Source organism: Streptomyces sp. NPDC004721 (assembly GCF_053601495.1).
The window spans coordinates 173,087-230,757 of sequence record NZ_JBSGBZ010000008.1; the positions used below are offsets into that span (position 1 = coordinate 173,087).

Below are 57,671 nucleotides of genomic sequence, written 5' to 3' on the forward strand. Positions count from 1 at the left end.
CCTTTGCCGTGCTTGCCCCCGCACTGCTTGCCCTTGCCCTTCTCGACCTCGATGGTGAGGGTGTCGACGTTGTTGCCCGGGTCAGGGTCGACGTCCTTGCCGACGACGGTAGCGGTGCTGGTCAGGGAAGATGCGTTGCGAGCCACGGTGCCGGTGATGGTGACGATGACGGAGTCACCGGCCGCCAGGGAGGTGCCGGTGCAGGTCAGGGTGGAGCCGCTGATGCTGCAGCCGGGACTGCTGGTGGCAGGGTTGGTCAGCCCGGCTGGCAAAAGGTCGGTGACGGTGTAGCCGGTCGAGTTGTCCGGTCCGTTGTTGATGATCTTGATGTCGTAGGAGACCTGATCGCCGGCCGATACACGGGCCGGTCCGGTCGCCTGCAGGTCAAGGTCGACCTGGGTGCGGGGGGAACTGATTGTGTCGGTGTTGTTGCCCGGGTCCGGGTCGATGTCCTTACCGGTGACCGACGCTGTGTTGGTCAGCGCGTTCGTGCCCGGGCCCACAGTTCCCTTGATGGTGATGGTGTTCGAGGCGCCGGCCGCCAAGGGGCCGCCGGTGCAGGTCACGGTCGAACCGCTGATCGTGCAGCCGGGCGTCGTGGTGGAGGCGTTCTGCAGACCTGTCGGCAGCGTGTCGGTGACGGTGTAGCCGGTGGAGTCGTTCGGGCCGTTGTTGGTGACCTTCAGCGTGTAGGTGACGGCGTCACCCTCCGTCACCTTCGCAGGCCCAGCTTGGCCGATGCCCAGATCCGCGCGGGCGCGCGCGTTGTTTCGCGGGGTGTTTACAGTGTCGCTGTTGTTGTTCGGGTTCGAGTCGGCCTCGTTGCCTGTCACGGTGGCGGTGTCGGTGAGAACGCCGGTGAAGTTCTCGTCGACGGTTCCCGTGATGGTGATGGTGTCCGAGGTACCGGGCGCCAGCGCGGCGCCGGTGCAGGAGAAGGTGGAGCCGGTGATAGTGCAACCAGGCGCGGAGGTGGCCGGGTTCTTCAGCGCGGCTGGGATCGTGTCGTTGACGATGTACCCAGAGGACTGGTTCGGGCCGTTGTTCTTGACTGTGATTGTGTACGTGAGTTTCTGCCCTGGCGTGTATGCCACAGGGGACGACGTGTTCGTGACCGACAGGTCCGTCGGCGCCCCGAAGCACGACGTCGCATCCACGTTCGTTGATACAGCGGGAGCGGTCTGCGTAGAAAGCAGGGTGAAGGTCGGGGTGGCCGAGCCGGGATTCGTCACGGCCACGCGACGAATGAACCCACCGTTGTCGACGAAGCCGAGGTCACCGTTGCCGTAGGTGAACGCGCCGCCGTAGCCGTTGAGCGTGGTCGCCGGAAGGACCTTGGGGAACGTGGAAGCGGCCCCAGTCTTCTGATCGATACGCACGATGCTTCCATCGGGTGAGGCGCCCCACAGGAAATCGTCGGCGAGGGCCCAGTCTGAGAACTGCCCCGGCGGGACGACCGGGATCGTCGCGGTCATTGTCTGTGTGGTCACGTCGATCACGTAGATCTCGGTGACGCTACCCGCTAGTGGCTTCGCCACGTAGTAGTTGCCCGCGTCGTCGAACGTGCCGATGTTGTAGCTGTAGAACCCGTGTGGCGGCAGGCCGTGGACGGGCCCGAGGTCCGTGATGGAGCCATCGTTGCTGATCCGGAGCAGGCTGTCGTTGGTGGTGCCGATCGCGTACATGAAGTGGTCCACCGGGTTGATGCCGATGGCGTTGTAGTGGCCCGACGCTGGCCCCAAAGGGGTGAACGACACCGATCCGAGCCCGGGAGTGCCCTCGTACAACTGCGTCGTGGGCGCTCCGGCGGACTCGTAGATCTTGCCGGTGCACTCGAACGGCGTACCAGGCTGTGCTGCCCGCTTCGACTTCTTGGCTTTAGAAGCCTTGGCGCCCTTGCCGTGCTGATCAGAGGTGCCGGCCTGGGAGGGGACCAGCATCTGCGCCTGTGCCCCAGTGGGGACGGCGAAACCGGCGATGACGACGACGGAGACCGCAGCCAGGTGCCACAGGGACTTGCGTTGAAGCATGAATATTCCCTTTTACTCGTGGGGAGCCCAGCTCCGGCCTCTGTCGACCCTTGAAAGGTCGACCGATCAGTGCGTGAGGGGCCCACCAGGAGCTGAACGCCGCTTGGGGAAGTGATACGAGCACGCCGACAAACGAACGAACTTGCGGGCGCGGCCCCCGCGCGTGATATATCACCCCGCTGGAGGAGCCCATAGGGCCGAACGGAGCTGGCCCGGGGCGCGCTGGGAGCGTGACCAGCGCACCGATCACTGTGCACCGGCCCTCTCCCACGGGCGGCCGGAAGGTCACTGTGCACGGCCATAGCCGGGACGAGGACCTCGGCACCGCCCGCAGCGACTACGACCTGGTCGTTCCTCGAAGCCGCGGGTATCACCGATCCCGAGGACATCCTGGACGATCCGCAGTGGATCGACTGGCGTGGTGCCCCCGCACACCACTGGGTCGAAGCGGCGAGCTGCTGGACAAGGCGCAGCCCGGGAGCGTTGGCCGCTGCCGCCAGAGCAGCGCGGTTGGCTGTCATCTGCCGTGCGAGGTCGTGGGCTGGGCGGCATCCACGTCTGCAGGAGGCTCAGTTATCTGGGTGCTCAGCAGGTTTGCGGCCACGGGCACGCCGCAAGAGGTGCCTCGCCAGATCCGTCACCCAGCCCACCAGAAGGACGGCCGCGATAACTCTCAGCCAGGGCGCCGTAGTGCTACTGGATGCTGTCCACCCAAGGTATAGGAGGGACAAGCACACCCCCCTGGTGCAGAACTCAGCCTTCGGGTTTCGCGACATCCCCCGCCCTCCTCCTGCTCCCGCTAGTCTCCGCACAGGCCGCTCCAGCCGACGGAAACTGCTAGGGCGGAAGGATATGCAGTCGAACGGCCAGTCCCTGATTGAGGGTTCGAGCCCGAGCGGGACCGCGTCAGCAACCAGGCCCCGGGCACTGACGTCATCTCTCGTGCACATCCACGAAACTCAAGATCACCAACGGCTGCCAAACCGGCAGACACGGCGTCAGGACGCAGCACTGCTCCCATATTGGAGGCGCATAGCGCTATATGGGCGTAGTAGATCACGGCGTGGACATAAAGATTTCACCCACACGCGGTCGATGGCTACGTCCACGAGCGGCTGGCCATCTTCGCCAGCCGGAAACACAGACTCCGAGGCCGGAACTGGACCACGCGGTTCACCTACGGGTGGATCACCCGGCTCGGGGTTTACCGCCTGACCGGAAACGTCCACAGGGCGACGGCGCATGCCAGTCGGTGAACGATGTCGGAAAGCCGTGTGCGGGAGAACCGCACGCACGTTTGAAGCGGCAGGGACTGGAAACGGAGCGGAAGCCACCGCGCCAGTCCCCGACCCTACTTGGAACTGCTCTCTGAGAGCGCGGACTGAAGCTCGCCGCCGCACCTGTGATCGACGAGGCGTTCGCGGGTGTTCAGGGGCAGTTGGGTACTACGACGGCCTGCCGGCTGACCGGACGCTCACGCGCCACCCATTACCGCCACCTCAGCCCGAAGCCGAAGCCCGCACCGTCCCCAAGACCCACGCCCGCCTCGGCCCTCTCACCGGCGAGCGGGCCTCGATCCTGGAACTGCTGAACCGGCCGGAGTATGTCGACCTGCCGCCCGCCCAGGTCTGGGCACGTGAGCTGGATGCGGGGAACTACTGGTGCTCGGAGCGGACGATGTACCGGATCCTGTCCGCCGCCGGGCAGAGCGGCGAACGCCGCCGCCAGGCCACCCACCCGCCCAGGACGATCCCTGAACTGGTTGCGACCGGGCCCTCTCAGGTGTTCACCTGGGACATCACCCGACTGCCCGGCCCGGCCAAGGGCATCTGGTTCCACGCCTACGTGATCATCGACATCTTCAGCCGCTACATCGTCGGGCACACCGTCGAACTCGCCGAAACGGCCGAGCGGGCCGAGGAGTTGATCCGCGACACGATCGAACGCAACGGCATCGTGCCCCACACCGTCCACGCGGACCGCGGCACCTCCGTGACCAGCAAGAAGGTCTCCCAGCTGCTGATCGATCTCGGTGTCACCAGGAGCCATTCCCGCCCCAGGCCGCGATGTACATGGCGCCGGTCGGCATCGTCACCGGCTTCACCCGTCGACGCCTCGAAAGAGGCAGCTGGGGAGACCCGGTCTGCCGTCACGAGCTCCACTGTCGTGGCCCGCTCTCAGCCCTCCATCCAGCGACGGAGATCGCGCTGATCGTGGCTCCAGTCGGAGTCCTGGGCACGGTGATTACCGGAAGCTGACCGGCCGCCTGGCCACCGGACGGACCCGCCGCGCGGGCCGGGCCGCCGGAACGCGGCAGGACACCCGTCTCGACGCCGGACTAAAACCCTGTAATCCATTGCAGGGGGCGTCAAGGGGCTGAACCGTGCGTCTGCAGGCCACGGTACATGAAGACACTGCGGCCACAAGGAATCTGACGGATCAAGCAATCAGGTCGTTCATGGTTCTGGACATGACACAAGAACATGAACTACAAACCCATGGCAGGAAGCCCGGGGCATCCGTTCGCCGGTTCACCTCACCAGCGCACGAGCCCAGGACGCCCCCGCGACACCGCCGTTCCTGGCCTTGCACCTGCAGAGGGGAGAGGGTGGCCCATGCCACGCCGGAGCTCCGCAGTCGCGCGGCCCGCCACAGGCCGGAAGCTGCCGGGTCGCGATTCCAGAGTTCGGTCAACGCTCACCCGGAAGGGGACCACGTCATGCCGGCGCAGAGAACAACACCCTCCCAAGCAGCACCTGACCCGCGCATCAGATGCCTGCTTTCCGCGGCTACCCTCCTGGCGGCGGCCCTCCCCGCCTCAGCCATGGTCACCGAAGCCGAGGCCGCGCCTGCCCCGACCGGCGGCTGCGCGGTACAGCCGTACCGCCAGGCTCCCGACGCGACGCTCAGCACGTCCTACGGACTACGAGCGGACGGCCGATCGGTCGCGGTCACCGCCTACAAGGACGTCGACTACGCCCAGTTCGCCTTCTGTGAAAGCGTGACCGTGACCGTCTCGCGACTGAACGGCGCCGGTCTGTCGGACGCGACTCTGCAGCCGGCGCGCCGGGACCTCGGTGCAGCAGTGGACGGCTCCACGCTGACCTACACGCTGACCCGGCCGGGCAAGTTCGTCCTCGAGATCCCCGGTGGACGCAAGCTTTTCCTCTTCGCAAAGCGGCCCGACGCGGTGCCGAACGGCCCGGCCGTACACGACGTACGCGACTTCGGCGTCACCACCGACGGGCGGGCCGTCGCCACGAACACGATCCAGCAGGCGATCGACACCGTGGGCGAACACGGCGGTGTCCTGTTCTTCCCAGCCGGCACCTACCGCACCGGCACCCTGCGGATGCGCAGCGGCGTCACCCTCCATCTCGCGGACGGCGCCCTGATCCAGGGCACCTGCAACCCCGCGGACTACCCGGTGGACCCGGGATGGGAGGAGTCCGACTCCTACGGCGAACACTTCACCTTCAGCCGGCTCATCCACTTCGACGGCGTCCACAACGCGGGCATCACCGGGCGCGGAGTCATCGACGGTGACGGCAAGGCGCTGCGCCAGGCAGGGCGGAACAGCAACCTCATCCGGATCGCCGACTCGCGCAACATCGACATCAGCGGAGTCGTGCTGCGTGACTCCGCCGCCTGGAACACCCATGTGCTGGGCTCCACCAACGTGCGGATCGCCGACGTCGAGGTCATCAACGACCTCACCAACCCGAACACCGACGGCATCGACGTGGACGGCTCGGTGAACGTACGGACCGACGACACCTTCCAGTACGTCGGAGACGACGCGCTCGTCGTCAAGGCCACCAACAACAGCGGCCTGCTCGACAACGCTCGCAACATCACCTTCACAGGGAACGTCCTCTACACGCTCAAGTCGGCGATGAAGCTCGGCACCGAGTCCCTGGCGTCGAAGTTCACCGGCATCCGGTTCGAGGACAACGACGTACTGGCCGCCGACCGGGCTATGGGCCTTGTCATCAACGACGGCGCAACCTACCGGAACATCCGGTTCTCCGACATCCGCGTCCAGAACACGGCGCACCTCTTCGAGCAGAACATCGGCCTACGCAAGGGCTACGACCGCACGCCGGGCCGCATCGACGGGGTCACCTTCGCACGGGTCACGGCCGTCGGCTACCACCCCAAGAACAACAAGACCACCAACAACAAGACCGAGTGGGCCTTCCACGGCTTCGACGAGGACCACCAGGTCAGCCGGCTGACCTTCGACCACGTCGTGGTGAACGGCTCCCTCCTCACCGACGCAGAGACCGCCTGGAAGGAGGCGATGCTCAACTTTGGCCCGTACGTGGATCAGGTCGGCTTCAAGGCGTGACATCACCCAGCTCCCCTCACCTCAAGGAGTAGCCATGACCAACCAGCACGAATCCCAGCCCCAGGACACCTCCAGGCGGGACTTCCTGCGCAAATCCGCACTGGCCGCCTCGGCGGCGGGCGCGACCGCCGCCCTCGGCGGCGGACTGTCACCCGCGTTCGCAGCACCCCAGGACGCCGGCCAGGACGCCCCCGAGGCGTCCAACGCCAAGAACGGCGACACCAAGGGACCGTGGAAGATCCTCAACGCGTACTACTTCCGCTCGCACATGTACACCTGCGTGCCGTCGAACATCCGCAGAGACATGGAGTGGATGGCACAGCAGGGCACCAACGCCGTGACCATCTCCATCCTGGAGCAGGACTTCGACGCCGCGGTGCAGAACGTCGACATCATCTGCGCGGAGGCGCACCGGGTCGGTATACGCGTCCATGCGGTGCCCTCCCGCTGGGGCAACCTGGTCGCCGGTTCCCCCAAGGTGCCCAGCAGCTGGGGGGTGAAGAACACCCAGTACGCGGCCCTGGACAAGAAGGGCAAGCCGAAGACCACCGGGCTCGGCCCAATCAGCAGCATCCACTATCCGGAGGTCGTCGACTTCGTCAAGGACGGCGTCGAGCGCATCCTCACCCAATGGCCGATCGACGGCATCATCTGGGACGAGCCCAAGACCCTCACCACTCAGGACTTCAGCCCGCCCGCGGTGGCGAAGAAGCCGGCCGGCTCCGACGACAACTGGTACACCGACACCGTCGCCGACTTCTTCGGCGAGGTATCCGCACACGCCAAGAGCGTCAAGCCGGATGTCGTCGTCTCGATGTTCGTGTACTCCTCCTACACCCAGACCAACCCGTACATCGTCGAGCGCTGTGCGCAGATCCCCAACATCGACTACTTCGGCTGCGACGGCCGACCGTGGCGGATGTCGGACGACCTCGGCCCGGACGGCAGCGGACAAGCACCGTACAACAAGGTCCTCCTGCCGAACGCCGGAGAGTTCATCGACACCGCCCGCCGCAACGGCAAAGGCGGCTGCGTCCTCATCGAGAACTTCTCCTTCGACCCCCCGGAGACCCACTACCTCCAAACGATGGAACGCACCATGCCGGAGGTCGTCGCCATGCGACCGGAGCACCTCATCTACTACTACTACGGGCGCAGCATCGCCGACCCCGACCGGGCGATGAAGATCACCTCAAAGGTCCTCAAGGACGGCCGCGCCCACGGCTGAAGAGACCGCAACCGCAGCAGCAACCAGGCGACGGGCCCGAGGGCGACACCCTCGGGCCCGTCCCGACGCGGAGCCGCGGTGTGGCCAGCCCCGTGCTGGGCATCGCATGGCGTCAGCTCACCTCCTCCGCCCTTGGGTCGGCGTCCGCGTGAGACGCTCGGATGGACCAAGCCCCGACATCGCAGCCCGGAGACGGCCGACCAGTAGACGTGGCTGGTCATCGCTGCCCATGCCCAGCTCCGGCTCGCCCGCCCCCTGACCACCGACCTCCATCGGCCCTGGGAGAAGCCGGCAGAGCCGAACAGGCTCACACCAGCCGGGTCCGCAGGAGGTTCAGAAACCCGCGCACGAAAACCGGCTCACCGGCAGGTGCACCGAAACCCGCCGGGTCCCGGCCGCCAGCGGACTCGAAGAACCGCCGCTCACCACCCGCCATGACGTGAGCAGCGTCTTCGCCACTGGGGAGGCCTTCAGCCGCACCGCGCTGCCAGATGATCTCAGGAAGCGTTCCCGAGTAGTTACTGCTCAGCACGCGGCGCAGCACAGCCTTGGCATCGACTAGGCCAATGCCGAGCTCAGCTCGGAGCACCCGCATGATCACGATGCTGTTCGCCGTCGCACTGAGCACTTGCAGCCTTGCTGGTCCATGCTCGGCGAGCATCTGATCCCGCCGTTACCGTTCGCTCGGCAGGTCTCCACCACACACGGCGACCGCGAACCCACAGGTGGAACACGTTGACTCGACATCCCACCGCAAGCGGCCGCCAACGAGGGCCTGGACACTGCAGCACTCCAACTCCGCACCGCAGTCCTGACACATCGCGGAGTACCTGACGGATTCGAATTCGAAAACGGCCTGCGCCATCCCACCCCTCAGCTTGGCGTTTAACCTCGCTGGGCTTGGTGTTCTTTGATCGATTCGGCGCGTTTCACGGTCTTGCCGACGTCGTGGCGCCTGGCCCGTTGCTTGTTCTCCTCCGGGGCGGTCCAGCCCAGGGTCTGTTTCATCAGCCGGAAGGTGTGCTCCAGGTCGAAGCGGCGGAGGAAGGACTGCCACCAACGGTCCACGTCCGCCGGTGCGGCCGCGGTGGCCGAGCACCACAGCCAGACCGGTTTCGGGTCGCGGTCGCCGGGCAGGCGCTCGACCTTCAGACGGATCAACGTGCCATGCAGGACGGGGAGTTCTTCCTTGGCGTGGTTCAGCCAGGGTCCGCGGTGGGTGAGCCGGGGGTGCATCCGGTCCCAGGCCGTTGCGGTGGCCGTGCCGTAGCGGGTGGTGTCCGTGGCGGTCGTGACGTCAGGCTCGTGCCAGCTGTCGGGCTTCTTGAACGTGAGGACGCCGCCATGCCGGCGAGGGCGCCCGCCCCGGGGACCCGACCGGGCGGGGCCGGGGTCGCGGAGCATGACCCGGTCCGAGCGCAGGCGGCCGACCAGCACGACGGGCAGGCCGGCGAGAGCCTGGGTCAGGTAGGCGACGTCGTAGAGCCGGAGTCCATCACGATCACGATGTCCGGATCGCCCGGTCTCCAGTGGCCTGCGCTCGTCAACCGCTCGACAACATCGCGAAGTTGGACGGCAGTGACGGTGGTCGCGTCGTCGGCCGGGCCTAGGCGGACCGCGTCCAGGAGAGCGACCCAGGAGTTGCGGCCGGACTCCAGGGCCGCGACGAATGAGTAGGGCCAGCCGGGCACCAGCTGGTCCGACCTGCGGTCGCCGCGTCCGTAGACATGGCAGAAGAGCCGGTCGCCGCTGGTGGGAGCGTCGGGGCCCAGCCAGTGCGACACATCCACGGCGAGCACGATCCGCCCGTCGGCCGCCTTCGGCAGACGCAGGCCCGCCAGCGCGCGGCGCAACCGTGTCGGCTTCAGCCAGCCACGGTCCAGGGCCGCGTACAGCGCACCGTGCCCGCGCCGGTGCTCGACCGTCAAGGAGAGCTCGACCAGGGTTTTCACCGGCCCGTCCGCGCACAGCACCGCGTCGGTGAGCTCGAAGAGCGCGTCCGCGCGGCTGTACAGGCAGTCGTAGAACTCGACACGAAAGTGGGACAGGACGCCCAGTGCGGCGTCGGCGGGACCTGCAGGAGCGAGACTCTTCACCAGCGGCCGTTCCTTCACGCGACGTTGCTCGACACCTCGAAGCGTGAAGAACGACCGTCCTGCTGTCCCTCGAAGAACACGAGATCAGCGGGTCGAGTGAACCGGCGAGGTTAAACGCCAAGCTCAGGGAGTGTCATGAATCAGGCTCTGGCCCGTAGTCGGTGGTGACGCCGAGTAGCCGCCCTCGATCATGATCTTGTGATGGATATCAACCCCCTTATGAGGACGGTGTTTTCGGGGCTTTCGGCGCTGGTCGTCGAGGACGTGGCGGACGGCGGCGACGCGGTGGTGGTCTCGGCCCGGACCCGGGACGTGGCGGTGCCGTGTCCGGTGTGCGGGACGCCGACGGCGAAGGTGCACGGCTATCACCGCCGAACGGTGAGGGACGTACCGGTCGACGGCCGCCAGGTCGTCGTCCACCTGCGCGTACGGCGGCTGGCCTGTCCGGCCCTGGGCTGCTGGCGGCAGACCTTCCGCGAGCAGATTCCCGGACTGCTGGAGCGCCATCAGCGCCGCACGGTGCGTCTTGTCGGGCATATCCTAGGTGGCGCGGGAGTTATGCGGCCGGGCGGCCGCACGCCTGGCCGGCCTGCTGGCCGTGCCCGTTTCCCGGAGTACCGCGCTGCGCCATCTGCGGCGCCTGCCGCTGCCGCAGCAGGCCATCCCGCGGGTGATCGGCGTGGACGATTTCGCCCTGCGCCGCCGCCACCGCTACGCCACGATCGTCACGGATGCCGAGACCGGCCGGCGCGTCGCGGTCCTGCCCGACCGCGAGGCGGCGCAGCAGCAGGAGCAGGATGGTCAGGGAGAGGGTCGTGCCGAAGGCCGCGGGTGGGATGACCTGCGAGCGGAGGGTGCGTAGGACGATGGTGAGTCCTCCGTCGGCGGCCATGAAGAGGGCTATGAGGGTGACGTAGGCGGTGTGGGAGGGGGCTTGGGGCACGGCGAGGCAGGTGGCGGCCGCGATGGTTGCGCTGATGACGCCGACCCCCCACAGGCCGAGCCGGTCAAGGCCGGCGCGGCAGCAGGCGACCGCGACCAGGGTGGCGGCCGCGGCGATGGACCAGAGTGCGCCGGCGGCGCCTCCCCCCCGTAGGGCGGCGCCGAAGGGTCACAAAATCTTCATCATCTGCACAGCACCGCAACAAGTGGGCTTACCTACATGAACCTCACTCTCTGCGCTCGTGGCGCACATAAACGACAAGCTCAGGAAAACGGGGTCGGGTAGCCCGAGGGGATCTCACCCTCGGGCTACCCGACCCACCAATCAGGGGGAGGCCCGACCCGGCCCTCACAACCAACTATCAACACCCCAGGCCAGCGACCACCCAGTTCACCAACCAGCACCCCCTGAGCGTCAACAGCCCCCGCCGTCGGGGGGAGTGCGTGAAGAGTTGGTGACGGCGCGGTGGACACCTGTCCGCCTGCAATACCCAGCGATGACTGCCCGTTGACGTCCCACCTGCGCGTCGCTACGTTCAGCCGAGCCCTTTAGAAAGCGCTTACCAAAAACCCTTGGGTGGCAGGATGGTAGTTCGCAGAACGAAGTTCAGGTGGATCCTACTGACCACCGTGGCTCTCCTCGCGACGCTGATGACAGCGCCGCCGGCGGCCGCGGACTCCAACGATCCGATCATCAACCCGATCCCGGAAAAGCCGATCACGTCGGACCTTGGTCTGACCGTTGAAAAGTTCGCCTCGTTCCCCAAGTCCGAACCGGTTCCGACGCCGACCGACCCACGACTGGACCGCTGGGCACGCATCAACTACATCGGAAGTCCCGGACAAGTCAGGGCGCATGTACGTGCCCGACCTCAACGGCAGGATGTACCTGGTCGAGAATGGCCGACCCCATGTGTACCTCGACGTCGGCGCCACGTTCGCACCCGACTTCTTCGCCGGCGCGGGCATCGGCCAGGGGTTCGGCCCGGTCGACGCGGCAGGCCGTGAGCCAAACTGATGTCGCACCGCGCGCCGACAGGCGTGATGCCTGCCGGGGCGCGCCCGCTTTTTCACTGTGAACGCACGTTTCCAGGGAGCATACGTGAACCGACGTCAGGCCCTCAAAGCCGCCATGGGAGCGGCGCTGGCCGCACCGATCGCCCTCAACTCGCTGGACCAGGCCTACGCCGCCGCCCCGGCTGCTCCCGCCGAGCAGCCGAGCCGCAGCCGGCGGTACAACGCCAGCGTCTACCCGGTCAGCATGAGCCTGTACTGCTTCAATCAGAACATCAACTCCTGGATCAAGGGCCGCAGCGGCAAGTCCGCACCCCCGATCACCACGGCCGACGCCATCACCTGGGCGAAGAACGTCGGCTGTGACCAGGTGGACATCACCGCGTACTTCATCCCGGGCTACGACACGCACACCATGCCCACCCGGCCCACCAGTGAGATCGTCTCGTTCGCGGCGGGGCTGCGCGACCACTGCGACAACCTCGGCATCGGAGTCAGCGGCACCGGTGTGTTCAACGACTTCGCCGACCCCGACGCCTCCCGGCGGGAGCTCGACGTCCAGCGCACGAAGTTCTGGACGGACATCGCCGCGGTACTCGGCGCTCCCGGGATCCGCGTCTTCTCCGGCGTGGTGCCGGAGGACATCGGCACGGCGGGAGGCTGGGAGGGGGTCACCCGGTCGCGGATCGTCCCGGCTCTGCGGGAGGTCACCGCCTATGCCGCTGGCAAGGGCGTCGAAGTGACCCTCCAGAACCACGGGGACATGACCGCGACGGCCGACCAGACACTGCAGATACTGGACTGGGTGGGCGACACGAATCTGTCCATCATGGACGACACCGGTTACTTCCGCCCCTTCGAAGCACCGACCGGCGCGGACTACGACTGGTACCGGGACATCATGAAGGCGGTACCGCGCTCGACGAGCATCCAAGTGAAGCGCAAGCCCGCCGGCGCAGACAGCGACGAGCCGATGATGGAGTACCAGCGCCTGTTCACCGGTCTGCGGCTGTCGGACTACCGCGGTTACATGCCGTGTGAACTCCTGTGGGACAAGGACGCACCGGACAACCCGAAGAACCAGCCAACCCCGCCCTTCGAGCAGATCGCCTCGTTCCTGGCCGAAGTGAAGGCCGGGCTGGCCATCTCGCAGGCGAACCCCTTCGACGCACTCGAGACGGCGATCACTCGGGCGGGCCACTCGGGCGGATTCACCAGCGATTCCTGGCACAGCCTCGCCGACATGGCCGGACAGGCCGGCCGGGAGTTCAACCAGAACCAGCCGTCCGCCATGAAGGCCCACCTGGCGAACCTCAAGCGCGGTCTGGCGTCAGACCACGGCATCAAACCCGATACGGCCCAGCAGCTGCGGACTCAGCTCGACGCTGTGCTGCTGCCCGTGGCCGACGTCTTCGGCTGACGGATCCGGCCACCGCAGCCGCGGTACCGTGCTGCTCTCGGAGCCGCTCAGCGACCGGCTCCGGCTCCGTGCGCTGAGCAGCCGCCCCAACCGAACCGCCCCCGGCGATCGATCTTCGGGGAGGGCGGTTCGGGCACCAAACCCCTGTCAGCCGCCGTGCAGGACTAGCAGTGCCACCAGAATTCCGTCCTTAAGTTTGTCGCGCCTCAGGAAGGGCAACGGGCCGTGCTGGCGGCCAAGTTCGGGGCGATCCTGCCGCATCTAAACGAGCGGCAGCGTCGTCTGCTGATGGGGGCGGAGGCTCGGTCACTCGGCCACGGCGGAATCAGGGCGGTGGCCCGTGCCGCCGGTGTCCGTGAGGCCACTGTGTCACTCGGGGTGCGGGAACTCGCCTCCGGAGGGGCCCCGTTGGGGGGTCCGCAGGCCCGGCGGCGGCCGCAAACGCATCGTCGACGTGAAACCCGGCACTTCGGGCTGCACTCCTCACCCTGAGTACGACCGGGCTGCGACTGCTGCAGAAGCAGCACGGCCGCTGTCCGCTCTGCGACGGGCTCCTCCTGCACGCCGACCGCGAGCCGCAGAGCCCATCGGAATGGGAGCAGTGGCTCAAGGTGACTCGACAGGCGGTCCGCAAGAACGCGATCACCGCCAACCCGGGTCGCAGCACACCGGACGGCGCCGCTTCCCTCCGCCTGATCCACACCCACTGCCACCGCTGGCGCGGTGCCAGCACCGGCAGTCGGACAGCGCTGCAACCTGCCAGTAGCCCTCCGGGGCCTGCTTGAGCCGTGTGCTCGGACGACGGGCACGCACGGTTCTGAGGGGGCGGGAGCACAGCAATGTGCTCCCGCTACCCGACCTGGTCGGCCTCTTCAAGAACAACGGCCGTGAATGGGAGCCGAGAGGCGAGCCGGTGCGGGTCGACATCCACGACTTCCCCGACCGTGAGCTGGGCAAGGCAGTGCCCTACGGCATCTACGACGTCGCTGCAAACACCGGCTGGGTCAACGTGGGCACCGACCACGACACCGCCGCGTTCGCTGTCGAGTCGATCCGCCGCTGGTGGAACGGAGCCGGGCGGGCCGCCTATCCGACCGCCGGCCAGCTGCTGATCACCGCCGACGCGGGCTGCGGCCGGCCGATGTTGGCACAGGGATGTCCGTTCCGGCCTGAAGGGTCAATCTGACTCCCCGGGAGTGGGGATTTTCATGATCCACTCCCCGCTCACTCCCGAGGCGCCGTCCTACCGCGCTAACTGGCGCAGAGCGGGAGAGACGACCAGTTTGTAGGCCTGCAGGCCTCCCGCACGGCGAGTCAGTGGTGGCGGTATTCGTGCAGCCGCGGGGACTTCCCACCGCACCCGCGCACCCAGACCCGCCGGACCGATGGCGGGCACGAACCATCTAGATAACGGACCAATAACGGGTCTAGTCCACAGCTGTGGTTCGGCTGTGGTTCCGCCATGCGTTCCCTCGTCGACACCCGCGGCAATGAGCCTCTGAGGCCGCGGGTGGTCCACGCCCCAACGACTTCGCCATCACGACGAGACGAGGCATCTCCATGTCGAACAACGAGGACAACTTCGTAGAACCCGAGTCGGGCGCCATGCCCGCTGCGAGTGCGCCCTCCTCGGGGCGGCACTTCACGCGCCGCAAGTTCGTCAAGGCCGTCGGGTTGACGGCCGCGGCCGGTGCCGCGGTGTCCGCCGGGCTGGGTGCCGATCGCCTGCAGGCATCCGCTGCGGCGATGCCGACGGGCCGGACCGGCACCATCGCCGACCTGAAGCACATCGTCATCGTCACCCAGGAGAACCGGTCCTTCGACCACATCTTCGGGACGCTGAACCTGCCGGGCGCGCGCGGCTTCAACGACAAGCAGGCACTGACCTGGCAGAACGGGCAGACCAACTTCTACGAGCCGAACAGCCGCGCCGAGGGATATCTCCTGCCGTACCGCGCGGACACCACGAAGTACAACGCGCAGAACACCAGCAGCCGCATGTTCTACTTCGAGGAGCAGGACGTGCCGTTCCACCACGCCATAGCGAAGGCGTGGACGGTGGCCGACCACTACCACTGCTCCCTCAACACCAGCACCGACCCGAACCGCATCATGATGTGGACCGGCACGAACGACCCGCAGGGCGTCCTCGGCGGTGGCCCGCGCATCAACAACAGCCAGAACGGCCAGTTCCTGTTCCAGTGGGAGACCTACCCGGAGGTCCTCCAGAAGGCGGGCGTCACCTGGCAGATGTACGTCGACAACAACAAGGACGTCGGCTGGTTCGGCGACTACGAGGACAACACGCTGCGCGACTTCGCGCGTTACAACCCAGTCAACGCCTCCGCAGACGACTTCGAGCCCGGCAAGGGTCTGCTCGCCCGTGGCGGGATCACCAAGGACTACACCAACCCGCCGGCGGATCAGAAGAACGACCGAACCAACCTCGATTACGTGCTGCGCGACTTCATCGCCGACTGCGCTGCGGGCACCCTGCCGCAGGTCTCTTGGGTCACCTCGCCGGCCTCGTGGAGCGAGCACCCGAACCACGCCCCCAATGACGGCGCGATCTATGTCGACCGCGTCATCCAGGCCGTGCACGACAACCCGGAGTTGTGGGACTCGACCCTCATCATCCTCAACTACGACGAGCCCAACGGTGCCAACCGCCTCGGCCAGGGCGGCTTCTTCGACCACGTCCTGCCTCCCATCCCCGAGGACGGCACACCGGGCGAGGGTGCGCCGGGTCTGAACCCGGGCTTCGGCGGTCGCGTCCCGCTCGTGATGATCTCTCCGTGGACCCGCGGCGGCTACGTCTGCTCGGAGGTCTTCGACCACACCTCGACGATCATGCTGCTCGAGCAGTGGACCACCACTCTCGGCAAGCCGGCCATCTGCAAGAACCTCAGCGCCTGGCGCCGTACGGTCTCAGGCGACATGCTCTCAGCGATCGACTTCACCAGCTTCGACAACTCGTTCCCGTCGCTGCCGACCCCGGCAAGCCTGGCCGCGGTCGTCGACAAGGACAAGACGCTGCCGCCCGTGCCGCAGCCGCCGGTCGGCCAGCAGGTCATGCCGACGCAGGACAGCACCGGCCCGCTCAAGGTCCGCCCGCTCTCGTTCCACCAGCACGCCACCCTGGTCGAGGACCGCACCGCCGGCACGGTCACCGCGGCCATGAGCTTCGACGGCGGTCGCCCGGGCAAGGGTGCGAGCATGCTGGTCTTCCCCGATAAGTACCTCCCGCAGCAGACGTACGGCACGCCGTACACGGTCAGCAACACCCACCCGCGCACGCACACGTGGGACGCGACACAGACCGGTGGTCAGTACGCGTTCTCGATCTACGGCCCGGACCGCTTCGTTCGTACGTTCGCCGGCCAGGTCGTTCCGGCCGCGCAGACCGACGGCGCCATCCCGCGGATCGAGGTCGAGCTAATCCGCGGCTCGGGTGCCAGCCAGCAGGTCAAGCTCACCCTCCACAGTGACGGCTCGCAGGCCGTGATCTTCGAGCTGGTCGCCAACGACTTCCTCGATCGCGACCAGGCCATCTCGGTGGCCGCGGGCAAGTCGAAGGTCGTCACCTGGCCGACCAGGTCGGGCTACTACGACATCGTCATCACCGCCAAGGGGGTCGACGGCTGGAAGCAGCGCTACGCCGGCCGCGTCGCCCAGATCTGAGCGATATGCACACGGCACCCGATCAGAAGGCGCCGCGCGTTGACGGGGGGCCACGGCGGCGGTTGCTGCTGTGGGCCTCGGTCGTAGCGGCGGTCGCCGTCGCGACGGTGACGAGCGTCGCGGTCAGCTTGTGGCCCGCTGGCCAGCGCTCCCCGGTGAAAGGCCCCTTCGTCGACGCCACCGCGGCGGCGTGGGCGGCGCACCCGGTCAAGCGGACGGCGGCGGGCACTGAGGTGCACGTCGTGTCCGGCACGCCGAGCTGCATCGACGACTGGCACGGCGGCCCCACCGGCAACTACAGCTTCGACGTCCTGAACGATGAGGGCGACGACATGGAGATCTACCTCCAAGACACCCGCAGCAAGAAGATCTATCTCGAGGTCGAGAACTTCGGGATCAACGCCACTCGCCAGGTCACCGGGGTCATCCCGCCCGGCACCTACAAATGGGTCTGCATCACCGCATACACCATCAAGTCGAGCAAGCCGATTGCCGTAACCGGCAATACCGGTGGCGGCGGCGTCGGAACAACAGCCGTGAATGGGATCGTGCCCGTCACGCCGCTCGACCTTCGGATACCCATTAATCAGTACACGGCGTGGGTGCAGAGCCAGCTGCCGACGCTGAGCAGGCAGGTCACACAGCTTGCTGCGGATCTGCACGCCGGCGACGTGGGCGCAGCGAAGCTGGACTGGTTGACAGCGCATCTCAGCTACGAGAAGCTCGGCGCCGCATACGGCGCATTCGGGAAACTGGGTGACGCGATCAACGGCGACCCACCGAGCGACGCCGCCGCGGTCACCTCACCTCACCTCACCGGCTTCCGCAAGATCGAGGCGCTGCTCTGGGCAGGCGAGCCGCCGGCGGAGATCGCGCCGTACGCCGACGCATTGATCGCGAATGTCGGAAAGCTGCCGGCTGAGCTCGCCAAGCCGAACTCGATCACGCCGCTCGACATGGGCATCCGTGCCCATGAGATCCTCGAGGACACGCTCGGCAAGGACCTCAACGGGATCGGCGATGCCGGCAGCCACACCGAGCTCGCCACCGTCGATGCGAACATCACCGGCACCTTTCACGCGCTTCAGCCGCTGGTGCCGCTGCTGACTGCTCAGGATCCGTGGCTCGGCCGGACGCAGAGCTGGCTGCGCCAGACCCAGGTGCTCGTCGAGAGCTACCACCATGCGAACGGCTGGGTGCCGCTGACCTCCCTCACCGCTGTGCAACGAGCCGAACTCAATGCTCATGTCCAGCAGGCCGTCGAGCTTCTCTCCCACATCCCACCCATCACCGAGCCTCGCGACAGTCCCGACGAGGGAAGCGGCATTGGGAACGACAGCAGCGGCGCGACCGGAGGCAACGGCAAATGAACCCGCACACCACCCGGCGAGGCCTCCTCGGCGCCCTCGCCGTCGGCTCGGCCGGCGCCGTCGCTGCCGCGATCACGGCCTCGGCCGGCGTGCGAGACGACGCCGTGAGCGCGGCGACCGCCGCGCCCGGCACCGAGCAGGCGCCGTCGGCGAGCTACCCCTTCGAAGGAGCCCACCAGGCGGGCATCCTGGAACCGCCACAGCGCGCCGCCGTCTTCGTTTCGTTCACGGTCACCTCAGCCGACCGGGCTCAGCTTCAGCAGACGCTGCAGACGCTCACGTCCACCATTCGCTACCTGACAAGCGGTGAGGACGTGCCGTACGACGGCATGGCATCGACCAGCTATGAGAACGGCGTGCTCGGCACCCAGGTCGTTCCGGACGGGCTCACCGTCACGGTCAGCGTGGGCGCCAGTCTCTTCGACAAGCGGTACGGCCTCGCGAACGCCAAGCCGGCGTTGCTGCGGCCCATGGACGAGTTCCCCAACGACGCCCTCGACCGCAGCATGTGCGACGGAGACCTGCTCCTGCAGATCTGCGCCAACAATCGCGACACAGCACTGCACGCGCTGCGCATCCTCATGCGCGCCACTCGCGCCGACCTGCAGGTGTTGTGGCGCAAGGAAGGCTTCATGAGCCCGCCGCGGCCGAGTGGCACGCCGCGGAACCTGCTCGGTTTCAAGGACGGCACCGCCAACCAGGAGTTCACCGGCGATCGCACGCTCGTCGACCGTCTCGTCTGGACGCACGGCGGCCACCGGGAGCCCGACTGGGTCGAGGGCGGCTCGTACCACGTCGTGCGCCTGATCCGGATGTTCGTGGAGTTCTGGGACCGGGTCTCGATCACGGAGCAGCAGCGCATGATCGGCCGCGACCGCGACAGCGGCGCGCCGCTCGCCGGCAGCAAGGAGTTCGACGTGCCGAACTACGAACGCGACCCATACGGCAACGTCGTCCCGGTCACAGCGCACATCCGCGTGGCCAACCCGCACGACGGCTCGGCAGACGATCAGCGGATGCTGCGTCGCGGGTTCAACTACAGCGGCGGCACCGACCTCAACGGTCAGCTCGACATGGGGCTGATCTTCGTCTGCTTCAACCAGGATCTCGAGCGCCAGTTCGTGACGGTGCAGAAGCGCCTGATCGACGAGCCGCTGGTGGACTACATCTCCCCGTTCGGCGGCGGCTACTTCTTCGCCCTCCCCGGAGTGCGGAACCGCGAGGACTGGCTGGGGCGAGGCATGTTCTCGTGACGAGCGCCAGTGGTGCCGCTCAACCTGCCGCCCACCGCCGCACGAAGCTCCGCCGCACCTTCGACCGACTTGACATCCCCATTGGCAATCTTTCGAAAAGAGATGAACTCACATGCCCCACAAAGCCCTCCCCGCGACGTCGCGGTTCCGCGCCAGCGGATTCGCGAGACGCGCACTCACGACCGTGCTGTCGACATTTCTGGCCATCACCGGCCTGAGTTCCGTCGTCGTGGGTGGCGCGGTCGCTGCCCATGCGGCATCCGCGTCCGGCCTCGTTGCGCCGGTGGTGTCGTACACCTTCGACTCAGATTCCGGAACCACCACGACCGACTCCAGTGGCAACGGCAACAACGGCACCTGGCACGGCACCCCCGCCTACGCGCCCGGACTGTCCGGTCAGGCCGCCCACGTCTCCGCCGGCCACCAGATCACGCTTCCGCGCATCGCCGGCAAGACCGACGCCAGTGGCAGCTTCTCCTACGACTTCTGGATCAAGCAGAACTCGTACACGGGGGATGCCTACCTCTTCGCCAACCAGCACGGCGGCTCGTGCAGCGACAACGCTTTCGCCACCTACAACGCCTCGGGCAGCAACGGCTCCTTGCTCGGCTGCTTCGGCACCGAGGGTGTCCACGTGACCCTGGGCAATGCGCCCACCGTCGGCGCGTGGCACCACGTGGCCGCGGTCGTGGACCGCACCGCCGGCACCGCGAAGTGGTACGTGGACGGCAAGCAGGCGGGCGCGACGACCACCGTCGCCACCGGTGACAACCTCGACTCGGGCCTGCCGTTCGCGATCGGTCAGAACGGCGCCCTAAACTACGCGCCGCAGACGGACGCGCTGTTCGACAACGTGAACTTCTACGACCAGGCCATCAGCGCCGCGCAGGTCCAGGCCGACTACCAGGCCGGTCTGCCGGGCGGGGACCCGCTGAACCTCCCCGATGCGCTCTCGACCTCGCTGCACTACTACCTCCCGTTCGACGGCAACGCCAACAGCACCACCGGGGCTGCGACGACCGCGAACGACGTCTCCTACGTCCAGGGCAAGTTCGGTCAGGCCGCGCACTTCAACTCGACCAACTCATGGGTTCGTCTGGACGACCTCTCGAGCTACCCGGCGAACTACAGCTTCACCATGGCGACGTGGGTCCGGTCCACGCAGACCGGCAGTGACCCGTCGATCTTCGGCAACAAGGACTGGAATAGCGGCTCCAACCCGGGCTTCGTGTTCTCGACCCGCACGAGCAACATCGTGCTCAACATCAACGCCGGCGGTGTGGGCCGCGTGGACTACACCACGGCCAAGCCCATCACGGACGGCACCTGGCACCAGGTGGCCTTCACGGTCGATCGCGCCGCGGGGACCGTCACCCTGTACATCGACGGCGTGCAGTCGGGCTCTGGCAGCATCGCCAAGTTCGCCGGTCAGCCGTTCACAGCGCTGAGCACCATGATCGGCAACGACGGCACCGGGCACTACAACATCGGCAACGTCCTCGACATCGACGAGTTCTTCCTCTTCGACCGGGCGCTGTACCCTGCCGAGGTCAAGGACCTCTACCTGGGGAGCCCAGGCGTTCAGCACGCTCCGACCATCACGATCAAGGACACCTCGATCGGCTCGGCCGGCGTGTACAGCTCCGTGGACTTCGCTCTGCACGCGTCCACGCTGGTGGACAAGTTCTCGATCAACGGTGTCATGACTGACGTCAACAACGTCGTCGACTACGACCTCAACGGCGTGAAGCCGGGCGTTCTGGGCTCGGTCGAGGGCACCAACGAGCTGAAGCTCTACACCGCCGCCGGTGAAATCGTCCCGCTGACCTTCCAGCTCGACGGCACCCCGCCGACGATCTCGCTCAACGACAACCCGGGGATGAACGTCGGCTTCGACGGCACCTACCAGGCTGTCTCCTTTGTGATGCGCGACGCCGGCGGCATCGGCCAGGTGAGCGTGAACGGCTTCCCGGTTGTGCTTCCGAGCGCGCCGGTGGTCGGGCTCAGCCACGTCCGCCCCGGTTCCTACCACGCGGCCCTCGGTGACAACACGATCACTGTCGCGGACCTCGCGGGCAACGTCACCACGCAGCACTTCACTCTGACGGATGCCCCGATCGTCGCGTTCGCGGCCCCCACGGCCGGTGCTGTGCTGAGCGGCACCGCTCAGGTCGCGGCCGAGGTTGCCGGCGCGAACCTCAAGTCGTACCAGCTCCGCCTGGACGGCAAGGGCCTCGTGAATACGGTCAAGCCGGCGAACGGCGAGCTGGACGACAGCCTCGACACCACCAAGGTGAAAAACGGGGCGCACACCCTGAGCGCTACGGTCATCGACTCCCTGGGCCACGTGACCACGGCTTCGGTCGCCGTCACTGTTGCCAACTAGCGCGCGCCTGCATTGGCGCAATGGTCACCCGTCGTCTGGCGGGTGACCATTGCGCCAATTCGCTGAGGCTGGGGCGGCTCTCGCGGATCGTGGCCGGCACGCCCGCTCGGCCGGACGACTTTGTGTGCGTAGTGCAGGGCGAGCGTGCTCTTGTCGATCCCGCCCAGCCCATGGATCGCCCGCATCCCGGTCGCCGCCCCCGGCCGTGACGGTCACGTCTTCGTCGGGCCCCAGGGCGGGCAGTTGCGGCGGAGCAACTTCCGGGACGACTGGGTCAAGGCCCGGAAGGCTGCGGGCGTCACGGTCGAGCTGCACTTCCACGATCTTCGGCACACGGGCAACACGCTGGCCTCGACTGCTGGGGCCAGCACGAGGGAGCTGATGACGCGGATGGGCCACAGCAGCTCACGAGCCGCGTTGATCTATCAGCACATGACCAGCGATCGTGACCGGGCCATCGCCGACCGGCTTGGTGCCTTGATCAGGGGCGGTGGGGGAGCGGTCTCCGACCCCTCTGAAAAGGACCCTGCGGGCCCGTAGTGGCACGCGTGTGGCACGACCCCTGAAACGACGAAGGGCCAGCCTGGGAGGAAACCCCTCCTGAGCTGGCCCCTTCTTCTGTGCCCCCGGCAGGATTCGAACCTGCGACACCCGCTTTAGGAGTTCGATCCGGGTTCGCTGCGGCGGCTGTCGTCGACTGGTGCGACGGCCGGACAGAGACGCTGATGTACGCCTCCGTCCGGCGTCGTTGATGTCAGTCGCTACCACGTGAAAGGGCCCGGTCTCCGGGCCCTTTCGCATGCGCCTGTGGCTTCGGTCTGCCCAACGGGGACCTCCAGTGCCAGCCTCCCTACGCAAGCAGCACCCCGCTCCGCGTGAAAGGCTGGGCAAAGGTGAGGAGCTGGACGCCCCCAACCGGGCTGCCCGCACCCCGGTCAGCCGACCACTCCCGCCAGCACCCGGTCCACCTGCTCAGGCGATAGTGCGTGCTCGATGGCCAGAATCCCGGCGCCGATCGCGGCCCCGTTCTCTCCTGTACGGCTTGGCTCGATATGGAGCAGATGCGTCGCCAGCGGGTGCGAGCGGCGATAGATCGCCTCGCGGACGCCGGCGAGCAGTTGCTCATGGACGGCGGCCAGGGCGCCACCCAGCACCACTGTCTCGGGGTTGAAGAAGTTGACGAGACCCGCCAGCACGTCGCCCACAGCACGCCCGGCGTCACGCACCATGCGTATCGCGTCCTGGTTGCCCTCCCGGACCAGTCGTACGACATCCAGCCCCGACGCCGCCTCCAGCCCCAGGCCTGTGAGCCTCCGAGCGAGAGCCGCCCCGCCCGCGATGGCCTCCAGACAGCCGGAGTTGCCGCAGCGGCACAGTTCCTCGCGCTCGCCGACCCGGACATGTCCGATGTCCCCGGCGGACCCCTGGGCACCGCGGTGCAGGCGGCCGTCGGCGATGATCCCGCAGCCGATGCCTGTGCCGACCTTGATGTAGAGCATGTAGCGGGTGCTGGAGAAGGCTCGGCGCTGCTCGGCCAGGGCCATGACGTTCACATCGTTGTCCACCAGTGCTCGCACCCCGAAGTACTCGTCGAAGAAGTCGGGAATCGGGTACCGGTGCCAGCCGGGCATGATCGGTGGATCTACCGGCCGACCGGTGGAGAACTCCACCGGTCCCGGCACCCCCACGCCGATGGATCGAAGCGTCCGCGGGCTACGTCCGGCTTCCTTCAGGAGCGTGTGCAGCGTGCGCTCGACATGGCGGAGCACCACCTGCGGTCCGTCCGCGATCATCAGCGGATCCTCCTGAGCTGTCAGCAGCGTGCCGCCGATGTCCAGCAGCGCCACCCGGCAGTGGGAGGCTCCGAGGTCGACGCCCGCCACGGTGTGCTCGCGCGTGCGCAGGGCGAGCCGGCGCGGCGGGCGGCCGCCAGTCGAGCCGCCGTCCGCGTCCTCGTCGACGAAGCCGTGCGCGATCAGGGCGTCCACCCGCTGGGTGACTGTGGACCGAGCGAGCCCGGTGATCCGCGCGATGTCGGCGCGCGTCGTTGCGGCACCCGAAGTGATCAGCGAGAGCACCTCGCCAAGGGATTGCCCTGCAACCTTGCGGCCTGGCGTCGGCATACCAGCAACACTAGGGGCCGACTTCGGTCGACAACAAGTCTGGGCGCGTTCGGCAACTAACACAAGCCATTCGTCAACTCTCTTGATTTACTGCAACTTTGACTCTTGACAAGACAAAGCATGGCAGAGACATTGCCAAACATGCTGACGATGCGTCGCGTATCGAAGAGCTTTCTCGGAGTCCGGGTGCTGCACGAGGTCTCCCTCGACCTCGAACCCGGCGAAGTCCACGCACTCGTGGGTGAGAACGGCGCGGGCAAGTCCACCCTGATGAAGATCCTGGCGGGGGAGTACATCCCTGACGAGGGCACCATCGTCCTCGACGGCGCCGAGCGCTCCTTCAGCCACCCGGCCCAGGCCCAGGCCGCCGGGATCGGGCTGGTCCACCAGGAGTTCGCGCTGCTGCCGCACCGCACCGTCGCCGAGAACGTTTTCTTGGGCCGCGAACCGGTGCGCCGCGGCTTCGTCGACCGCCGCGTCATGGAGCGGCGTACCGCGGAACTACTGGCCGAGCTGGACGAGACCGGGATCGGCCCGCGCATGCTGGTGAAGGACCTGTCGGTGGCCCGCCAGCAGACAGTCGAGATCGTCAAGGCGCTGGCCGCCTCCGAGGTCCGGGTCCTGGTGATGGACGAGCCGACAGCGCCGCTCGCCGATCACGAGGTCGAGCTGTTGTACGGGCTGGTCCACCGCCTCTCCGAGCGCGGCATCGGCATCCTCTACATCTCGCACCGGCTGCGCGAGGTCTTCGACTTGTCACGGCGCATCACGGTCCTCAAGGACGGGCGCAAGGTCGCCACGCTGAACACCGACGAGACCAACGCCGACGACGTCGTCCGCGCCATGGTCGGCCGCGAGCTCGGCTCGTACTACCCACCGCGTGCCCGCCCCGAGGAGCTCGGCGATCCCCGCCTCACCGTCACCAGCGGCAGCAACGACCGATTACACGGGATCGATCTGACCCTGCGCGCCGGCGAGGTCGTCGGCATCGCCGGGCTGCAGGGGTCCGGCCGCACCTCTCTGGCCCGGGCTCTCTTCGGCGCCGCGCCGTTCACCAACGGCCGGATGACCGTGGGCGGCCGGCCGCTTCGCCCCACGAGTCCGCGCGAGGCCATCCTCGGCGGTCTCGCCCTTGTCACCGAGGACCGCAAGGCTGAGGGTCTGTCCCTGCGCCAGTCCGTGCGCGACAACGCCCTGCTCGTCACCCGCGCCGTGCCCGGGCACGGATTGCGCGAAGTCAGCCGGCTGCTCGAACGGGTCCGGCTGCGCGCCCGGGACGAGGACCAGGAGGCCCAGTACCTCTCCGGCGGCAACCAACAAAAACTCGTCATCGCCAAATGGCTCGCCGCTCGTCCCCAGGTACTGATCTTCGACGAGCCCACGCGCGGCGTCGACGTCGGCGCCAAGGCCGCGATCCACACGCTCGTACGCGAACTCTCCCGCGAGGGAATGGCGGTGCTCATCGTCTCCTCCGAGCTGCCGGAGCTGATCGGAATGAGCGACCGGATCCTCGTCATGGCCGAGGGCACCCTGACGGGCGAACTTGCCGCAGGAGCGTCGGAAGAGGAGATCATGCGCCTGGCGACGAGCGACCACACCGCCGCGGCCGGTGAGGAGAGTGCCGCATGACCGCGGTGAAGGCCGAAACCGCCCCGTTACCCCGGCGGCTGCCCCATGCGGGCCCGATCAAGCTGAACGATCCCGTCGTCGGCGTCTGGCTCGCTGCCGCCGCCCTCACCGTGCTCAGCTGGATCATCGTCACCGCGAGCGGCGGGGACTTCCTCACCCGCGCCACCATCACCGGCATCCTGCAGAACGGCGTGGCCCTCGGTCTTGTTGCCGTAGGCCAGTCCGCGGTGATTCTCACCGGCTCGCTCGATCTGTCTGTCGCGTATCTGATCAGCATCGGCACGCTCGTCGCCGCCGAGACGATGGAGAACGGCAGCGTCCTCGCCGCGATCCTCGCCGTGCTGGCGCTTTGCGCCGGAGTCGGCCTCGCCAACGGCCTGATCGTGACCGGTCTGAAGGTCAACGCCTTCATCGCCACCCTCGGCGTTGGCTTCATCCTGCGCGGCTACATCGAGGACAACTACACCGGGCCGACAGGTAAGGTCCCCGCCTCCTTCCAGCACCTCGGCTACGACCGGATCGGCCCCGTCCCCGTGTCGCTCTTTCTCCTCACCGCGGTGGCCGCGGCAGTCTGGCTGATCACCAAGCGCACTCGGCTCGGCCACCACATGTATGCCACCGGCGGTGACGAGCACGCCGCCCGGTCATCGGGGATACGCACCCGCCGCACCATCGTTGCCGCGCATGTCCTGTGCTCGCTCTGCGTCGGCGCCGCGGCCCTGTTCCTGGCCTCCCGGCTTGGCGCCGGCGCCCCCTGGGCCGGCACCGAGGCCCGCTACGACCTCGAGTCCATCGCCGCTGTCGTGCTCGGTGGCACCGCGCTCGCCGGCGGTCGCGGCGGGGTCACGGGCACCCTCGGCGGCGTCCTCTTCCTGTCCGTCCTGGACAGCCTCTTCAACGAGCTCTCCGTCGACCCCTTCTTCAAGAACGTCGTCCGGGGCGTCGTCATCATCGCCGCCGTCGCCCTGTATGCCCGTCGCAGCACCAGGAGGCAGCCCGCATGACCACGGCCGCAGCCCCGCGCGCTGCGGGCAGGCGTTTCATCGCCTCCCTCGGCACCGGCGCCCCCGTCTACGCCCTGCTGATCCTGCTTCTGGCCAGCCTGGCCGTCTCCGATCCGAACTTCTACGAGCCCGACCGTTTCCTCGCGTTCGTCAAGCGTGCCGCGCCCCTGCTGATCCTCGCCGCCGGTCAGTATCTGGTCATCGTCTGTGGCGAGTTCGACCTCTCGGTCGGCGCCATCGTCACTGCGGGCGTTGTCGCCGCCGCCGAGTTCTACAGCTCGCACCCCGGCGCCCCTTGGCTGCTGGTGACTGGCGGACTGCTGCTCGCCGGTGCGGTGGTAGGACTGGTCAACGGGCTGATCACGACGGCCCTGCGCGTCCCCTCGTTCATCACCACCCTCGGCATGATGCTCATTCTCGAGGGCGCGGTCTTCTTCGGGACCGGCGGCTCCCCGCATGGCTCACTGCCGCAGAGCTTCCGCGAGTTCGGCCGCGGCACCGCCGGTGGCTGGCTGCCCTGGGCGGTGCTCGCCTGCCTCGCCGCGGGCGCGGGCGCGGTCTGGCTGATGCGCTCCGACTTCGGCCACACCCTCATCGCCTCCGGCGACAGCGAACGCGCTGCGGCGCTCGCGGGCGTGCGCGTCGCCCGCGTCCGCATCCTCGCCTTTGTCCTGTCCGGCGCCGCGGCCGCCCTGGCCGGCATCCTCGTCGCGGGCTTCTCCGGGGTCTCGGCGCAGGCCGGCCGCGGCTACGAGTTCGAGGCCATCACTGCCGTCGTGCTCGGCGGGGTGGTCCTCGGCGGCGGCCGCGGCTCCGTCGTCGCCGCCATGGCCGGTGCCTTCTCCCTTCAGGCGCTCTTCGCACTGCTCAACCTCAACGGCGTCTCCGGCGCCCTTGAGTCCACTGTCCAGGGATTCGTCGTCATCGCCGCCGTCGGACTGGGAGCCGCTGGTTCATCCCCGTTGGCCTGGCTTCGCCGCCGTCGCTCACACCACTTAGGAGGGGGAAGCTCATGAACCGCACGACCTGGATACGTCTCAGAAGGACACTGGCCGGCCCTGCCGCAGCCCTTGTGGGCACCGTGCTGCTCGTCTCCTGTTCGACCGACACGCCTACGGAGTCTCCGGGCATCGGGCCCGGCTCGTCCGCCCCCAAGCACGCGGACGACGACAAGCAGTCGAAGTTTTTCGACCAGGCCGACTACGACCGTCAGATCGCCCTCTCCAAGGCCACCCCCGAAGGCCCGGCGGACAAGCCCTGGGAGCAGATGCTCGAGCCGGAGATGACCGACACCACCCAGTACAAGAAGAAGGGCTCGGGCGGCATCCACCTCTGCTTCTCCAACGCAGGTGTCTTCAACCCATGGCGCCAGGTCGGCTTGAAGAACATGAAGGCCGAAGTCGAACTCCACAAGGAAATCACCGACTTCACCGTCCTGGACGCGCAGGGCAAGGACGACAAGCAGATCTCCGATATCCAGGAACTCACCGGCAAGGGCTGCGACGCACTGCTCGTCTCCCCGAACACCACAGCCACCCTCACCACCGCGGTGAAGGAGGCCTGCAGCAAGATCCCGGTCATTGTCTTCGACCGCGGTGTCGAGACCGATTGTGCGGTGACCTTCATCAACCCGGTCGGCGGATATGCCTACGGCGCGGCCGCGGCCGACTTCCTGGTGGAAAAGGTCAAGCCCAGGGGCAAGATCGTCGCGCTCAGGATCTCGCCCGGCGTGGACGTGCTCGAAACCCGCTGGTCCGCCGCGAAGATCGCCTTCGACAAGGCCGGCCTGGACGTGGTGGAGGTGAAGTTCACCGACGGCGACCCCTCCAAGACCAAGTCGATCGTGTCCGACGCCATCTCACGGCACGGCTCCATCGACGGCGTGTGGATGGACTCCGGCGCCACCTCGGTCGCCGCCGTCGAGGCCTTCGAGGACGCGGGTCAGGACGTTCCGCCGATCACGGGCGAGGACCAGCAGGACTTCCTGCAGGCATGGAAGGACAAGAAGCTCACCGCAATCGCCCCGACGTACCCGACCTTCCAGTGGCGCACCCCAGTGATCGCCGCCCTGCGTATCCTGAACGGCCAGCAGGTGCCCAAGGAGTGGAAGCTCCCCCAGCCGACGGTCACTCAGAGCAACCTCGACGACTACCTCCAGCCCGGCATGCCACCCCTGCACTACGCGATGTGCGGCTGCAAGAACCTGCCAGGCTTCCCGAAGGACTGGGGAGGTAAGGGATGAGCTTCTCCCCGGCACTGGGCGCCAATCCCTGGATCTGGCACTCGCCGGTCAAGGAGAAGGCCCTGGCGGAGGTTCTGCCACGGCTGGCCGACTGGGGGTTCGACTGCGCGGAGCTGCCCCTGGAACATCCCGGTGACTGGCGGCCGGCAGGTGTCGCCAAGCTCCTCGATTCCGCCGGGCTGCGCCCCGCCGCCGTCATCGCCGTGATGCCGCCGGAGCGCGATCTCGTGCGGGCGGAAGCGGCAGCGATCCATAGCACCCAGGACTATCTCCGCCAGTGCGTGGACGCGGCGCACGCGCTCGGCTCACCCGTCGTGGCCGGCCCCGTCTACTCCGCCGTGGGCCGTACCTGGCGGATGGACCGCGCCGGGCGGTCGGCAGCGTACGAGGAGTGGCGGGAGCACCTGGCCCTGGTCGTCGAACACGCCGCGGCGGCGGGCGTGCGGATCGCGGTCGAGCCGCTCAACCGTTACGAGACCAGCCTGCTCAACACGGTGGGCCAGACGCTCGAGGCCCTGGAGGGCCTGCCCGAGCAGGTCATCGGCATCGCCCTCGACACCTACCACCAGAACATCGAGGAACCCTCACTGCCGGCCGCAGTGCGTGAGGCCGCGGGCCGCATCGTGCATGTCCAGGTGTGCGCCAACGACCGGGGCACCCCGGGTGCCGACCATCTGGACTGGCCCGGCTTCCTCACCGCGCTGCACGAGACCGGCTACGGGGGTGCGCTGTGCATCGAGTCCTTCACCGCCCACAACGCCACCATCGCCGTCGCCGCCTCCGTCTGGCGCTCGCTCGCCCTCACCCAGGACGCGATCGCCACCGAGGGCCTGGCGTTCCTGCGCCGAGCACTGGCGGCGGCCGACGCCGCCTGACCGCAGACCCCACAACACCCCGCAACACCGCACGCCACAAGGAGAGGAACAGCCATGAGATGTCATGCTCACGGCAAACGCAACGCCGTGCTCGCGTTACTGATCGCGCTGCTGCTCGCGCTCACCGTCCTACCGGCCTCTGCGGCCGAGAAGGCGCCCGCTTTTCGGGCGCTGCTGTTCACCAAAGCCGTCGGCTACGTCCACGACTCCATCCCCGCAGGCATCGCGATGGTGAAGGAAGAGGCGGCGAAGCACAACTTCGAGGTCGTCCAGACCGCGGACTCCTCCGTCTTCGCCGACGACCAGTTGGCGGGCTTCGACGTCATCATCATGCTGCAGAACTCCGGCATGGTCTGGGACACCGCAGCCCAGCGTGAGGCCATGCAGAACTACGTGCACCGCGGCGGCGGTGTCGTCGCCATCCACAACACCCTCGACATGGGCATCGAGGATGAGTTCCCCTGGTGGGACGATGTCATCAACGGCGGCGCCCATATGCCCGCCCACTCGCCGGGCGTGCTGAAGGGCACAGCCAAGGTGGCCGACCGCGTTCACCCGTCGACCAAGTCCCTGCCGGAGCGCTGGGAGCGACCGGAGGAGTGGTACAACTTCGACGCCAACCCTCGCGGCGATGTCCACGTCCTGGTCACGGCGGACGAGACGACGTACAACCCGGGCGGCTCCGCCATGGGCTACGACCACCCCATCTCCTGGTGCCGCAAAGCCGAGGGCGGCAAGGTGTGGGCCACCGCCATGGGCCACGACAGAGCCTCCTACAGCGAACCGGGGTTCCGTGACCACGTCATCGGTGGTGTGAAGTGGGCGGCGGGCGCTGAGCCCGGAGACTGCGGCGGCACGGTCTGGGGCGGCTACGAGAAGGTCACCTTGGACGACAACACTGCCGATCCCATGGAGCTCGACGTGGCCGCGGACGGCCGGGTCTTCTACATCCAACGGTCCGGCGAGGTGAAGATCTACGACCCGGCCTCGCACTCCACCACCACCGCGGGCAAGCTCGACGTCTACACCGGTGGCGAGGACGGCCTGGTCGGCATGGAGCTCGACCCGGCCTTCAAGGACAACCACTGGATCTATCTCTACTACTCGCCGGCCGGCAGCGCGGAGGACGTCAACCGGCTCTCCCGCTTCACCGTCAAGGGCAACACACTCGACCCGGCGAGCGAGAAGAAGCTGCTGGACGTCCCGGCGTACCGCGACCGAACCTTCCCCGAGCCCGGCCACACGGGCGGCGCCGTCGAGTTCGGCCCGAACCGCACCCTGTATCTGAGCACCGGCGACGACGTCCCGCCCAATCTCGACCCCAACTGGCAGGGCTACGCGCCGATCGACTGGCGCAAGGGCAAGCAGATGCTGGACGCGGCCAGGACCGCGGGCAACACGAACGACCTGCGCGGCAAGATCCTCCGCATCAAGCCGACCGACTCCGGCGGCTATGTCATCCCGAAGGGCAATCTCTTCGAGAAGGGCAGGCAGAAGACCCGTCCGGAGATCTACGCGATGGGCTTCCGCAACCCGTTCCGCTTCACTGTCGATCCGAAGACCGGCTACGTGCACGTGTCCGACTACGGGCCGGACCGCGGCCTGCCGACCACCGACCGCGGGCCCGAGGGCCTGGTCGAGTACAACGTCATCAAACAGCCCGGCAACTACGGTTGGCCGTTCTGCCACGGCGACAACCAGCCGTACGCCCCCTTCAACCCGGACACCGGCGAGATCGGGCCCAAGTTCGACTGCGACAAGCCGGTGAACACCTCGCCGAACAACACGGGGTTGACGGAGCTCCCCAAGGTCCAGATGCCGGAGATCTGGTACGGCTACGGTACCTCTCCGACGTTTCCCGAGATGAGGAGCGGCGGCTCCGCCCCCATGAGCGGCCCCGTCTACCACTACGACCCGAAGAACAAGTCGAAGACGAAGTTCCCTGCCTATTTCGAGGGCGCGAGCTTCTTCTACGAGTGGTCCCGCGACTATGTGAAGGAGATCCGCTTCGACAAGGACGAGAAGCTGCTGAAGATCAACGACTTCCTGTCCTCGGTGAAGTTCAACAAGCCGATGGACATGACCTTCGGCCCCGACGGCTCGCTGTACGTCCTGGAGTGGGGCAGCGCCTTCGGCGGCGGCAACAACGACTCGGGCCTGTACCGGATCGACTACGCGCAGGGCCAACGCATCCCGGTGGTCAAGGCCAAGGCCTCGGCGACCAACGGACCGGTGCCGCTGAAGGTGGACTTCTCCAGCGACGGGACCTATGACCCGGATGGCGATTCCCTGACGTACGCCTGGGACTTCGACGGGAATGGCACCTGGGACTCGAGCGAGGCCAATCCGAGCCACACCTATCAGAGCAAAGGCAACTTCACGGCCCAGCTGAAGGTCACCGACTCCTCGGGTAAGGAGGCCTTTGCCAATATCCCGATCACTGCAGGCAACACGGCGCCAAAGGTCACCATCGACATCCCGGTCAACGGCAAGATGATCAACTTCGGCGACAAGGTCCCGTACAAGATCACGGTCACAGACCCGGAGGACGGCACCATCGACTGCTCCAGGGTCACCATCAATCCTGCCCTCGGTCATGACGACCACGAGCACCCTACGACGGACATTCCCGGCTGCGAGGGAACAATCGACACCGGCGATCTGGGCGGCCATCCAGAGGGGGCGAATCTGACGTATGTCCTCAACGCCAAGTACACGGACCGCGGAGGCGACGGCGTCAGCGCGCTGACCGGATACGGGCGGGCGGTGCTTCAGCCGAAGCACAAGCAGGCGGAGTACTACAACGCCCAGTCCGGAACCAGGATCGTCTCCCAGTCCGGGGCCGAGAACGGCAAGAGGATCGGGGACATCAGCAACGGTGACTGGATCGCCTTCGAACCGATGTCCGTCGAGGGAGTGAACCAGGTCAGCTACACACTGTCCTCCCCCTACGGGGTCGGCGCGATCGAGCTGCGCGCTGACGCCCCTGACGGGCCGCTGCTGGCGACGACACCGGTGCCGAACACCGGAGGCTGGGACAACTACCAGTCCACGGCGCCGGTCGCGGTGCAGGCGCTGCAAGGGACCCATCGGCTGTATCTGCGCTTCACGTCGCCGCAGAACAACTCGTTCGACGTGGATGCGATTCAGTTCAGCAGTTCGTAGCTGTCGGCCCGGAGCTCACGTGACGCAGCGCACCGGCAAGGGCCTGATCGAGCTCATCGGCCACCTTGCCGGTGTCCTGCGCTCCTTGTGCGAGCAAGGCACGCAGCTTGAGCTGATACCACCGGGCAGAGGTCTCCTGTCCCCCGCCGAGCCACAACTTCACCCGGCTGTCCTGGATCCGCAGAGAGTCTCCGGTCTTCGACCTGCAAAACCTGGAAGTCGCCGACCGCGTCTGACGCCCACTCCCCGAGGAATGGCGTGCCGGCGCCGCCGCCTCCCACTGGCCGGCCCGTGCTACGCGCCGTAGCGCACCACATCGGCGGGCAGCCGGAGCCCGGGCCTGGTGATGGCCGACGGGGCAGGTCCGACCAGGCAGGCAGATTGCTGGGCAGTGCGGAAGACTGCGCGAGGCACGGCATACCGACCCTGATCTACGACAAGCGCACCGCCGGATACACCAACGCCCCTCCGGCCGCGGTCTGCCGCATACGGGTCCAACCGAGTGGCTGGATCATCCCGTTGACGTCTTCTCTCGCCGCGTGCCGCATCCCGCCATTGCCGCCGCTGGAGCCTCTGGCGCGCCGCCCAGTGCGCCGGCTTGCACTGTCCTCTCCCATGTCTGTCTGCTGTCTCAACGACGAGGAAATGTCATGCCTTCACCCTTCTCCGCCACCCGCCACGACGAATCCGCGTACGACCGCCGCAGGCTGAGCCAGTGGCTCTCAGGGGAGGCCAGGGCGGACGGGGTCACCCGCCGCCGGCTGCTGACCCTGCTCGCCGCGACCGTCGCCGGGGCCGCGCTCCCCCCGCCGTACCTCGCCCACGCCGCCGATCCCACGATTGTCAAGCCGCTGCCGCCCGAGTGGTTCATCCGGCGCGACACCAACGCCGAGACCCGCTGGGAGGCGCTGCGCGGGACCGGCCACCACACCCCCAACGAACTGTTCTTCGTGCGCAACCACACCGCCACCCCTGTCCTGGACGCCGCCCACTGGCGGCTGAGGTTGTGGGGCAGCGGGCTGCGTGGCGCGCCCCGTGAGGACAGCCCGGTGGAGTTCGGGTACGACGATCTGCGCGCCCTGCCCGCCGTGACCCGTACAGCGTTCGTCGAGTGCGCCGGAAACGGCCGCAGCTACTTCACGACGCAGCAGGGCGAGACGGTCACAGGCACCCCGTGGACGCTGGGGGCGATCGGCGTCGCGCGCTGGCGCGGGGTGCGCCTGGCCGACGTCCTGCGCAAGGCCGGGCTGTCGTCGTACGCCGTGGATGTGCAGCCCCGCGGTCTGGACGCCGAGTTCTTCAGCGGCGGCGAGAACCTCGGGCGGGTACGCCGTCCGCTGCCGCTGGCCAAGGCGCTGGACGATGTGCTGCTGGCGTACGAGATGAACGGCGAGCGGCTTCCGTACGACCACGGGTATCCGGTGCGGATGCTGGTGCCGTGGTGGGTGGGGATCGCGTCGATCAAGTGGGTCGGCGACATCGAGGTGTCCACGCAGCCGCTCTACTCGCCCTGGAACACCATCTTCTACCGCCTGTTCGGCCCCGCATACCCGGAGGAGGGCAGCGCGCCGCTGAGCCGGCAGGTGGTCAGGAGTGCTTTTGAGCTTGCGAGCGGGGCGAGGTTCACGGTGGGGAAGGGGCAGGTGCTGCACGGCCGGTCGTGGTCGGGCGCGGGGGCCATCGCGCACGTTGATGTCAGCACGGACGGCGGGGCGAGCTGGCGGCCCGCCCGCCTCCACGACCGGCCCCGTGCCGGCACCTGGACCCGCTGGTCCCTCACCTGGAAGCCCGACACAGTCGGCGACACTCACCTCCTGGCCCGCGCCACTGACACGGACGGCCGCACCCAGCCGGACACCGCCGTGGCCAACACGCAGGGCTTTCTGTTCGACGCAGTGGTACGTCACCCGGTTACCGTGATCTGACCACCATCGCCTCGGGCAGTTCACTCCCGGCCGGGCGTAGGCCTGCGGCCGGTACACGGCCGGCTGGTAGTGGTCCCGGGCGATGACCAGTAGCCGCGAGGTCTGCTCCTCGGTCAGACCATCCCCGCGCAGCGCATCCTTTCACCGAAGCCATGGTCACGGTCGGCGACGACGGCTCGTACAGGATCGCCTGGAAGGCACCTGGTGCGCACGCAGTCTCCATCCACGCGAATGGCAGCGTGGTCGCTCGCTGCGGCGCCGAGGCGGGGGCACGGTGCGCGGGCTGCCCGAGGCCGACCTGCAGTGGTTCAACCGGGTGCCGGACTGCGGGCCCCACTGCGCCTCGCCGACGGGCTGATCAAGCCGAAAGAGCCGTCATCGGCCTGGACGTGGGCCTCGCCGCCGTCAAGGCTGCCCATCCCCATGCCGACAGTGCAGTGGTCTATACCTCATGGCGAACCTCGGGTATATGTTGTTCAATCCCGCTCGAAAGTAGGTTGGAGTGCGCATGAATGGACATGCAGCTCGACTGATCAGAGGGGTGGCGCTCGGGATATCCGTGTTCCTCCTGGCAGTGCCGTCCGCGGTGGCCGCACCCGGACCCGGCCCGGCGAAGACCGATCTCAACCCGCGGCCCGCCGTGGTGCCCGCTCTTCAGCAGTGGGAGGGCGGAACGGGCTCGTTCGAACTGCGTAAGCACAGCCGGATCGTGCTGGCCAAGAAGCAGGTCGACGAACTCGACGGCCAGGGCGCGCAACTGGCCACCGACATCGCACAGGTGACGGGGCACAAGCTGGACGTGTCCCCCCGGATCCCACAGGACGGCGACATCGTCCTGACGATCGATCCCTCCCTCGCCGACGCGGCGGGTGGCGCCCGGTACGCCGAGGAGGGCTACACCTTCACGGTCACCGATCGCAACGTGACGATCGCCGCGCCGACCTCCAAGGGTGTCTATTACGGCACCCGCAGCCTCCTGCAGATCCTGCTGCTCGACGACGGTCGCGACTCCGTCCCCGTGGGTACGGCCGTGGACTGGCCCAACTACAAGGTCCGCGGGTTCATGCTGGACGTCGGGCGGCGGTTCTTCACCGCCGACTACATCCGGGACTACCTGCGGGTGATGGGCTGGTTCAAACTCAATCAGCTGCAGTTGCACCTCAACGACAACGGGTTCAAGGGCGACAAGCCCTCCTGGAGCGAGGTCCAGGCCGGCTTCCGGCTCAAGACCGACAATCCCGAGCTGACCGCGCTGGCGTCCAAGGACGGGGCCTATGACCGCGCAGACTGGGATTCCTTCGAGGACACGGCGGCCACGAACGGCGTCACGATCATCCCCGAGATCGACGCGCCCGCCCACTCGCTGGCGTTCATCAAGTTCCGCCCGTCGCTCGGCCTCAACAACGGCGACTCCGACCACCTCGATCTGTCCAAGCCGGAGACCACCGCGTTCATGAAGTCGGTGTTCGACGAGTTCACACCCTGGTTCCGCAGCCCCGACGTACACTTCGGCGCCGACGAGTACACCGTGGACAAGCCCCGCTACAAGGACTACTTCAACGAGATGGCCGCCCACATCCGCGCGCTCGGCAAGCACCCGCGGGCCTGGGGCAGCCTGTCCGTCATGGCGGCCAACGCCGACGGCTACGACCGCGACCTGACACTGAACAGCTGGAACAACGGCTGGTACGGACCGCAGGCCATGAAGCGGGACGGATATTCCTTCATCAACACCAATGATGCCCTGCTGTACATCGTCCCGTTCGCGGGCTACTACCACGGTCGCGGGTTGGACGGGAAGTACCTCTATGACCAGTGGGAGCCGCATGTCTTCCCCGGCGACCAGAGCGTGGCCCCCGGCGACCCTCACCTTCTCGGCGCCATGTCGGCGGTGTGGAACGACCTGACCGAAGCCACCTACACCGAGTTGGACGTGCACGGGCTGGTCGAGCCCACCTTCGGCACGCTGGCGCAGAAGATGTGGAGCGGGGCCAAGGCCGGCGTGCCGTACAGCGCCTTCCTCGACACGGTCCGCAAGCTCGGCGTGGGCACCGGGCTGACGAAGGTCGCCACGACACTCGCCGCGTCGGCGTCGGGAGAGGTGAGCCTGGGCAAGGAGGCGACCGCTTCCGCCGGGACGGCGGCCGCGGCCTTCGACGGGGTGCGCACCACCCAATGGGCCAGCGGTCCGGGAGATGAGGCATGGCTGCGGGTCAACCTCGGCAAGCCGGTCGCGATCAGCAAGGTCGAGTTGGACTGGGCGCCCGCATACGGGCGGGACTACGAAGTACAGGTGTCACGGGACGGTGAGAACTGGACCACCGTCGCGAGCCGTACCGGCCGTGAAGCCGCGGGAGTGGACACTCTCACGTTCGAGCCGGTCACGGCACGGCAGGTACGGCTCGTCGGCACGCATGCGGACAACAAGCAGAACGGGTACGCCCTGTGGAGCATGCGTGTCTTCGAGGTCCCCGACCTGGCGCTGCACCGGCCGACGACGGCGTCCTCATCCGAAGTGCCGAGTCTGGGACCGGAGAACGCCACCGATGGCGACGGCACGACCCGGTGGGCCAGCGCCTACCGCGACGGTGAATGGATCCAGGTCGACCTCGGTTCCCCGCAGACCGTCCGGCGTGTCCTGTTCGACTGGGAGACGGCCTCCGGCCGTGACTACGACATTCAGGTATCCGACGACGCCGCTGACTGGAAGACGGTGGCTTCGGTTCGGGACAAGCCGACCGGCGCCCGCGTGGACGATCTCACCCTCGACCCGGTGACTGCCCGGTACGTGCGGATGCAAGGCATCAAGCGGACATCCAACTACGGCTACTCGCTGTGGCGCCTGGAGGTTCGATCCATGAGCCCGGAGCCCGACCCCGCGTAGGTGCTTCCGGGTCTGGGTGCGGCGTACGGAGCGGGGCTCGGGACCGCCTCGTGCAGGGGCGGTCCCGTGTACGTGCGACGGGATCACGGGACCGCCGACGGCACCGTCCTGTCAGAGCACCGTGCGGGCCTGCGCTCTGGCCGATGGCATGCGTGAGGTGGCAGGCCTGGGTGCCGACGAACGCGGCACCACGTTGCGCCGTAGCTCCCGCGAGACCGTCGACGGAGAGCGGCTCAGGCGGCGGGCGATGTCCCGCACCCTGCACCCTTTCGTCCTCAGCACCGCGATCTCCCCGCGCTCGGCGAACTGACAGGTAACGGTCGGACGGTGAATCAAGGGTCGGCCAGGGCGTCGAGGTTATGAGTGTTGATGGCGGCCAGCAGCTGGTCGACCGTCGCTTCGGGGGCGTTCCCCCGGGTCGAGCAGTTGTCCGTGATCTACTTCCTTCGCTATTCTGATACAGGTAGCTGTATTGATTCAAAGGTTTGGATCGAAAAGTGGTGGCGGCACGAAGCTATGACTCCAGTCGGCGCCGCGAGCAGGCCGAGCGCAATCGGGCGGCGGTGCTCGATGCAGCCGGGCGGCTCTTCGAGGAGCGCGGTTACGGCGCGACGACGGTCTCCGCCGTGGCGGCCGCGGCCGGGGTGTCGACCGAAACCGTCTACAAGGCCTTCGGCGGCAAGGCCGCTTTGGTGCGGGCCCTGTGGGAGCGGGGGCTGGCCGGCCGGGGCTCGGTGCACGCTCAGGAGCGTTCGGACGCCATGCGTGAGAATGCGGCCGACCCGCACGCGATCGTCCGGGCGTGGGGCGGCTTCATCACCGAGGTCATGCCCGCAACCGCACCTGTCCTCCTGCTGATGCGCGCGGCTGCCGCGACCGAACCCGAGATGGCCCGGCTCCGGGTGGAACTCGATGACAGTCGGCTGGCCCGGATGGAGGTCAATGCCCGGTTCCTCGCCGACCACCATCACCTGCGCGCCGGCCTGACCGTCGAATACGCCCGGGACATCCTTTTCGCGTACAGCGCGCCCGAACTCTACGAGCTGCTGGTGCTGCGCCGGGGCTGGAGCCCTGAGAGTTACGGGGTGTTCATCGGCGAGAGCCTGTCGGCGGCGCTGCTGTCCGCGCCGGCGGAGCCGTAATGAAATGCGGGCCCGGCTCAGGCTTGCGGCAGCTTCTACGGATCCGCAGCCTCCAGCCCGCCGCGTGATCCGAGCTCAGAACAGCATCTGGACTTCGAGTTCCTTGCGGGATGAACCGGACGAGCAACTGGTACCGCCGCCTCCACTCTCTCGCTTAGTTTGATCTATGTTCACCTGCTTCGCGCTGTTGGTGACGTACCTGCAACTCGCAGGTGGGGGGCTCCTCATGTCGTTGGCGGACGCGCCCTGCCACTCGGTACGACCGGGTTCGGCGCGGGCGGGGTCCTACGGGACGCATCCCGTTGCTCAACCCGAAATCACTTCGGAACTCGAAGCAGAGGAAACGTTCAGATGCGGATAACGCGTCAACGCGCTGGTGGCCTGGTGGCCTGGTGGCCTCGGACGTCCTGGCGGTGACAGCCCTCAGCGGGACTGTCTCGTCGGCTGCCGCCGATACCACCGCCACCAGCTCCGCCGCGACCACCAGATCCACCGCTGCGGCTGCCGGTGTACCGCGGCCGGACCATGTGGTCATGGTGATGATGGAGAACAAGGGTTACGACGACATCCTCAACAACCCGTCCACCAAGCCCCAGGACCAGGTGCCGTACATCAAGTCCCTGGAAGCCCAGGGTGTGTCATTCACCAACTCGTACGGTATTACGCACCCGAGCCTGCCCAACTACTACGCCCTGTTGTCCGCCTCGGACATTGTCAAGACCAACGACTATCCCGCGCCGTCGTCCGTCGACACCGACAACCTCCCCAACCAGCTGGTGACCCACGGGCACAGCTTCGCGGACTACGCCAACCAGGCCAAGCCCACGCAGTGGCTCCGCTACGAGACCACGCCGGGTACGCAAGGAGACTGATTGCTCCTCCGGTCAGGCATCGAGGTGTCGTGCCGCATGGTGCGGCACTTGACGGATGGCCGTCATGTCGGCTGTCCGTCGTCGGCATCCCATGGAAGCCATCGCAGCGCCGTGGAAAACTCCCGGTGCTCTCTCATCGCGCCGCGCGTCCCGACCGGACGCCACCCGAACCTGGCCGGCACCGGCGAAGGCCGCCGGTTCCGGCTCTTGGAGGACCCTTAGATGACCCCCGTGCGCCGCATACGTGTCCGGCCGCTGGGCCGGCTGCTCGCCACCTTACTGAGCACGGTCGTTGTCGTCACCGCCTCGCCCGCCCTGGCCGGTCCGGCCGACGCCGGTGCCGCAGCATCGGTCGCGATCACGCCCACGACCGCCGCCGGTCCGGGCTCCGTGGAGCTCACCGTCGAGTCCGCGGTCGGCGAGGGAACCGCGGTCGCCGCCAGCCTGGCGATGCCGCTCGGAGGGGCGTCATGACCGGACCGCACACCATGCACGAGTCGCGGATCCCGGACGAACCGCTCTCCGTGGCGCAGGTGCGCGTGCTGGTCGTCGACGACCAAGCGGTGGTGCGCCGTGGCTTGCGCGCTCTGCTTGAGGATGCGCCTGGTGTTGCGGTGGTCGGTGAGGCGGCGGAGGGTGCCAAGGCACTGCGGACGGTCGCCGGGCCGACCGGGGTCGACGTGGTCCTCATGGACCTGCGCGTGGGCGTGCGTCGGTACCAGCGAGGTGTCAGGCGCCGCCACCGATGCGACGGGCAGCGGAGAAGGCGGCGGCAAGCTGCTGATCCTCACCGCCTACAGGAGCGATGCCGAGGTCCTTGCCGCCGTCGAGGTAGGTGCGAGTGGCGACGGGCGGAGCGGGCACTGTCTCGCCGATCGCGACGGTGTGTACCGCGGAGATCAGTTCCTCGACCGGCGCGTCCTTGAGCCGGTAACCGGTCCGGCTGCCCAGCGCCCGCGCACGGGCACCGCGACCCACGCTGACCCCGCGCGAGGTGGAGATTCTCCACCACCTCGCCAAGGGACTGTCGAACCGTCAGGTGTCACGCGCGCTGTGTATCAGCGAGGCAACGGTGAAAACCCATCTGGTCCATGTCTTCGGCAAGCCCGGGGTGGACAGCTGCACCGGCGCCGTGGTCGCGGCACTGGACCGTGGCCCGATCGGCGAACCGCTGCCCGACCCCACGTTGCCGATCACACGACCGACTCCGGCAGACCTGCCCAACCCTTTCGACCGGCCCGAGTTTCCGGACACCACAGCCCAACGAGGTTCACATGCCTGACATACCGACGGCCCATGGCCGCCGCATCAACACAGCGCGCGGCCCGCCGTCCCAGTGCTGCCCCATCGCTCGCACTTGAAAGCAGCACAACCGACCGCCTTTCCCGCCCCACAAGGGCAACAGACGCGTCGGCTCCAGCCCGCACAAGGAGTTAAGGGGAGCACGTGGACAACCCAAGAACGACCCGGTACACACGACTTGCGGCAACGGGGGTGGTACTGGCCGCTGTCGCCGCGCTGCCCGGCCTGACAGGTACAGCCGGGGCATCGGAGCAATCCACAGGCCTGGTGCCGCCCGCAGCCTCAGCCAGCCAGGTCATCATGACCCGGATCACCCTGGTCACCGGCGACAAGGTCACCGTCACCGACCTCGGCCAGGGCAGGAAGACAGTCAGCGTGGACCGCCCGAAGGGCGCCACCGGAGCCGTCCGCACCCAGACGACGAACGGCCGCATCACCGTTATTCCGGACGAGGCGCTGCCCTATCTGAGCGCCGGCACCCTCGACGCGCGGCTCTTCGACGTGACCGAGCTGATACGCCAGGGCTTCGCCGACGGAGACGAAGGCGCGACGGACGGGCTGCCGTTGATCGTCACCTACGGCAGGAGCGCGCGGACGGCGCCGAGTGTGCCGCCGGGCGCCGAGAAGGTGCGGTCCCTGCCCAGCGTCGGCGGCTTCGCGGTACGCGCCGGCCAGGAGCGCGAGTTCTGGCGGTCCGTGGCCCCGCAGGCAGCCAAGCCCGCCGCCCACGCGGCGTCTTCGGGCGGCGCGCGCTTCGCCGACGGCATCGAGAAGATCTGGCTCGACGGGCGTGTCAAGGGCGACATGGCCGAGTCCAACGCGCAGATCGGCACGCCCCAGGCCTGGGAGTCCGGACTCACCGGCAAGGGCGTGACGGTCACCGTGCTGGACACCGGCGTCGACGCCGGGCACCCGGATCTCGCGGGACGCATCTCCCAGTCGAAGAGCTTCATCGAGGGGCAGGAGGTCCCCGACCGCAACGGACACGGCACCCATGTCACCTCCACTGTCGGCGGTACCGGCGCCGCGTCGGACGGCAAGGAGAAGGGTGTCGCGCCCGACGCCACCCTCGCCGTCGGCAAGGTCCTCAGCGACCAGGGCTTTGGCAGCGAGTCGCAGATCATCGCGGGGATGGAGTGGGCCGCGCGGGACGTGCACGCCAAGGTTGTCTCGATGAGCCTCGGCTCATCGGAGGGCAGCGACGGCACCGACCCGATGGCGCAGGCCGTGAACACGCTCTCCAAGGAGACCGGCGCCCTCTTCGTCATCGCCGCCGGAAACTCCGGCGCCCCCGGCACGATCGGCTCGCCCGGCACCGCCGACTCCGCGCTCACCGTCGGCGCCGTCGACTCCGCCGACCGGGCCGCGTCCTTCACCAGCCAGGGCCCCCGCACCGGCGACAACGCCCTCAAGCCCGACGTGTCCGCGCCCGGCGTGAGCATCCTCGCCGCCCGCTCCCAGCTGATCAGCGGCAGCGGCTACTACACCTCGAAGAGCGGTACGTCGATGGCGACGCCGCATGTCGCGGGCGTCGCCACGCTGCTCGCCCAGAAGCACCCCGACTGGACCGGCGCGCAGCTCAAGGACGCGCTGATGTCGACCTCGAAGCAACTCGGCGCGTCCGCGTACGCACTGGGCGCGGGCCGGGTCTCCGTGCCTGCCGCGATCAACGCGCAGATCACCGCGACCGGCAGCGCCGACCTGGGCTTCTACAGCTGGCCCTACGCGGACAACAAGCCGGTGACCAAGACGCTCACCTACTCCAACTCCTCGGACCAGCCGGTCGAGCTGAGCCTGGCCGCGCAGGGCGCTCCCGACGGGGTCGTCTCGCTCGCCGACACGTCGCTGACCGTGCCCGCGCACGGCACCGCGTCCACCACGGTGACCGGTGACGGCGCGAAGGCCGCCGTCGGCAACACCAGCGGACAGATCGTGGCGAGCGCCGACGGTGCCCCCGTCGCGCACACCGCCTTCGGCCTGGTGAAGGAGAACGAGCGGTACACGCTCACCGTCCACCTCAAGGACCGCGACGGCGCCGCGACCGCCGCACGCGTCACGCTGCAGCAACTCGCCAAGGGCAGCGACCCGTTCCCGGCATATGTCGGCGACTCCGGCACCCTGAAGCTGCGGCTGAAGCCGGGCACGTACAGCCTGACGTCCTTCCTCGACGTGCGCGGCAGCCACGGCGCCGACTCGCTCGGCCTCGGCTTCCTCGCCGCCCCCCAGATCACCCTCGACCAGGATCGCGAGGTCACCCTGGACGGGCGGCAGCTGAAGGAGATCAGCGCCAAGGTCGACCAGCGCACCGAGACCCGGCAGCTGCTCATGGAGTACAGCCGCAAGGTGAACGGCGCCGACCTGTTCGGCGCGGTCCAGGTGCCCCTGACCTACGACAGCATCTTCGCCGCCCCCACCGACAAGGTCACCGACGGCACCTTCGAGTACCGCACGGTGTGGCGGCTCGGCAAGCCGCTCCTGGAGGTCGAGGCGGGCGGCAGGCCGCTGGACGATGCCACCGTCCAGTCCGGTAGCGCCCTCACCGACGGCCGCAGCACCGTGTCCGTCGTCGACGCCGGCAGCGGGGCACCGGCCGACTACACGGGCAAGGACGTGCGCGGCAAGGCCGTCGTCGTCCGCGCCACCGGCGCGATCTCGCCCATCGAGTTGGCTCAGGCGGCCCAGGACGCGGGCGCCAGGGCCCTGTTCGTGACCGACGACAAGCCGGGCCGGCTGATGGCCTGGTTCGGCAACGCCGACCGCACCGACCGGTCGCTGCTCATCGCCACGGTCAACGCCGCGGACGGCGCCCGGCTGCTGGCCGCGGCCAAGTCCGGCGAGCGCGTCAAACTCACGAGCACCCGCAACACGCCCTACGTCTACGACCTGTCCGACGGCCATCCCGACGCCATCCCGGGCAACCTGACGTACACCCCGAAGAAGAGCGAACTCGCCCGGCTGGACGACAAGTACCACGCGGTGAAGCCCGCTCAGGGCGGTGAGTTCCGCTTCTCCATCACCGACAGCTTCCGTTACGGCTTCGGCTTCCTGGAGCGCATCGACTACCCGGCCGAGCGTACCGCCTACGTCTCCACCGGCCCCGGCCAGCAGTGGCACGAGTCCGTGATCACCGTGCCCCGCGCCATCGAGGAGCGCAGCGGTCTGGTCACCTACCGAGGCGGCACGCGCAGTGAGGTCGACTGGTTCAAGCCGGTCTGGCACCCCTGGCTCGGCACCGGGCTCGGGTGGGGCCAGCAGCGGGCCGGGAACGACCTCCAGTTCAACACCCCAGGCTGGGGGGACTCCGGACCCGACCACACCGGTTTCGGCGACGTGTGGAACGACACGTCCGTCCGGCAGACCACCGAGGTCTACGTCGACGGGGCGCGCGTCGACCGGCGCACCGGCTCAGCCGGGTACGTGCGCAACGCCGACCCGGCCGAGCGCACCTACAAGGTCGTCACCGACACCGCGCTCGACCCCGCGCGCTGGAAGCTGTCCACGAAGGGCCACGCCGAGTGGACCTTCAAGTCCGCCGAGACGCCCGCCGACCGGTGGACGTTCCTGCCGCTGCTCAACCTCGGCTTCGACGTCGACACCGACCTCGCGGGCGACGTCCGCGCCGGGCAGCGCCTGCCCGTCGGGATCTACTCCGAGTACGTCAAGGGCGCGCCGGACACCGGGACCATCGCCGACGGCACCCTCCAGGTCTCCTACGACGACGGCCAGACCTGGACATCCGTCGGCCTGGACCGCGACAAGAACCAGGCCGCCTGGCGCGGCACCCTGAAGGTGCCCGCCGACGCGCATTTCATCTCGCTGCGCGCATCCGCCCGCGACGACCGGGGCGGCCAGGTCACCCAGGAGATCATCCGGGCGGTCGGCGTGAAGTGACGCGCTCCGGCCACTGGAGCCATGGGGTGAGCCGCGCGCGGCGCAACCTCGCATGACAGGACGGCGCCGTCTCCCGTGGGATCCGGGAGGCGGCGCCGCTCGTCCGATTCAGCCCGTCGGTTCGACGATGCCTGGGACGACACCCAGCTCCGTTGCTGCGGACCGTCCGTAGGGGCACCGGTGGTCTCCGGTGGCCGTGGTGTCAATGGTGCGGAGAACTTCGCGATCACCGAGGCTCTGGCTGACTCCATGGGTGCCGCCGTGGGCGCCTCGCGTGCGGCGGTGGACGCGGGCTGGTACCCGCACGCAGTGGTCTGTACTGGAGTCGTTGCTGCCTGCGGCGGGTGTGAGTCGCCGTTCGCCGGGTCGGCGGCGGCTGGTGAACGGTGTGCGGTGGCGGGTGCGGACCGAGGTGCCGTGGCGCGATCTGCCACGCGAGTAAGGGCCTTGGCAGACCGATCCATGACGTGGGACAGGCCGTCGGAGCGGCGAGTGCGGCCGGTGCCGGTGCGCTGACCGTGGCCGTCGTCGTCAAGCTGGCAAGGGTCCTCATGCTCGCCCCCATGGTCGCCGCGGTGGGGGTCCGTCGTCGGCGGGCGCTACGTCAGTCGCCTGCGTCCCGGAGCCAGGCACTCTTCCTCGGCTGGCACCTGGTGATGTCCATCGGTGGTGGCGACATGCCCGTCGTGTCGATGCTCAACAGCTACTCCGGGTGGGCCGCCGCAGCGGCCGGCTTTCTCCTGGGCAACGACCTGCTCATCATCACCGGTGCCCTCGTCGGCTCCTCCGGTGCCTACCTGGGCTACATCATGTGCACGGCGATGAACCGGTCATTTCTCTCCGTCATCGCCGGTGGCTTCGGCGTCGAGGCCGGCTCCACCGCGGTCGAGGGCGACTACGGCGAGCACCGCGAGATCACCGCTGACGATGCGGCCAAGCTCCTGGCGGACGCATCCGCGGTCATCATCACACCGGGGTACGGCATGGCCACCGCGCAGGCGCAGCACGCCGTCGCCGAGCTCACCAAAATCCTCCGGGCCAGGGGCGTCGACGTCCGGTTCGGCATCCACCCCGTCGCCGGCCGTCTTCCGGGGCACATGAACGTCCTCCTCGCGGAGGCAAAGGTGCCGTACGACATCGTTCAGGAGATGGACGAGATCAACGACGACTGTCGCGACACCGACGTGGTCCTCGTCATCGGCGCCAACGACACCGTCAACCCGGCCGCCATCGATCAGCCGGGGTCGCCGATCGCCGGTATGCCCGTCCTTCAGGTCTGGGAGGCCAAGGACGTCATCGCCTTCAAACGGTCCATGGCCACCGGGGACGCCGGCCTACAGAACCCCCTCTTCTTCAAAGCCAACACCCAGATGCTCCTCGGCGACGCCAAGCGGCGCGTCGGAGACATCCTCAAAGTGCTCTGAACCGCCCCGGGACAGGCCTGTCTGAGTCATGGCACGTCCTATCTATTGATGTGGGTCTGATCTGGTCATTCGTAAGATCGGCGAGGCCCAGGGCTTGGGGTATGACTGCAGGCGATCGTGGCCCGGCCCGGCGCTTCCATGGCCCAGGGCAGGCAGTAGGACCGGACGGGTGGGCCGGTGAGGGGCCAGGGTGTAGTGGCAGCCGGGAGGCGTGGACGACCGCCCGGCCCGTTTCATGCACCGGCCGAGGCCGTGGTGGCCGTCGCACGGACGGCGATGGCTGCGATGTCGTCGTCGAGACGGCCGCGGCTGTAGTGGACCAGGTCCCTGTGCAACTGCTCGAGCAGCCGGGACGGGGAGTCTGCGTCCCACTGGCCCGCGTGCTTCACCAGCGGGAAGAGTGCGCCGGTGTGGTCGCGGGTCTCGGTGACGCCGTCGGTGTAGAGCAGCAGTTGGTCCTCGGCGGCGAAGGGGACGGTGTCGATGCGGTAGTCCTCCCCGAGCAGTGCACCCATGTTGACGGGCGGTGAGGGCGCTGTGGGGGTGACCTCGCGGACCGCTCCCGCGCGGAACAGCAGCGGAGGGGGGTGTCCGCAGTTGACGATTTCGACGGTCGATCCGTCGTCGGGGATCTCGGCGAGCAGGGCCGTCGCGAAGTACTCCATCTGGTCGTCGGGCAGTAGTGCGGTGTAGCGGCTCATGCGCCTGTCCAGTCGGCGTGCCAGCCGTGCCAGGTCCGGCTCGTCGTACGCGGCTTCCCGGAAGCAGCTGACGATCGCTGATGCCGCGCCGACCGCGGGGAGGCCCTTGCCGCGCACGTCTCCGATGATCAGGCGGACGCCGTGGGCTGTCGCCAGTGCTTCGTAGAAGTCGCCGCCGACGCGGGCCTGGGCCGCGGCGGCCAGGTACAGGGCCTCGGTGTCCAACCGGCCGAGGCGGTGCGGCATGGGTCGCAGCAGGACTTTCTGGGTCGTCTCGGCGACGGAGCGGACATCGGCGAGGGTCTTCTCCCGCTGTTGGCGCACATGGCTGGCGTAGGCGGCCGCGGCGGTGGCGCCGGCGATCACTGCGAGGGTGATCAGGTATGTGTGCTCCTCACTCGGATAGCCGATGGTCACGGCGATCACTACGTTGAGGGCCGCGGCGAGCACGCCGATGGCCACCGTTCCGACCACTGGCCACACCGAGGCAGCGAAAGCGGGGGCGAGTGAGAGAAAGCGGCTGAAGTGGAGGTTACTCGGAGTGACAAAGGCCAGCACGGTGATGATGGCGGTCAGCGCCAGGGGCGCAAGGAGCACCAGGTCCTCCTGGAGGCCGCAGGAACGACGCCAGAATCGACCGAAATAGTTCACATAGGCAGCGTATGTGAGTATCGGGTCGGCCGGACACAACGCCGGCCCCACGAACCCACCGCCGCTCCGGCCCGGGACAATCCCCAGACGTAGGGAGTCCTTCGGACGACACGAATATCAGGGTCCGGCAGTAGGTGTGTGCCGTTGATGGGGACGGACTCCGGAAGTTGAGCAGGCGCGAGCTGCGGTGATCATGGAGTTTTCTACGCTCAGTGACCCCGGAGGGCTCGTGCCTGTCGGCTGTATCACCGAGGCACGTACCGGCTGTGGGAGGCCGCGGCGGCGACCGAAGCGGAGAAGACGTCCCGTGCCCTTTTTCTGCGCGGCGGCGAACTGCACGCCTGCGATGACGAGTGCGGCGATGGCCGACAGTGCCGTGACCACGGTGACGGCCGGGCACCGGCGCACCAACCCGCTGCGTCGGGCCGGCACTGCCAAGGCGATGCCGATCAGGGCGAACAGGGCCTTGTGGAAGGGGTACTCCCCGCCCAGGACAGGGCCGATAACACCTGCCTTGGGGATCGCCGGTACGTACGCGCCCAGCAAGATCGCTGCGACGAGGAAGGCGAGCAGCGACGCGATCAGGGTGACCGGGATGCGCACGACGGGCCGGCCAAAGGCCCGAGATTGGGCCTCGGTCGGTCTGTCGGTGCCGAATTTCGCGGTCAGTTTGTCGAGCACGGCCCGCAGTTTCGGTTCGCTGTGGGGCAGGGGCTTGTCGAAGACCTTCTTGCCGGCCGGGGGCAGCCCGTGGCCGTGATGGGACCGTCTTGCCGACGTCCAGGCCGAGGAAGACGCCCACGTCGCCGTTGTCGCACCGTGTGCCTTCCCGACCCGTGCTGCGAACACGGGCCTACGCGATGACCATCAGTCGATCCCTCGGGAAGGTGTGCCCTTCACGTGCGGCCCCGAGGGCCGGTCCACAAGTCATGACCATCGCTCCTCGGCGGGTCGGAGTGGGCACTGCGTGGCACGATGGACATGGCGGTTCCTTTCTAGGCGGCGGAGGAACGGGTATGGAAATCAGGCCCCAGGCGGTTGTCATTCCCAAGGAGACCGACCTTCTCGAACAGGGAAAGTACGGCCCCGTTTTCCCGAAAACTCCCGCGTGTTACGGATTCAATATCATCGCGAATGTGAAGCCCGGTCGCGCGGAGGCGATCCGCGAGTACGGTTACACCCTGGCGAGGGCGCTGGAACAAGATCCCTATCTTCTCGCGCCGCTGAAGTTGCACTACCTGCGCTGGGTGCTCTTCGACGAAGATAAACGCTTCATGTACCAGGGTATTTTCGACACGGACTTCGACAAGTACACCGAAGACGCCATTGCGTTGTTCAAGAAGTCCGGCGTGAGCACCGCCTTTGAGAACCTGGAGGGATTTCCCGATGACTGGAGAACAAATCCCGAGGCATTCGTGAGGTTCGTGCGTGAGCACCACTGCCCCAGTTTCATTGAATATGGGGAGTATCCGTACGTGACAGCAGATGAGATCAAAAAAGCGCTGCGGATCAAGAGTGCCTTGTCGGAGACGCTCGACCAGCTGCAGTGAAATGGGCTGCGGCCTGCCCACCGCTGCGGATCGGAGACGTCATGAGCGAGTCCAGGACGGCCCGTACCTACAACCAGAATCATGTTCCCCGCCCCTACACGCCGGGCCGGCGGCGGGTGAGCATATACGTGTCGTGGAGTTATCCGGCCGAGGCCGGAAGGAACCCGGCGGAGCTGGACAACCGGTTCTCCACGATGACCGAGGTCCGGCGGGTCGCCTGGCCCGCGTACGAGGAGCCGAGGTGGTCCGACCCCTTGCAGTTCCAGCAGGGCATCGCGGGGTCTCTGGAGCTGTTCTTCTGGGCCTGGGTGCCCTTCCAGTCGTTCGTCGAGGAGACCACCGGGCACACCGTGCCGGTGTATCAACGCATCGATCAGGCCGGGTTCCGGACCCTGCTGGACGACCGGGTGCTGGCGGACACCGACACGTTGTTCGTCTTCGGACTGGACCACATGGTCACGGGACAGGACGCCGAGCCGGAGGAGATCGAGGCGCTGCGGCAGTTCCTCTCGCGGGAGGGAACCTCCCTGGTCCTGGGCCCGCACCACGACGTCGGAGCGTCGGACGACCTGACCGTACGGGACATGGAGCATCGCCACCACGGCGACCCGCTGGTTCCCCGCCAGCAGCGGTTCGCCAGGCACCTCCGGGGTCTGATGCAAGGGCTGGGGGTCCCCGTCGAGAACCGCTACGGGCTGCGCCCGGCGGTGCGGGAACCGAACAAGATCGCCCCACTGACCGTGGCCCGGGATCTGGACACAAAAGGCTGGCTGGAGGGGGTGACCACGTTCAACTTCCACCTGCACCTGCCGCACTACGCCGTGACGACGGAAGAGCCGGATGTCATCCATGTACTGGCCAGTCAGCCCATCGACACCTCCAAGCCGCACCCGTTCACCGAAGCCGGCAATACCGAGTTCAACATGTTCTTGTGGATGCCCCCGGGCGGTGACCGGGCCGGCGATGTTCTGCTGGCGGACTCCACGATCTTCAGCTCGCTGTTCGGTGGCGACGAAAGCCTGCGCAACTTCTGGAGGAACATCGTCTCGAAGTAGCGCCGCTGGGAGGCGGGACTATGAGTGGGGAGAAGCAGATCGCCCTGGAACTCGACGACATCCAGCGCGGAGTTCTCAGCCCCAGGCCGACGCCCTATGCGGTGACCTACCTTTTGTTCCGCATCGATGACCGGGCACACGGGCGGGAGCTGATGCGGCGCGCGAGCGCGGTGACCACCTCAGCGGCAGACTCGACCAGCCCGCTCGGGGACACCTGGGTGAGTGTCGCGGTCACCTACCACGGCCTCAAGGCGCTCGGGGTGCCGCGCGAGTCGCTGGACACCTTCGCCTGGGAGTTCCGGCAGGGCATGGCCGCCCGGGCCAAGGCGCTCGGCGACGTGGGCGAAAGCAGCCCCGAGAACTGGGAGACGCCCTTGGGCACGGCTGACGTCCATGTGGTGCTCACCGTGGTCGCGCCCGACATCGCGCAGCTGGAGGCGGCCATCGATCGGGCCCGCCCGGCGTATGAGCACCTGCCCGGTATCACCGCGATCTGGCGGCAGGACTGCTACGCACTCCCCACGGAGACCGAGCATTTCGGCTACCGGGACGGCGTCAGCAACCCCGCCATCGAGGGCAGCGGCATCGCCGGGTCGAACCAGTTGGAGAGGCCGCTGAGGGCCGGCGAGTTCGTTCTCGGCTACCCCGACGAGCTCGGCGGCGTCCAGACCCCGTGGCCCGAGATACTCGGACGCAACGGAAGCTACGCGGTCTTCCGCAAACTCCACCAACGCGTCGCCGCGTTCCGGCGCTGTCTGAAGGACCATTCCACCAGCCGCGAGGACGAGGAACTGCTCGCAGCCAAGGTCCTGGGGCGCTGGCGCAGCGGCGCACCACTGGCGCTCAGCCCCCACCAGGACGACCCGGCGCTGGGCGCCGACCCACACCGCCGCAACACCTTCCTCTACGAGCGCGACGACCCAGCGGGGTTCATCACCCCCGGCGGCTGCCACATCCGCCGGGCCAATCCCCGGGACGCGTCGGTGGCGGGAGAAGTGAGGCTGCACCGCATGATCAGGCGCGGCGCCGTCTACGGACCGCCGCTTGCGGACGGCGCCCTCGAGGACGACGGAGCGGACCGGGGACTGTTGTTCGCGTTCATCGGTGCCCACCTCGGGCGGCAGTTCGAGTTCGTCCAGTCCGAGTGGCTGAACGACGGCGTCTTCTTCGGCTCAGCCAACACCAAGGACCCGATAGCCGGAGCCCACGAGGGCGTCACCGACTACACCATCCCCCGCCGGCCCGTACGGCGGCGTCTGCCACAGTTGCCGCGGTTCACGGTCACGCGCGGGGGCGAGTACTGCTTCCTGCCCGGACTGAGCGCCCTGCGGTGGCTGGGCGACCTCCAGGACTGAACCGTGGCCCTGCGGCCCGCCCGGGCGCCCCGCCACCGGACCGGAACGCCTCATGGGCATCTTGCACCTGCTGTTCAACGCGGTCACCGTGATCTTCATCGCGACCACCATGTTCACCGCGGTCTAGGAGCCACCATCTCAGCGCTGTGGGGCGTCTTCGCCGACTTTCCGCTGCTCCTGCTGGCGCTACTCGGCGACCTGGCGGTCATCCCGTTGCTTGGCTGGGGCCCGGCTGACCTGCTCGGCCTTCCCGCCGCCTCCGTCATCGCGCTGGTGCTGGTCGCCTCCTCACTCGGCGGGCCATTCGGCGCGAAGCCGGCCATGGTGCAGGACGGCGATGTCGTGGCAGGCGCGGCCATGCAGGTCCTACTCGCCGCCATCGGCAGCTCGTACCATTCGGCGTCGATCTGCCACTGCGCCACAACGCCCCAAGGGCAGTGCGTTCCTGGCACCCCACCGCGATCAAGGTCTCGAACGTGACGTTCCTGATCGTGCTGGTGGGCATGCTGCTCGGCAACTGGCGTGACGTGGTCGCACTCGTCGGCTCCCTGGCCCTGCTGGCGGGGTTCGCCCTCGCCGGCGCCGCCTTCGCCATCGGCACGCTGCTGGCCACGGGGCCGACGGTACGCCGCACCACCATGGGAAGCGTCGCTGCTGTGCGTAACGTGGGTCCCGCGCTGGCAGCCGTCGGTATCGCCTTCGCAGGCGAGCCGGCGATCCTTGGCGCGCTCGCCGCGGTGCTGCTCAGCGGTTTGTTGACATCCTCGCCGCCCTGAAGGGCGGCGATTCCCGCCTACCGCGCCGTTGAGGGCTGTGGTGTCGGGTGGGTTCCTGCTTCGCCGCGCTGTGCCGGGACGAGTCCCGGGCTTATCTGCGCTCCACAGGCTGACACGGCCAGTCCGGCCGCCTTGGCGACGTTGACCGCCGCGTTCACATCCCGGTCCAGGACAGCTCCGCACGCCCCGCATGTCCAGACGCGGACGTGCAGGGGCTTCGGGCCGTCCTTCACACCGCATACCGAACACACCTGAGATGTGGGCTCGAAGCGGCCGATGCGGACGAAGGTGCGCCCGTACCGGGCGGCCTTGTACTCCAGCATGCTCAAACAGCCGACGGCGACATCCTGACAGCGGGATAGGGTTCGGCCGATAAGGATCCGCTCGGTCAGCGCGAGCTGAGCCAGGGCCTGACACCGTGGCCGCCCGGGGAGGAGTTGCATGCTGCAGGCGCTGGGATTGGCCCCGGCTGAAGAGGCCATCTACACGGCACTGCTGGCCCGCCCGACAGCCTCCGCGCAGGAACTCGCCGGACAGACCGGAATCGAGGTGGGCGAGACCGCCCGCATCCTGCTTGACCTGGCGACACGTGGCCTGGTGGCGGTCGCCACCGAGGCCGGGAGCGGGACGCCGGACTCGGCCGACTGCGGGGCGGGCCTCCAGCCCGCCCGCTATCGGCTCACACCACCTTCGGTGGCTCTGGCCCCGTTCCTCGTCGAGCAGCGCAACGCGCTCCACCGTGCCGAGACCGCGTTCTCGATGCTGACCGAGCAGTACCGCAGTACCGCCGCACACCCTGCGGGCAGCGTCGTGGAGGTGGTCGTCGGCGTGGAGCAGGTCGCACACCGGTTCCACCAACTGCAGCGCGGCGCCCAGCGGGAGTTGCTTGTCTTCCTCGTCGGGGTACCTATCGCGGTGCCGCGCGAGGATGCCGACGTGTCGGAGAACTTCGCGCTGGACCGCGGAGTCGACTTCCGGGTCGTGGCTGCCAGGAACTATCTCGACGGTGACGACGTAGCGCGGGACGTGCGGGCGGCCATCCTGGCGGGCCTGGAGCTTCGCGTGGCCGACTCGCTGCCGCTGAAGATGGTCGTCTCGGACCGAGAGCGTGCCATGGTGCCACTGGACATGGCGGACTCCGGCGGCGAGCCGAGCGCAATCGTGGTGCACCGCAGCGGCCTGCTGACGGCCCTGGTCCATCTCTTCGAGAGGGAATGGGACCAGGCCCGGCCGCTGTACGCCACCACCACGGGTGTGCGCGCGGAGTCGGCAGCCGATCAGCAGCCGACCGAGGGGGAACTGGAAGTCCTCGCTCTGCTGCTGGCGGGGTTCTCAGACCGGCGGGCGGCCTCCCAACTCGGTGTCTCCATACGCACCGTGGAGCGGCGGACACGCCGTCTGATGGACCTTGCCGGAGCGGATTCGCGTCTGCAACTCGGGTGGCACGCCGCACGTGCGGGCTGGCTTTGACCTGCTCCTCGGCCTGAGGGCCGGGGAGTTTCCGTCTGTTGGTGGTCCGCCTGCGAGGGCGGCTGCCAACTCCTGGCGGATTCCTGCTTCCCCGCCGACGGGCCCGTGATCCAGGCTGAAGACATCCACAGGAGCGGCGGCGCGCGCACCCACGCGACAGGTACCTGACCGCGTCGCGCAGCTCGCTCATGAGCTGCGGGCCCCTTCCCGGCGGCGGATCGAACCCCGCCCGGACCCGGAGGAACCAACGTGACGGGAGGAGTTTGAGGGAAGCCGGGGCCTGCTGCTGGTCAAGGAGCGAGGAATGTACCCGTGCATCCCCCTTCGGCGAGATCGTCTCGGTGAGCGTCAGCCCACAGGGGCATACCCCCACCTGCCAGACCCGAAGCCCCACCGAGCCGACGAACCAGTCGACGTGACCGCGTGACGGAAAACCGACACGCGGGAAACCCGTCACGCGCGGCATGCCTACGCGATCCGTATGTCTGCCAGGCTGCACCCCGCAGCATGGCATGTTCACGGAGTCAAGTAGGGAGACTCATGCCCCCCAAAACCCGTATTGCCTTGGGCGCGGCAATCGCCGCCGTCCTGGCCGTCACCGCGGTAACGCCTTCTGGGGCGGCGGATGCGCCGCCTGACGGTGCCTCGGGGAAGAGGCCCGTCATCGGCAGCGAGCCCGCAGCAACGGGCGGCAAGCAGGTGCCGGTCACGCTCATCACCGGCGACAAGGTACTGGTGACCACGGACACGTCGGGCCGCAGTTCGGCGGCCGTGCTGCCCCACGAGGACGGTACGCAGCCGATCGTCCAGACCTACCAGATGGGCAAGGACCTCTACGTCTACCCGGAGGACGCCGCCCAGGCGATCGCCGAGGGCAAGGTCGACGAGCAGCTGTTCAACGTCACTGGGCTCATCCGCCAGGGATACGACGACACACACACCGACACGCTGCCGCTCATCGCCACCTACCGGAACAGTGTGAACGTTGCCGCCAGCGCGCCCGCGGCTCCTCGCGGGTCCGAGCGGGGCCTGAGCCTCCCCGCTGTGGACGGCGTCGCGCTCAAGGCAGGCAAGGACACCGCCGCCGCCTTCTGGCAGGACGTCACCGACACCCGCTCACGGTCCGGTTCCACGCTGAAGAAGCTGTGGCTGGACGGCAAGGTCGAGGCCACGCTGGACCGGTCCACCAAGCAGGTGCACGCGCCGGAGGCCTGGGCGGCCGGTTACGACGGCAAGGGCACCAAGGTCGCCGTGCTGGACACGGGCGCGGATGCCGAGCACCCGGACCTGGTGAACCGGGTGGACGCGTCCAAGAACTTCACGGATTCCAAGACCACCGACGATCGGGTGGGCCACGGCACCCACACCGCCTCCACGGTCGGCGGCTCCGGAGCGGCCAGTGACGGCAGCAAGAAGGGCGTCGCCCCCGGTTCGTCCCTGCTCATCGGCAAAGTTCTCAACGACCAGGGCTACGGCCAGGACTCCTGGATCATCGCGGGTATGCAGTGGGCCGTCGACCAGAAGGCCGACGTCGTCTCCATGAGCCTGGGCAACCCCAGGATCGGCGACTGCGCCGACCCGATGGCCCAGGCCACGCAGGAACTGTCGAAGAGCAAGCACACGCTGTTCGTCGTCGCCGCCGGCAACTCCGGCCCGGGCGCCGAGACCGTCTCCTCGCCCGGGTGCGTGCCCGGCGTGCTGACCGTGGGCGCCGTCGACCGCGACGACACCACCGCGCAGTTCTCCAGCCGCGGTCCGGTGGCCGTCACCCACACCCTCAAGCCCGAGATCGCCGCCCCCGGCGTCGACATCTCGGCGGCCAGTGCGGGCGGCCGCGGCGTCTATGCCTACCGGACGATGTCGGGCACCTCCATGGCCACCCCGCATGTCGCGGGCGCCGCGGCCGTCGTCCGCCAGGCGCACCCGGACTGGACCGCGCAGCAGATCAAGGCTGCCCTGGTCTCCTCCGCCCGCACCGGCGGCAAGGTCGCCGGCGCCGACCAGACCGGCGGTGGGGTGCTTGACGTGTTCGGCGCGGTGAACCAGAAGGCGCTCTCCGCGCCGGCTGTCCAGGCCGGCAGCTACAACTGGCCGCAGGACGCGTCGGACCGCACCACCGTGCAGGTGCCCTTCACCAACACCAGCGACAGCGACCTGACGCTCCATCTGAAGCTCAGCGGTGTGCACGGCAACGACGGCAGCGACGTCACCTCCGGAATCATCAAGCCGCAGGAGAGCAAGGTGACGGTCCCGGCGGGGGCCACCGCTCAGGTGCCGCTGCAGATCGACCCCACCGCCCGTCTGAAGCCCGCCCAGTACGGTGCGGTCACCGGCCGGATCCTGGCCACCGGCGGCGATGTGCACGTCTCCGTGCCCGTCACCCTCTACGTCCAGCCGGAGACGGTCACCCTCCGGGTCAAGGTCGTCGACCGCAACGGCAAGCCCGCGACCGGCTCCTCCTCCCTGGACGTCGCCAGCATCGACACAGACGAGGGCGAGCGCCGCACCAACGCGGGTGCGCCCGAGCAGACCTACCGTGTGCGCCCGGGCGACTACGCCCTCAGCAGCTTCGTGGCGACGTCCGACGCGAGCAACACGCCCGAATCGGTCAGTTACCTCGCGAACCCGCAGCTGCGGATCACCAAGGACACCACCGTCGTCCTCGACGCCCGCAAGGCCCACCAGCTGAGCCTGCACACCGACCGCCCCTCGACGCTGCGGGGCACCACGTTCAGCTACGCCCGCACGTGGGACGACACCTGGCAGCTCAGCGGAACACTCACGGCCGGCGGCGCCGTGCAGAAGTTCTACGCGGACATCGACGGCCGCGCTCAGAAGGGCACCTTCGAGTTCCGGCCCACCTGGCGCGCGACCGGCTCCGAGGACGGCTCGTCCTACGTCTACAACCTGTCGTTCCCGACCGAGGGCCCGCTGCACTCCGACCAGGCCTACCGGCCGAATGACTCCCGGCTGGCCCAGGTCACCGAGACGTGGCATGCCATGGGCAAGGAGGCCGACTACATCGACGCGCTGTTCCTCCGTCCCTCCGGGAGCAGCAACACCCAGATCCCCGTGAGCCTGTACCAGACGGTCCACGTGCCCGGTACCCGCACCGCCTACTACACGACCGGCGACGACGCCTGGTACCACGGCGCGATGACCAGCTTCCCGTTCGCCGCGTTCATGAGCGACCAGGACCGCACCTACAAGGCCGGACAGCGGAGCACCGAGGAATGGTACGGCGGCCCCCTGCGGCCGGGCGCGGCGCGCGATGCCGACGGCAACCTGATGCTGGCCGCCGAGCGGCAGGGCAACCTGTTCGGCATCCAGAACGCCCTCTGGATCGACGGCTCCGGCGACCACTGGACCTACGGTGGGTCGTTCGGCGACATCGGCAACCTGAAGCTGAAGCGCAACGGCGAAGAGATCGGCCGGCTCGCCTACCCGTACGGCGTGTTCGAGGTGCCGGACGAGGACTCCGCGTACGAGCTCACCCAGCACCTGGAGAAGATCTACACCGGGGACCGCAACTGGCTGCGTTCCACCGCTGCCGACACCACCTGGAGCTTCCGCTCGCACCGGGAGCCGGACGTCTACTCCCGCGGCCTGCCGATCCTCCACCCGGCGTACGACCTGCCGGTGGACGGCCTGAACACCCTTCCCGCGCGCAGCGGCATCAAGGTCGGTCTGTCGGTCGAGGGCCACGCCGGGTACACCCCGGGTGCGATCACGGCGGCCTCGCTGTCCTACTCCTACGACGGCGGCACCGCCTGGACCCAGGCGCCGACCGAGCAGCACGACGGCAAGTGGACGGCCGTCCTCGACCACACCGGCGCCGCCGGCAAGCAGGTCACACTGAAGGTC

At 68.0% G+C, this 57,671-nt stretch carries 34 protein-coding genes and 12 pseudogenes (1 of these 46 cut by a window edge); 37 read left to right on the forward strand and 9 right to left on the reverse strand.

Annotated features, from left to right (window positions below):
* The coding region (locus ACWEK3_RS09935; RefSeq protein ID WP_453249433.1) for a DUF6923 family protein at positions 1-2,030 on the reverse strand (2,030 nt) is incomplete at its 3' end.
* Positions 2,031-3,707: 1,677 nt separating this feature from the next.
* Between ACWEK3_RS09935 and ACWEK3_RS09940 the strand changes: the two genes are divergently transcribed.
* The 4 genes and pseudogenes from ACWEK3_RS09940 to ACWEK3_RS09955 all read left to right on the forward strand — a co-directional run.
* Positions 3,708-4,241, forward strand: a complete 534-nt coding sequence (locus ACWEK3_RS09940; protein ID WP_450538295.1) for a DDE-type integrase/transposase/recombinase — start codon at positions 3,708-3,710, stop codon at positions 4,239-4,241.
* A gap of 613 nt (positions 4,242-4,854) precedes the next feature.
* A complete protein-coding gene (locus tag ACWEK3_RS09945; RefSeq protein ID WP_453249434.1) occupies positions 4,855-6,381 on the forward strand; it encodes a glycoside hydrolase family 28 protein in 1,527 nt (508 codons plus the stop codon).
* A gap of 34 nt (positions 6,382-6,415) precedes the next feature.
* Positions 6,416-7,609, forward strand: coding sequence for a twin-arginine translocation signal domain-containing protein (locus ACWEK3_RS09950; RefSeq protein WP_450538291.1), 1,194 nt, complete (start codon positions 6,416-6,418; stop codon positions 7,607-7,609).
* A gap of 147 nt (positions 7,610-7,756) precedes the next feature.
* A pseudogene (locus tag ACWEK3_RS09955) lies at positions 7,757-8,171 on the forward strand (hypothetical protein); the annotation flags it as partial.
* A gap of 413 nt (positions 8,172-8,584) precedes the next feature.
* Here ACWEK3_RS09955 and ACWEK3_RS09960 read toward each other — a convergent pair.
* Positions 8,585-9,705 (reverse strand): annotated as a pseudogene (locus ACWEK3_RS09960) (transposase); the annotation flags it as partial.
* 201 nt (positions 9,706-9,906) lie between these two features.
* Here ACWEK3_RS09960 and ACWEK3_RS09965 point away from each other — a divergent pair.
* Positions 9,907-10,483, forward strand: a pseudogene (locus ACWEK3_RS09965) (transposase family protein); the annotation flags it as partial.
* Between the two features lie 3 nt (positions 10,484-10,486).
* Here the strand turns inward: ACWEK3_RS09965 and ACWEK3_RS09970 are convergent.
* Positions 10,487-10,786 (reverse strand): annotated as a pseudogene (locus ACWEK3_RS09970) (MFS transporter); the annotation flags it as partial.
* Positions 10,787-11,509: 723 nt separating this feature from the next.
* Here ACWEK3_RS09970 and ACWEK3_RS09975 point away from each other — a divergent pair.
* The 9 genes and pseudogenes from ACWEK3_RS09975 to ACWEK3_RS10015 all read left to right on the forward strand — a co-directional run.
* The gene (locus ACWEK3_RS09975; protein ID WP_453249435.1) at positions 11,510-11,665 is read left to right on the forward strand and encodes a hypothetical protein; all 156 of its coding nucleotides are present in this window, start codon (positions 11,510-11,512) and stop codon (positions 11,663-11,665) included.
* An 84-nt stretch (positions 11,666-11,749) separates the two neighbouring features.
* Positions 11,750-13,081, forward strand: a complete 1,332-nt coding sequence (locus ACWEK3_RS09980; RefSeq protein WP_453249436.1) for a sugar phosphate isomerase/epimerase family protein — start codon at positions 11,750-11,752, stop codon at positions 13,079-13,081.
* A 225-nt stretch (positions 13,082-13,306) separates the two neighbouring features.
* Positions 13,307-13,548 (forward strand): annotated as a pseudogene (locus ACWEK3_RS09985) (ISAzo13 family transposase); the annotation flags it as partial.
* A gap of 389 nt (positions 13,549-13,937) precedes the next feature.
* Positions 13,938-14,210, forward strand: a pseudogene (locus ACWEK3_RS09990) (ISAzo13-like element transposase-related protein); the annotation flags it as partial.
* 431 nt (positions 14,211-14,641) lie between these two features.
* A complete protein-coding gene (locus tag ACWEK3_RS09995) occupies positions 14,642-16,762 on the forward strand; it encodes an alkaline phosphatase family protein (RefSeq protein ID WP_453249437.1) in 2,121 nt (706 codons plus the stop codon).
* A gap of 5 nt (positions 16,763-16,767) precedes the next feature.
* A complete protein-coding gene (locus ACWEK3_RS10000; protein WP_453249438.1) occupies positions 16,768-18,132 on the forward strand; it encodes an imelysin family protein in 1,365 nt (454 codons plus the stop codon).
* Positions 18,129-19,385 carry an iron uptake transporter deferrochelatase/peroxidase subunit gene (gene efeB, locus ACWEK3_RS10005; RefSeq protein WP_450538282.1) on the forward strand — a complete coding sequence of 419 codons (1,257 nt, stop codon included), beginning with the start codon at positions 18,129-18,131 and terminating at the stop codon, positions 19,383-19,385. Before ACWEK3_RS10000 ends, efeB begins: the two co-directional genes overlap by 4 nt.
* 184 nt (positions 19,386-19,569) lie before the next feature.
* Positions 19,570-21,771, forward strand: a complete 2,202-nt coding sequence (locus tag ACWEK3_RS10010) for a LamG domain-containing protein (RefSeq protein WP_450538280.1) — start codon at positions 19,570-19,572, stop codon at positions 21,769-21,771.
* A 192-nt stretch (positions 21,772-21,963) separates the two neighbouring features.
* Positions 21,964-22,311 (forward strand): annotated as a pseudogene (locus ACWEK3_RS10015) (tyrosine-type recombinase/integrase); the annotation flags it as partial.
* A 395-nt stretch (positions 22,312-22,706) separates the two neighbouring features.
* Here ACWEK3_RS10015 and ACWEK3_RS10020 read toward each other — a convergent pair.
* Entirely contained in the window at positions 22,707-23,894 is a 1,188-nt protein-coding gene (locus ACWEK3_RS10020) for an ROK family protein (RefSeq protein ID WP_453249439.1), read from the reverse strand.
* Positions 23,895-24,035: 141 nt separating this feature from the next.
* Between ACWEK3_RS10020 and ACWEK3_RS10025 the strand changes: the two genes are divergently transcribed.
* The 8 genes from ACWEK3_RS10025 to ACWEK3_RS10060 all read left to right on the forward strand — a co-directional run bounded on the left by ACWEK3_RS10025 (position 24,036) and on the right by ACWEK3_RS10060 (position 37,618).
* Positions 24,036-25,523: a sugar ABC transporter ATP-binding protein gene (locus ACWEK3_RS10025; protein ID WP_453249440.1), complete on the forward strand. Its 1,488-nt coding sequence runs from the start codon at positions 24,036-24,038 to the stop codon at positions 25,521-25,523.
* The gene (locus ACWEK3_RS10030) at positions 25,520-26,527 is read left to right on the forward strand and encodes an ABC transporter permease (protein WP_390876206.1); all 1,008 of its coding nucleotides are present in this window, start codon (positions 25,520-25,522) and stop codon (positions 26,525-26,527) included. The genes ACWEK3_RS10025 and ACWEK3_RS10030 overlap by 4 nt, the downstream gene beginning before the upstream one ends.
* Positions 26,524-27,543: an ABC transporter permease gene (locus ACWEK3_RS10035; protein ID WP_384434673.1), complete on the forward strand. Its 1,020-nt coding sequence runs from the start codon at positions 26,524-26,526 to the stop codon at positions 27,541-27,543. The genes ACWEK3_RS10030 and ACWEK3_RS10035 overlap by 4 nt, the downstream gene beginning before the upstream one ends.
* Positions 27,540-28,769, forward strand: a complete 1,230-nt coding sequence (locus tag ACWEK3_RS10040; protein ID WP_453249441.1) for a substrate-binding domain-containing protein — start codon at positions 27,540-27,542, stop codon at positions 28,767-28,769. The genes ACWEK3_RS10035 and ACWEK3_RS10040 overlap by 4 nt, the downstream gene beginning before the upstream one ends.
* Positions 28,766-29,644: a sugar phosphate isomerase/epimerase family protein gene (locus ACWEK3_RS10045; RefSeq protein ID WP_453249442.1), complete on the forward strand. Its 879-nt coding sequence runs from the start codon at positions 28,766-28,768 to the stop codon at positions 29,642-29,644. Before ACWEK3_RS10040 ends, ACWEK3_RS10045 begins: the two co-directional genes overlap by 4 nt.
* A 54-nt stretch (positions 29,645-29,698) precedes the next feature.
* Positions 29,699-32,809, forward strand: a complete 3,111-nt coding sequence (locus ACWEK3_RS10050) for a ThuA domain-containing protein (RefSeq protein ID WP_453249443.1) — start codon at positions 29,699-29,701, stop codon at positions 32,807-32,809.
* 650 nt (positions 32,810-33,459) lie between these two features.
* Complete coding sequence (locus tag ACWEK3_RS10055; protein WP_453249444.1) at positions 33,460-34,734, forward strand: molybdopterin-dependent oxidoreductase; 1,275 nt, start codon at positions 33,460-33,462, stop codon at positions 34,732-34,734.
* 559 nt (positions 34,735-35,293) lie between these two features.
* On the forward strand, positions 35,294-37,618 hold the full coding sequence (locus ACWEK3_RS10060; RefSeq protein ID WP_453249445.1) for a discoidin domain-containing protein: 2,325 nt from the start codon (positions 35,294-35,296) through the stop codon (positions 37,616-37,618).
* 180 nt (positions 37,619-37,798) lie between these two features.
* On the opposite strand, the pseudogene ACWEK3_RS10065 reads toward ACWEK3_RS10060, so the two are convergent.
* Positions 37,799-37,958: pseudogene (locus ACWEK3_RS10065) on the reverse strand (helix-turn-helix domain-containing protein); the annotation flags it as partial.
* Between the two features lie 157 nt (positions 37,959-38,115).
* Here ACWEK3_RS10065 and ACWEK3_RS10070 point away from each other — a divergent pair.
* The 4 genes and pseudogenes from ACWEK3_RS10070 to ACWEK3_RS10085 form a co-directional block, all read left to right on the forward strand.
* Positions 38,116-38,760: a TetR family transcriptional regulator gene (locus ACWEK3_RS10070; RefSeq protein WP_453249446.1), complete on the forward strand. Its 645-nt coding sequence runs from the start codon at positions 38,116-38,118 to the stop codon at positions 38,758-38,760.
* A 533-nt stretch (positions 38,761-39,293) separates the two neighbouring features.
* Entirely contained in the window at positions 39,294-39,632 is a 339-nt protein-coding gene (locus tag ACWEK3_RS10075) for an alkaline phosphatase family protein (RefSeq protein ID WP_450538255.1), read from the forward strand.
* A 222-nt stretch (positions 39,633-39,854) separates the two neighbouring features.
* The gene (locus ACWEK3_RS10080; protein ID WP_450538253.1) at positions 39,855-40,106 is read left to right on the forward strand and encodes a hypothetical protein; all 252 of its coding nucleotides are present in this window, start codon (positions 39,855-39,857) and stop codon (positions 40,104-40,106) included.
* 14 nt (positions 40,107-40,120) lie between these two features.
* Positions 40,121-40,276: pseudogene (locus tag ACWEK3_RS10085) on the forward strand (DNA-binding response regulator); the annotation flags it as partial.
* 85 nt (positions 40,277-40,361) lie between these two features.
* Here the strand turns inward: ACWEK3_RS10085 and ACWEK3_RS10090 are convergent.
* A complete protein-coding gene (locus tag ACWEK3_RS10090) occupies positions 40,362-40,610 on the reverse strand; it encodes a hypothetical protein (protein WP_453249462.1) in 249 nt (82 codons plus the stop codon).
* A gap of 16 nt (positions 40,611-40,626) precedes the next feature.
* Here ACWEK3_RS10090 and ACWEK3_RS10095 point away from each other — a divergent pair, with 16 nt between their 5' ends.
* From ACWEK3_RS10095 to ACWEK3_RS10115, 5 genes and pseudogenes are all read left to right on the forward strand, one after another.
* Entirely contained in the window at positions 40,627-40,914 is a 288-nt protein-coding gene (locus ACWEK3_RS10095; RefSeq protein WP_453249447.1) for a response regulator transcription factor, read from the forward strand.
* A gap of 320 nt (positions 40,915-41,234) precedes the next feature.
* The gene (locus ACWEK3_RS10100) at positions 41,235-44,825 is read left to right on the forward strand and encodes a S8 family serine peptidase (protein WP_453249448.1); all 3,591 of its coding nucleotides are present in this window, start codon (positions 41,235-41,237) and stop codon (positions 44,823-44,825) included.
* A gap of 174 nt (positions 44,826-44,999) precedes the next feature.
* Positions 45,000-45,182, forward strand: a pseudogene (locus ACWEK3_RS10105) (FAD-binding protein); the annotation flags it as partial.
* Positions 45,172-45,267 (forward strand): hypothetical protein, encoded by a 96-nt coding sequence (locus ACWEK3_RS10110; RefSeq protein WP_453249449.1) that lies wholly within the window; start codon positions 45,172-45,174, stop codon positions 45,265-45,267. The pseudogene ACWEK3_RS10105 and the gene ACWEK3_RS10110, both read left to right, overlap by 11 nt.
* A gap of 16 nt (positions 45,268-45,283) precedes the next feature.
* The gene (locus tag ACWEK3_RS10115; protein ID WP_453249460.1) at positions 45,284-46,249 is read left to right on the forward strand and encodes an NAD(P)(+) transhydrogenase (Re/Si-specific) subunit beta; all 966 of its coding nucleotides are present in this window, start codon (positions 45,284-45,286) and stop codon (positions 46,247-46,249) included.
* Positions 46,250-46,482: 233 nt separating this feature from the next.
* Here the strand turns inward: ACWEK3_RS10115 and ACWEK3_RS10120 are convergent, their stop codons facing one another.
* Complete coding sequence (locus ACWEK3_RS10120) at positions 46,483-47,547, reverse strand: PP2C family protein-serine/threonine phosphatase (protein ID WP_450538246.1); 1,065 nt, start codon at positions 47,545-47,547, stop codon at positions 46,483-46,485.
* 702 nt (positions 47,548-48,249) lie between these two features.
* Positions 48,250-48,403: pseudogene (locus ACWEK3_RS10125) on the reverse strand (IS110 family transposase); the annotation flags it as partial.
* A 214-nt stretch (positions 48,404-48,617) separates the two neighbouring features.
* On the opposite strand from ACWEK3_RS10125, the gene ACWEK3_RS10130 reads away from it, so the two are divergent.
* From ACWEK3_RS10130 to ACWEK3_RS10145, 4 genes are all read left to right on the forward strand, one after another.
* A complete protein-coding gene (locus ACWEK3_RS10130; protein WP_453249450.1) occupies positions 48,618-49,151 on the forward strand; it encodes a hypothetical protein in 534 nt (177 codons plus the stop codon).
* 41 nt (positions 49,152-49,192) lie between these two features.
* Complete coding sequence (locus ACWEK3_RS10135) at positions 49,193-50,206, forward strand: hypothetical protein (protein WP_453249451.1); 1,014 nt, start codon at positions 49,193-49,195, stop codon at positions 50,204-50,206.
* 20 nt (positions 50,207-50,226) lie between these two features.
* Positions 50,227-51,561 carry a Dyp-type peroxidase gene (locus tag ACWEK3_RS10140; RefSeq protein WP_450538242.1) on the forward strand — a complete coding sequence of 445 codons (1,335 nt, stop codon included), beginning with the start codon at positions 50,227-50,229 and terminating at the stop codon, positions 51,559-51,561.
* 476 nt (positions 51,562-52,037) lie between these two features.
* Positions 52,038-52,337, forward strand: coding sequence for a hypothetical protein (locus tag ACWEK3_RS10145; RefSeq protein WP_453249452.1), 300 nt, complete (start codon positions 52,038-52,040; stop codon positions 52,335-52,337).
* Between the two features lie 17 nt (positions 52,338-52,354).
* Here ACWEK3_RS10145 and ACWEK3_RS10150 read toward each other — a convergent pair.
* A pseudogene (locus ACWEK3_RS10150) lies at positions 52,355-52,666 on the reverse strand (zinc ribbon domain-containing protein); the annotation flags it as partial.
* A 112-nt stretch (positions 52,667-52,778) separates the two neighbouring features.
* Between ACWEK3_RS10150 and ACWEK3_RS10155 the strand changes: the two are divergent.
* Positions 52,779-53,807 carry a helix-turn-helix domain-containing protein gene (locus ACWEK3_RS10155; protein WP_450547031.1) on the forward strand — a complete coding sequence of 343 codons (1,029 nt, stop codon included), beginning with the start codon at positions 52,779-52,781 and terminating at the stop codon, positions 53,805-53,807.
* A gap of 540 nt (positions 53,808-54,347) precedes the next feature.
* Positions 54,348-57,671 carry the 5' portion of a S8 family peptidase gene (locus tag ACWEK3_RS10160; RefSeq protein ID WP_453249453.1) on the forward strand. Its footprint extends 66 nt past the window's final position, so the window shows 3,324 of its 3,390 coding nt (coding positions 1-3,324); the start codon lies at positions 54,348-54,350; the stop codon falls past the right edge of the window.

Excerpts from the sequence above, each read along its gene's own strand:
- ACWEK3_RS09940 (WP_450538295.1), top strand. The coding sequence starts at position 3,708 with ATGTACCGGATCCTGTCCGCCGCCGGGCAGAGCGGCGAACGCCGCCGC.
- ACWEK3_RS09945 (WP_453249434.1), top strand. The coding sequence starts at position 4,855 with ATGGTCACCGAAGCCGAGGCCGCGCCTGCCCCGACCGGCGGCTGCGCG.
- ACWEK3_RS09950 (WP_450538291.1), top strand. The coding sequence starts at position 6,416 with ATGACCAACCAGCACGAATCCCAGCCCCAGGACACCTCCAGGCGGGAC.
- ACWEK3_RS09995 (WP_453249437.1), top strand. The coding sequence starts at position 14,642 with ATGTCGAACAACGAGGACAACTTCGTAGAACCCGAGTCGGGCGCCATG.
- ACWEK3_RS10000 (WP_453249438.1), top strand. The coding sequence starts at position 16,768 with ATGCACACGGCACCCGATCAGAAGGCGCCGCGCGTTGACGGGGGGCCA.
- efeB (WP_450538282.1), top strand. The coding sequence starts at position 18,129 with ATGAACCCGCACACCACCCGGCGAGGCCTCCTCGGCGCCCTCGCCGTC.
- ACWEK3_RS10020 (WP_453249439.1), bottom strand. The coding sequence starts at position 23,894 with ATGCCGACGCCAGGCCGCAAGGTTGCAGGGCAATCCCTTGGCGAGGTG.
- ACWEK3_RS10025 (WP_453249440.1), top strand. The coding sequence starts at position 24,036 with ATGCTGACGATGCGTCGCGTATCGAAGAGCTTTCTCGGAGTCCGGGTG.
- ACWEK3_RS10030 (WP_390876206.1), top strand. The coding sequence starts at position 25,520 with ATGACCGCGGTGAAGGCCGAAACCGCCCCGTTACCCCGGCGGCTGCCC.
- ACWEK3_RS10035 (WP_384434673.1), top strand. The coding sequence starts at position 26,524 with ATGACCACGGCCGCAGCCCCGCGCGCTGCGGGCAGGCGTTTCATCGCC.
- ACWEK3_RS10040 (WP_453249441.1), top strand. The coding sequence starts at position 27,540 with ATGAACCGCACGACCTGGATACGTCTCAGAAGGACACTGGCCGGCCCT.
- ACWEK3_RS10045 (WP_453249442.1), top strand. The coding sequence starts at position 28,766 with ATGAGCTTCTCCCCGGCACTGGGCGCCAATCCCTGGATCTGGCACTCG.
- ACWEK3_RS10050 (WP_453249443.1), top strand. The coding sequence starts at position 29,699 with ATGAGATGTCATGCTCACGGCAAACGCAACGCCGTGCTCGCGTTACTG.
- ACWEK3_RS10055 (WP_453249444.1), top strand. The coding sequence starts at position 33,460 with ATGCCTTCACCCTTCTCCGCCACCCGCCACGACGAATCCGCGTACGAC.
- ACWEK3_RS10075 (WP_450538255.1), top strand. The coding sequence starts at position 39,294 with ATGGTGATGATGGAGAACAAGGGTTACGACGACATCCTCAACAACCCG.
- ACWEK3_RS10080 (WP_450538253.1), top strand. The coding sequence starts at position 39,855 with ATGACCCCCGTGCGCCGCATACGTGTCCGGCCGCTGGGCCGGCTGCTC.
- ACWEK3_RS10100 (WP_453249448.1), top strand. The coding sequence starts at position 41,235 with ATGACCCGGATCACCCTGGTCACCGGCGACAAGGTCACCGTCACCGAC.
- ACWEK3_RS10130 (WP_453249450.1), top strand. The coding sequence starts at position 48,618 with ATGGAAATCAGGCCCCAGGCGGTTGTCATTCCCAAGGAGACCGACCTT.
- ACWEK3_RS10135 (WP_453249451.1), top strand. The coding sequence starts at position 49,193 with ATGAGCGAGTCCAGGACGGCCCGTACCTACAACCAGAATCATGTTCCC.
- ACWEK3_RS10140 (WP_450538242.1), top strand. The coding sequence starts at position 50,227 with ATGAGTGGGGAGAAGCAGATCGCCCTGGAACTCGACGACATCCAGCGC.
- ACWEK3_RS10155 (WP_450547031.1), top strand. The coding sequence starts at position 52,779 with ATGCTGCAGGCGCTGGGATTGGCCCCGGCTGAAGAGGCCATCTACACG.